At 53.0% G+C, this 57,274-nt stretch carries 55 protein-coding genes and 1 tRNA gene (2 of these 56 only partly in view); 20 read left to right on the forward strand and 36 right to left on the reverse strand.

Features of this window, described 5'->3' with window-relative positions; translation table 11 throughout:
* Positions 1-135, reverse strand: the beginning of a protein-coding gene (gene glpK, locus P9J64_09460; protein MDG5468542.1) for a glycerol kinase GlpK. The gene continues 1,353 nt to the left of window position 1, outside the view; 135 of the gene's 1,488 nt are visible here — the first part of the coding sequence; the start codon lies at positions 133-135; its stop codon lies off the left edge, out of view.
* 197 nt (positions 136-332) lie between these two features.
* Between glpK and P9J64_09465 the strand changes: the two genes are divergently transcribed.
* Both P9J64_09465 and P9J64_09470 read left to right on the forward strand, forming a co-directional pair.
* Positions 333-1,127, forward strand: coding sequence for a DeoR family transcriptional regulator (locus P9J64_09465; GenBank protein MDG5468543.1), 795 nt, complete (start codon positions 333-335; stop codon positions 1,125-1,127).
* A 17-nt stretch (positions 1,128-1,144) separates the two neighbouring features.
* A complete protein-coding gene (locus P9J64_09470) occupies positions 1,145-2,761 on the forward strand; it encodes an FAD-dependent oxidoreductase (protein MDG5468544.1) in 1,617 nt (538 codons plus the stop codon).
* 87 nt (positions 2,762-2,848) lie between these two features.
* Here P9J64_09470 and P9J64_09475 read toward each other — a convergent pair whose 3' ends face one another.
* Positions 2,849-6,109, reverse strand: a complete 3,261-nt coding sequence (locus P9J64_09475) for an AsmA-like C-terminal domain-containing protein (protein MDG5468545.1) — start codon at positions 6,107-6,109, stop codon at positions 2,849-2,851.
* A 324-nt stretch (positions 6,110-6,433) separates the two neighbouring features.
* Between P9J64_09475 and P9J64_09480 the strand changes: the two genes are divergently transcribed.
* The gene (locus tag P9J64_09480) at positions 6,434-6,997 is read left to right on the forward strand and encodes a response regulator (protein MDG5468546.1); all 564 of its coding nucleotides are present in this window, start codon (positions 6,434-6,436) and stop codon (positions 6,995-6,997) included.
* Positions 6,998-7,067: 70 nt separating this feature from the next.
* Positions 7,068-7,262 carry a hypothetical protein gene (locus tag P9J64_09485; GenBank protein ID MDG5468547.1) on the forward strand — a complete coding sequence of 65 codons (195 nt, stop codon included), beginning with the start codon at positions 7,068-7,070 and terminating at the stop codon, positions 7,260-7,262.
* A 64-nt stretch (positions 7,263-7,326) separates the two neighbouring features.
* Here the strand turns inward: P9J64_09485 and P9J64_09490 are convergent, their stop codons facing one another.
* Both P9J64_09490 and P9J64_09495 read right to left on the reverse strand, forming a co-directional pair.
* Positions 7,327-8,805, reverse strand: coding sequence for an FAD-dependent oxidoreductase (locus tag P9J64_09490; protein MDG5468548.1), 1,479 nt, complete (start codon positions 8,803-8,805; stop codon positions 7,327-7,329).
* A gap of 106 nt (positions 8,806-8,911) precedes the next feature.
* A complete protein-coding gene (locus P9J64_09495; protein MDG5468549.1) occupies positions 8,912-9,148 on the reverse strand; it encodes a hypothetical protein in 237 nt (78 codons plus the stop codon).
* 212 nt (positions 9,149-9,360) lie between these two features.
* On the opposite strand from P9J64_09495, the gene P9J64_09500 reads away from it, so the two are divergent.
* A complete protein-coding gene (locus tag P9J64_09500; protein MDG5468550.1) occupies positions 9,361-9,876 on the forward strand; it encodes an O-acetyl-ADP-ribose deacetylase in 516 nt (171 codons plus the stop codon).
* 256 nt (positions 9,877-10,132) lie between these two features.
* Positions 10,133-10,969, forward strand: a complete 837-nt coding sequence (locus tag P9J64_09505) for a CBS domain-containing protein (GenBank protein ID MDG5468551.1) — start codon at positions 10,133-10,135, stop codon at positions 10,967-10,969.
* A 97-nt stretch (positions 10,970-11,066) separates the two neighbouring features.
* Here P9J64_09505 and P9J64_09510 read toward each other — a convergent pair whose 3' ends face one another.
* The 3 genes from P9J64_09510 to P9J64_09520 form a co-directional block, all read right to left on the reverse strand.
* On the reverse strand, positions 11,067-11,999 hold the full coding sequence (locus P9J64_09510; protein MDG5468552.1) for a lipopolysaccharide kinase InaA family protein: 933 nt from the start codon (positions 11,997-11,999) through the stop codon (positions 11,067-11,069).
* Positions 12,000-12,066: 67 nt separating this feature from the next.
* A complete protein-coding gene (locus tag P9J64_09515; protein ID MDG5468553.1) occupies positions 12,067-13,344 on the reverse strand; it encodes a right-handed parallel beta-helix repeat-containing protein in 1,278 nt (425 codons plus the stop codon).
* 353 nt (positions 13,345-13,697) lie between these two features.
* A tRNA-Met gene (locus tag P9J64_09520) sits at positions 13,698-13,774 on the reverse strand.
* Positions 13,775-13,892: 118 nt separating this feature from the next.
* Between P9J64_09520 and mnmH the strand changes: the two genes are divergently transcribed.
* Together mnmH and P9J64_09530 are read left to right on the forward strand one after the other, a co-directional pair.
* Positions 13,893-14,945 (forward strand): tRNA 2-selenouridine(34) synthase MnmH, encoded by a 1,053-nt coding sequence (mnmH, locus tag P9J64_09525; GenBank protein MDG5468554.1) that lies wholly within the window; start codon positions 13,893-13,895, stop codon positions 14,943-14,945.
* A 66-nt stretch (positions 14,946-15,011) separates the two neighbouring features.
* The gene (locus P9J64_09530; protein ID MDG5468555.1) at positions 15,012-15,185 is read left to right on the forward strand and encodes a hypothetical protein; all 174 of its coding nucleotides are present in this window, start codon (positions 15,012-15,014) and stop codon (positions 15,183-15,185) included.
* Between the two features lie 49 nt (positions 15,186-15,234).
* On the opposite strand, the gene P9J64_09535 is transcribed toward P9J64_09530, so the two are convergent.
* The 6 genes from P9J64_09535 to P9J64_09560 all read right to left on the reverse strand — a co-directional run bounded on the left by P9J64_09535 (position 15,235) and on the right by P9J64_09560 (position 18,639).
* Complete coding sequence (locus P9J64_09535; GenBank protein MDG5468556.1) at positions 15,235-15,573, reverse strand: antibiotic biosynthesis monooxygenase; 339 nt, start codon at positions 15,571-15,573, stop codon at positions 15,235-15,237.
* A gap of 10 nt (positions 15,574-15,583) precedes the next feature.
* Positions 15,584-16,159, reverse strand: a complete 576-nt coding sequence (locus tag P9J64_09540) for a DNA-3-methyladenine glycosylase I (protein MDG5468557.1) — start codon at positions 16,157-16,159, stop codon at positions 15,584-15,586.
* 99 nt (positions 16,160-16,258) lie between these two features.
* Positions 16,259-16,753 carry a thermonuclease family protein gene (locus P9J64_09545; GenBank protein ID MDG5468558.1) on the reverse strand — a complete coding sequence of 165 codons (495 nt, stop codon included), beginning with the start codon at positions 16,751-16,753 and terminating at the stop codon, positions 16,259-16,261.
* A 2-nt stretch (positions 16,754-16,755) separates the two neighbouring features.
* On the reverse strand, positions 16,756-17,181 hold the full coding sequence (locus tag P9J64_09550) for a hypothetical protein (GenBank protein ID MDG5468559.1): 426 nt from the start codon (positions 17,179-17,181) through the stop codon (positions 16,756-16,758).
* Between the two features lie 22 nt (positions 17,182-17,203).
* Complete coding sequence (larE, locus tag P9J64_09555; GenBank protein MDG5468560.1) at positions 17,204-18,025, reverse strand: ATP-dependent sacrificial sulfur transferase LarE; 822 nt, start codon at positions 18,023-18,025, stop codon at positions 17,204-17,206.
* Positions 18,026-18,171: 146 nt separating this feature from the next.
* Entirely contained in the window at positions 18,172-18,639 is a 468-nt protein-coding gene (locus tag P9J64_09560) for an Rrf2 family transcriptional regulator (protein MDG5468561.1), read from the reverse strand.
* A 145-nt stretch (positions 18,640-18,784) separates the two neighbouring features.
* Between P9J64_09560 and P9J64_09565 the strand changes: the two genes are divergently transcribed.
* Positions 18,785-19,282 (forward strand): hypothetical protein, encoded by a 498-nt coding sequence (locus P9J64_09565; protein MDG5468562.1) that lies wholly within the window; start codon positions 18,785-18,787, stop codon positions 19,280-19,282.
* Between the two features lie 192 nt (positions 19,283-19,474).
* Here P9J64_09565 and sucD read toward each other — a convergent pair whose 3' ends face one another.
* The 8 genes from sucD to P9J64_09605 form a co-directional block, all read right to left on the reverse strand.
* Positions 19,475-20,347 (reverse strand): succinate--CoA ligase subunit alpha, encoded by an 873-nt coding sequence (sucD, locus tag P9J64_09570; protein ID MDG5468563.1) that lies wholly within the window; start codon positions 20,345-20,347, stop codon positions 19,475-19,477.
* Complete coding sequence (sucC, locus tag P9J64_09575) at positions 20,344-21,519, reverse strand: ADP-forming succinate--CoA ligase subunit beta (GenBank protein ID MDG5468564.1); 1,176 nt, start codon at positions 21,517-21,519, stop codon at positions 20,344-20,346. Before sucC ends, sucD begins: the two co-directional genes overlap by 4 nt.
* A 204-nt stretch (positions 21,520-21,723) precedes the next feature.
* Positions 21,724-22,551 carry an ABC transporter ATP-binding protein gene (locus P9J64_09580; protein ID MDG5468565.1) on the reverse strand — a complete coding sequence of 276 codons (828 nt, stop codon included), beginning with the start codon at positions 22,549-22,551 and terminating at the stop codon, positions 21,724-21,726.
* A complete protein-coding gene (gene cbiQ / locus P9J64_09585) occupies positions 22,548-23,363 on the reverse strand; it encodes a cobalt ECF transporter T component CbiQ (protein MDG5468566.1) in 816 nt (271 codons plus the stop codon). The genes P9J64_09580 and cbiQ overlap by 4 nt, the downstream gene beginning before the upstream one ends.
* Position 23,364: 1 nt before the next feature.
* Complete coding sequence (locus P9J64_09590) at positions 23,365-24,393, reverse strand: energy-coupling factor ABC transporter permease (protein ID MDG5468567.1); 1,029 nt, start codon at positions 24,391-24,393, stop codon at positions 23,365-23,367.
* A 188-nt stretch (positions 24,394-24,581) separates the two neighbouring features.
* On the reverse strand, positions 24,582-25,118 hold the full coding sequence (locus tag P9J64_09595) for a SprT-like domain-containing protein (GenBank protein ID MDG5468568.1): 537 nt from the start codon (positions 25,116-25,118) through the stop codon (positions 24,582-24,584).
* Between the two features lie 82 nt (positions 25,119-25,200).
* A complete protein-coding gene (locus tag P9J64_09600; protein ID MDG5468569.1) occupies positions 25,201-26,436 on the reverse strand; it encodes a tetratricopeptide repeat protein in 1,236 nt (411 codons plus the stop codon).
* Between the two features lie 380 nt (positions 26,437-26,816).
* Complete coding sequence (locus tag P9J64_09605; protein MDG5468570.1) at positions 26,817-27,479, reverse strand: hypothetical protein; 663 nt, start codon at positions 27,477-27,479, stop codon at positions 26,817-26,819.
* 263 nt (positions 27,480-27,742) lie between these two features.
* On the opposite strand from P9J64_09605, the gene P9J64_09610 reads away from it, so the two are divergent.
* The 8 genes from P9J64_09610 (at position 27,743) to P9J64_09645 (ending at position 35,659) form a co-directional block, all read left to right on the forward strand.
* Positions 27,743-28,279, forward strand: a complete 537-nt coding sequence (locus P9J64_09610) for a DUF924 domain-containing protein (protein ID MDG5468571.1) — start codon at positions 27,743-27,745, stop codon at positions 28,277-28,279.
* Positions 28,280-28,290: 11 nt separating this feature from the next.
* Positions 28,291-28,575, forward strand: a complete 285-nt coding sequence (locus P9J64_09615) for a DUF1330 domain-containing protein (GenBank protein ID MDG5468572.1) — start codon at positions 28,291-28,293, stop codon at positions 28,573-28,575.
* Positions 28,576-28,683: 108 nt separating this feature from the next.
* Positions 28,684-29,538, forward strand: a complete 855-nt coding sequence (locus P9J64_09620) for a 4Fe-4S ferredoxin (GenBank protein MDG5468573.1) — start codon at positions 28,684-28,686, stop codon at positions 29,536-29,538.
* A 34-nt stretch (positions 29,539-29,572) separates the two neighbouring features.
* Positions 29,573-30,409 (forward strand): DUF547 domain-containing protein, encoded by an 837-nt coding sequence (locus tag P9J64_09625; GenBank protein ID MDG5468574.1) that lies wholly within the window; start codon positions 29,573-29,575, stop codon positions 30,407-30,409.
* A gap of 264 nt (positions 30,410-30,673) precedes the next feature.
* Entirely contained in the window at positions 30,674-31,273 is a 600-nt protein-coding gene (locus P9J64_09630) for a response regulator transcription factor (GenBank protein ID MDG5468575.1), read from the forward strand.
* Positions 31,274-31,575: 302 nt separating this feature from the next.
* Positions 31,576-32,028 carry a hypothetical protein gene (locus tag P9J64_09635; GenBank protein ID MDG5468576.1) on the forward strand — a complete coding sequence of 151 codons (453 nt, stop codon included), beginning with the start codon at positions 31,576-31,578 and terminating at the stop codon, positions 32,026-32,028.
* Positions 32,029-32,129: 101 nt separating this feature from the next.
* Positions 32,130-33,671 (forward strand): hypothetical protein, encoded by a 1,542-nt coding sequence (locus P9J64_09640; protein MDG5468577.1) that lies wholly within the window; start codon positions 32,130-32,132, stop codon positions 33,669-33,671.
* 158 nt (positions 33,672-33,829) lie between these two features.
* On the forward strand, positions 33,830-35,659 hold the full coding sequence (locus P9J64_09645; protein MDG5468578.1) for a hypothetical protein: 1,830 nt from the start codon (positions 33,830-33,832) through the stop codon (positions 35,657-35,659).
* Positions 35,660-35,821: 162 nt separating this feature from the next.
* Here the strand turns inward: P9J64_09645 and lpdA are convergent, their stop codons facing one another.
* The 14 genes from lpdA to ybgF all read right to left on the reverse strand — a co-directional run bounded on the left by lpdA (position 35,822) and on the right by ybgF (position 53,710).
* Positions 35,822-37,963: a dihydrolipoyl dehydrogenase gene (lpdA, locus tag P9J64_09650; GenBank protein MDG5468579.1), complete on the reverse strand. Its 2,142-nt coding sequence runs from the start codon at positions 37,961-37,963 to the stop codon at positions 35,822-35,824.
* Positions 37,964-38,183: 220 nt separating this feature from the next.
* Entirely contained in the window at positions 38,184-39,401 is a 1,218-nt protein-coding gene (gene arsJ, locus P9J64_09655; GenBank protein MDG5468580.1) for an organoarsenical effux MFS transporter ArsJ, read from the reverse strand.
* 29 nt (positions 39,402-39,430) lie between these two features.
* The gene (locus tag P9J64_09660; GenBank protein ID MDG5468581.1) at positions 39,431-40,438 is read right to left on the reverse strand and encodes an ArsJ-associated glyceraldehyde-3-phosphate dehydrogenase; all 1,008 of its coding nucleotides are present in this window, start codon (positions 40,436-40,438) and stop codon (positions 39,431-39,433) included.
* A gap of 156 nt (positions 40,439-40,594) precedes the next feature.
* Positions 40,595-41,926, reverse strand: a complete 1,332-nt coding sequence (locus P9J64_09665; GenBank protein ID MDG5468582.1) for a hypothetical protein — start codon at positions 41,924-41,926, stop codon at positions 40,595-40,597.
* Complete coding sequence (locus P9J64_09670) at positions 41,923-42,564, reverse strand: HAD-IA family hydrolase (protein MDG5468583.1); 642 nt, start codon at positions 42,562-42,564, stop codon at positions 41,923-41,925. The genes P9J64_09665 and P9J64_09670 overlap by 4 nt, the downstream gene beginning before the upstream one ends.
* Positions 42,565-42,664: 100 nt before the next feature.
* Complete coding sequence (locus P9J64_09675; protein MDG5468584.1) at positions 42,665-43,348, reverse strand: YggS family pyridoxal phosphate-dependent enzyme; 684 nt, start codon at positions 43,346-43,348, stop codon at positions 42,665-42,667.
* A gap of 6 nt (positions 43,349-43,354) precedes the next feature.
* Positions 43,355-43,963, reverse strand: coding sequence for a Maf family nucleotide pyrophosphatase (locus P9J64_09680; protein ID MDG5468585.1), 609 nt, complete (start codon positions 43,961-43,963; stop codon positions 43,355-43,357).
* 28 nt (positions 43,964-43,991) lie between these two features.
* On the reverse strand, positions 43,992-46,037 hold the full coding sequence (locus tag P9J64_09685; protein ID MDG5468586.1) for a sensor domain-containing diguanylate cyclase: 2,046 nt from the start codon (positions 46,035-46,037) through the stop codon (positions 43,992-43,994).
* 113 nt (positions 46,038-46,150) lie between these two features.
* Positions 46,151-47,461, reverse strand: coding sequence for a methylenetetrahydrofolate--tRNA-(uracil(54)-C(5))-methyltransferase (FADH(2)-oxidizing) TrmFO (gene trmFO / locus P9J64_09690; GenBank protein MDG5468587.1), 1,311 nt, complete (start codon positions 47,459-47,461; stop codon positions 46,151-46,153).
* Between the two features lie 161 nt (positions 47,462-47,622).
* Positions 47,623-50,034, reverse strand: coding sequence for a type I DNA topoisomerase (gene topA / locus P9J64_09695; GenBank protein MDG5468588.1), 2,412 nt, complete (start codon positions 50,032-50,034; stop codon positions 47,623-47,625).
* Positions 50,035-50,100: 66 nt separating this feature from the next.
* Positions 50,101-50,574 carry a DUF494 family protein gene (locus tag P9J64_09700; protein MDG5468589.1) on the reverse strand — a complete coding sequence of 158 codons (474 nt, stop codon included), beginning with the start codon at positions 50,572-50,574 and terminating at the stop codon, positions 50,101-50,103.
* Between the two features lie 27 nt (positions 50,575-50,601).
* Positions 50,602-51,696, reverse strand: coding sequence for a DNA-processing protein DprA (gene dprA, locus P9J64_09705; protein ID MDG5468590.1), 1,095 nt, complete (start codon positions 51,694-51,696; stop codon positions 50,602-50,604).
* Between the two features lie 270 nt (positions 51,697-51,966).
* Entirely contained in the window at positions 51,967-52,998 is a 1,032-nt protein-coding gene (locus tag P9J64_09710) for a LysM domain-containing protein (protein ID MDG5468591.1), read from the reverse strand.
* A 28-nt stretch (positions 52,999-53,026) separates the two neighbouring features.
* Positions 53,027-53,710, reverse strand: a complete 684-nt coding sequence (gene ybgF, locus P9J64_09715) for a tol-pal system protein YbgF (GenBank protein MDG5468592.1) — start codon at positions 53,708-53,710, stop codon at positions 53,027-53,029.
* A gap of 161 nt (positions 53,711-53,871) precedes the next feature.
* Here ybgF and P9J64_09720 point away from each other — a divergent pair, with 161 nt between their 5' ends.
* Positions 53,872-55,080 (forward strand): U32 family peptidase C-terminal domain-containing protein, encoded by a 1,209-nt coding sequence (locus P9J64_09720; protein MDG5468593.1) that lies wholly within the window; start codon positions 53,872-53,874, stop codon positions 55,078-55,080.
* A gap of 6 nt (positions 55,081-55,086) precedes the next feature.
* Here P9J64_09720 and P9J64_09725 read toward each other — a convergent pair whose 3' ends face one another.
* Positions 55,087-55,728, reverse strand: coding sequence for a metallophosphoesterase family protein (locus P9J64_09725; protein ID MDG5468594.1), 642 nt, complete (start codon positions 55,726-55,728; stop codon positions 55,087-55,089).
* Positions 55,729-55,852: 124 nt separating this feature from the next.
* On the opposite strand from P9J64_09725, the gene P9J64_09730 reads away from it, so the two are divergent.
* Both P9J64_09730 and P9J64_09735 read left to right on the forward strand, forming a co-directional pair.
* Complete coding sequence (locus tag P9J64_09730; protein MDG5468595.1) at positions 55,853-56,728, forward strand: diacylglycerol kinase family lipid kinase; 876 nt, start codon at positions 55,853-55,855, stop codon at positions 56,726-56,728.
* Positions 56,729-56,746: 18 nt separating this feature from the next.
* A protein-coding gene (locus P9J64_09735; protein MDG5468596.1) for an NUDIX hydrolase crosses the window boundary here: on the forward strand, positions 56,747-57,274 show its 5' portion. 9 nt of this gene lie beyond the right edge of the window; the window shows 528 of its 537 coding nt (coding positions 1-528); the start codon lies at positions 56,747-56,749; the stop codon falls past the right edge of the window.

Here is a 57,274-nt window from a genome sequence, read left to right on the forward strand (position 1 = left end):
GACCCAGCCATCCTGAGGGTAGATCTGGGTGAATTCCTTCTGGGCAAGAGCGATACAGTGCCCTTTGTCGTCAAAGATCATCGCGCGGGAACTGGTTGTCCCCTGGTCGATCGCAAGGATGTGACGTCCTTTCATACGATGCCTCCTGTAACCCCTGATTTTGTTTGTGACACGTTCATGATCAATCAATATCGAAAATTGTCAAGGGCAGACCTGTTCATAAGCGAACAAAAAGACCTTCCTTTCCTTGTCAGATGAACAAAAGTTGATATAAGGATTTAAACCCAATTCGAGACAGAACGTGATTCTCTTCTGACTGGCCTGGATGCAATATGAACCAGCGACAACAGGAAATTTTACTTCTCGTTCAACAGCAGGCCTTCGTTGCCATCGAAACGCTGGCGCAGAATTTCCAAGTTACGCCGCAAACGATCCGCCGCGATATCAATACCCTCTGCGATCAGCAACTGCTCACCCGCTACCATGGCGGGGCCGGGCTCTCCACAAATGTTGAAAATGTTGAATACTCTGCCCGCCAGGTCATGAATCTGGATGAGAAGCGTTGTATCGCCGAGCTCACCGCAAAGCAAATTCCCGATCGGGCATCGATCTTTATCAACATCGGCACCACAACCGAAGAAGTTGCCAAGGCCTTACAGAATCATACCGGCTTGCGGATTATCACCAACAACCTCAAGGTTGCAGTGATTCTGCGCAGCAATCCCAGTTTTGAAATCATTATACCAGGTGGCGCTGTCAGACCTCGTGATGGCGGCATTACCGGCGAAGCAACCCTCGATTTTATCCGCCAGTTCAAGGTTGATTTCGGCATCATCGGCATTTCCAGCATCGACGCGGATGGAACGCTGCTCGACTTTGACTATCATGAGGTTCGGGTAACCCAGGCCATTATCGAAAACGCCCGACAGGTCTTTCTGGTTGCGGACCAGAGCAAATTCGAGCGCAGTGCAATGATCCGGATCGGCAACATCAGAGAGGTTGACGCTTTCTTTACCGACCGTCCGCCACCAACGCAGATCCTTGAGATGCTAAGCGAAGCTAACGTTGTCCTACATACTTCTGATGCTGCCATGGGCAAGACGAAACGGCCGACAGGGATAATCTGAACAAGGGAAATGTCTTTATGGCAAGACCTCAGCATTTACAGCATTTGAAAGATGGTCGCACTTTTGACCTGCTTGTCATTGGCGGTGGAGCAACAGGCTGCGGGGTCGCCCTTGACGCGGCAACGCGTGGTCTGGACGTTGCGCTGGTTGAAAAAAATGACTTTTCCGAAGGCACCAGTAGTCGTAGCACCAAGTTGGTTCACGGCGGTGTTCGCTACCTGGAGATGGCGGTAACAAAACTGGACCGGGTGGAGTATAACCTGGTCAAGGATGGTCTCCGCGAACGAGGCCTCTTGCTGAAAAACGCACGACACTTGTCAAACCGACTGCCCCTGATCACTCCGCTCTACAAATGGCTTGACGTGCCTTATGTTTTTGCTGGGCTCAAACTCTACGACATCCTCTCCGGAAAACAGAATATTGGTCACAGTCGTCTGTTGAGCCGCAAGGAAGCCTTGCGTCGTTTCCCGATGTTGAAAGCCGAAGGGTTAAAAGCCGGAGTCCTCTATTACGATGGTCAGTTTCATGATTCCCGTATGGCCCTCTCCCTGGCATTGACGGCCGCACAGCATGGCGCGACGATTGCCAACCATGTTGCAGTTTCCGGATTATGCAAAGAGGGTGGGAAAATTGTCGGGGCGGAATTGACAGATTCTTTAACCGGCGAGTCCTGGCCGTTGAAGGCCAAGGGCGTGATCAATGCCACCGGTCCTTTTGTCGATCAAATAAGGGTGATGGACAACCCCGAAGCGTCCAAAATCCTTTCTGCAAGTACGGGAATTCACCTCGTGCTGGATAAACGTTTCGCTCCACCCGACACCGGCCTGATGATTCCAGAAACCGAAGATGGCCGGGTTCTCTTTGTCCTGCCCTGGGAAGATCATGCCTTGGTCGGCACGACTGATGAGCCTGCAGAAGTTACCGATCACCCCCAGCCCCTTGAATCAGAGATTGACTACCTGCTGCGTCACGTCGCCCAATATTTTAATCTCAAAGTCAAAAAATCAGACATCAAGGCAGTCTGGTCAGGATTGAGACCACTTGTATCCGACCCGAATGCCATCGGCACAGCCAAATTGGCTCGCGACCATGTGATCGAGGACAGTGCCAGCGGCTTACTGACCATTGCCGGCGGTAAGTGGACCACGTATCGAAAAATGGCTCTTGATACCGTAGATCATGCATTAAACCGGTTCACCTTGTCTGCACCGAGACCGACATGTCAGACCGAGCAGTTACCGATTATCGGCAGCGCAAACTATCATGAGAAGGGCGATCTTGAGCTGAGCAAAAAATATGGTTTCGCCGCGGATGTTGCTTCCTACTTGAATCGAACCTACGGTGATCAGGCGGAGCAGGTTGCTGAATTAGCTGAAGCAAGACAAGGGATACGGCTTGTCAAAAATCACCCGATTCTGGAAGCGGAAGTTGTTTATGCTGCTCGCTATGAATTGGCTGAACGGGTTATCGATGTTCTCGCTCGGCGAACGCCATTGGCCTTGCTGGATACCAAGGCAGCAAGCCAGGCGGCACCGAGGGTACTGGAAATCATGGCAGAAGAACTGGGTTGGGATCAACGTCGCTGTGATGATGAAGTTTTATTGGTTGAAAAGAGGTTGTCTGAGGCCCTTTAATTGTGGAGTCGCGAGTCAAGGCGAGCCATTTCATTTGTTGTTCGACAAGGTGATGTCGTTAGCCGGGAACGCTGTAAGGTGGAGAGACTATTCTTCTTTTGCTCCCTTCTTATCAGGGGTCACTGTTTCAATCAACTTGAGTGGTGATTTTATGAGCCGTTCACCCAGGGAGAGAAGGCTTGAGCCAACCGATGACGCCGACATAATTCGAACCTTGGGGTCGGTCTGCTTGCCCTTGACACTGACAGGGATCGCCACCAGGCTCCCCCCCATCAGGTAATTGATCCCGGGAATGTTTCTCACCAGGGTATCAACCGTCTTGAACGGTGAGGCCAGCAACTCAGCACTGACCGTATCTTCTCTGAAATCAAGCCTGCCCTGGCCAATGACATCCAGTGCGTCACCATCCATCTGGATTTTGTTGATATTCAGCTTTTCCCCCTGGAAAGTGCCCTGGATGTCGATAGCTGAGTAAGCAAAGCCATCGACATCCAGGGTAGGCAGTTTCCCTTTGACAATCTCGGTGACATTGAGAACTTCCAGGGTTCGTGCCATCAGCTTGCTCTGCTCGATCAACCCTTTTGTAAATTTCATCTCAAGGGGCCCTTGCAGGTTGTTAAGCAGCTCTTTCGCTTGCCCCTGAGATGTGATCTTGCTGGAGAAGTCCAAGGTCCCCGTCATTTTGACGCGTCCTTCGGTGAGGCAGGAATAACTGGTTTCAACATCCAGAGCTTTGCCCTCCAGGGTAAAATCCAGAGAGAAATCTTCGCCGGCGATAACCAACAGGCCGGAGGTGTCAATGCCACAGAGTGCTGCTTCGGAGATCTTGACATTAATCCTGCCATCGTCGAAACCGATTGTGGCTTTGACCGGAGCCCAGACAAAGTCGTTCCACGAGAGAGCTGTCGCATCGGCTTTAACCTGAGAACCGTCTGCAGCCAGGGCAATCTTTTCGACTCCAAGCCTGCCGCCAGATGGCAGGTGGATGACCAACTCATTCCCTTCCAGATGACCCTTTAACACCGGCACTGCTTGCTTTGTAAGCGGGGCTTTGATGTCAAAGTCCCCCTTCAGCCGACCTTTGCCAAACTGCTGATCGATGAACAAAGATTCCAAGGTCTTGTGGTGGAGGCTGCCAGTGAAGTTCAGCTTGAACTCGGCCTGATCGTGAACGAAAGCAACTGTGGCATCAGAGTCCTGGTCCTTGATTGTCAGCTGCTTGACCTGCAACTGTTTTGAGAGATAATCGACATCAATTGTCAGATTCGGACCTTTCTCTATAGAGACATCCCCTTTGAATGAAGTTGTCGAGTCTGGCTGCCAGAGGATTCTTGCTCCGGAAAAGGTTAGTGGTGTGCGGACAGCATAGTCCCCTGTCTTCGCTGGGACTTCTGTCACAGGTGTTTCTGCTGTGTCTGCTAACTCGAGGGTATCTTTTAACCAGGCAACAGAATCCTTGCCCATCGTGCCGTCCAGAGAAAGCTCAACCTGATCCAGGGCCTGTGGGAGGCCCTTGAGCACTCCGCTCAGGGTAAGATCTGCATCCAGGCCGAGCATTTTGAGGCTCTGGAAGGTCAACTTCTCGGCATCAAGGGTAACGTCGCCCTTAGGCAGCTCAATCTTTGCCGGGAAGCGAGAGGTCTCGATGCCAATCTCATGGATTGCACCGACCCCAGCGATCTGCCAATTTTGGGTCGTATTGACTGCTCCCTTGAGGGTTAATGCCGTCAGGTCCAGTCGACCGGTTACCTGTTTGACATCTTTCAACGCCTCTTTCGTCGTTTCGAAAGAAGCCAGCCAGAAATAGAGCTGATCAAGGACAAGAGCAAATTTTCCGGAACTGAGGTCTATGTGAAGAGCATCTGTCCAGTCAATGTTGCATGCGAAATCTGAGAAAGCCGAGCGGCCGAATGTGCCACTTAAGTCTTTGAGCTCGATATGTTTCTCAGCGAAGGAGAGCTGGCCGCTGCTAACGCCGACCGGGAATGGCAGACCTTGATAATCAGCCGTCAGGTTCAAACCTGACATATCAACCCTGGCCTTGATATCAGTCAAGTTGTCACCGAGAATCAGTTTCCCGATGGCGGACCCTTTGAGGTTGGTCACTTTGTCCACGAGCTGCGCAAATTCAGATTTTTCAATGATACGTTTGAGTATGTGTTGCGCCTGGGGAAGGTCTGCGCTGAGCATAAGTTCCAGCTGAAACAGGTCGCTGTCTTCACCAAGGGCAACTCTCAGAGTCCCATCGTGTCCGGAGGAGCCTTCAAGGCGAGTTGATATTTTGCTGCCTTCCAGCACGCCCTCGCTGATCACCACATCGCCGTTAACTTCTGTCAGGTCCAGTTTGATTTGCGGGATCGAGACAGCTCCTTTCTGCAGTTGGCCCTTTATAACAATATTCTTCAGGTCACCCAATGCAGCGGCGGACTCTCCCTGCGAGTGAAAGCTGATTTGCGGAACCTTGCCGCCGCGCAGGTAAGCAAAGATCTCATTTACGGGCGTCGTCTCGCCAGCCAGGGCCAGCGCGGCCTCACGGGTCGCATCAACGTCGATGTCAGCCCCTTGCAGGTCAAGTGAAAATGCCGGAGATGTCGAACTGACAACCAGTGCGCCATTGATTTGAAGTGCCGGTTTGCTCAGAGTCAGTTCGTCCAGGGAGAACGAGAGTTTGTCCTGAACCCTGCGACCTTTGCCATTCAGGACTAAACCTTCAAAACTGATCTCCTGACCGTTTTGATTGAGTGTAAGGGCAGAGATGGAGCTTTCCAGGGTGATTAGTTCAGAGCCCGCCTTCGCTATGTCCAGGTTCAGCTTCAGTGCCAGGTCCTTGACTGAACTGAACGGTTTGATGCCTTTGTTGAAGGCCAGGGACCCATTTTTTATCAGCAGGGTCAGTTCCGGAGCGGCCGAGACCAATGGCTCCAGACCTTGCTTGAGATGACTTTGCAGCTCTCTGAGAGACATGGGCGACGCTTGCGATTTATTCTTTGCCTCGGGAGCCGGCAGGCTCAGGGTAAGATTCGGGGCGTCCAGAACGATTCGCCCAGGGCGCACTTGCCCCTTCAGTAAGGACCAGAACTCTGGACCGATCTGAACGGAGTCGACACTTCCTTGCACTTGGCCAGAAAAATCAACTGTGACCTGGTTCAGGGTGATTGAAAGGCGGGGCAGGAGAGAGAATTCCGCATGCTGGTAATCAACTTGTCCACCCGTCTTTTGTTGAATGGCTGCATTCAATTTGACTTTCAGTGAGTCGGAATTGAGGAAAGATGGCAAAGCCAGAAGCAATGCTATAATGACAACTGTTGCGGTCAATAAAGAGTATGCGATGTGTTTGCGTGAAAGCATCAGGGCCCTTGACTTGTCTGGTTGCGATCTATTGGTTCAAATGATTCTAAACACAGAATCTACAGGTTACAATACTTGCTAGCCGTTTACAGGTTTATAGTTTCTCTGTGAATGTAAACCCCTCCATTTGAGGTGGCAATTAAAAGCAGAGGGAGAAGATACGGGAAGGCTGCTCTGGATGGCAGCAATTTTATTTTCAGTAGCATCGAAGACAGGAAGCCGCCCTGTCTGCTTTTATGCTGGCAGAAAGCAGGGCTGGTTTTTGGTATTTCCGATGCGGTACTCACAATATCAATCTGTTCATTTTATCAGGAGTTAAATGCTATGAGGCGTGCTTTGGTTGTCGATGATGAACCCCTGTTGCGACGTCAGGTTGCTGAAATCGTTGCCGGGTACGGGTTTGATGAGATTCTCGAAGCTGAGAATGGTGCCCAGGCCCTAGAAATAGCGGCTCACCAGGAGATTCTTCTGGTGGTTATGGATGTCGGTATGCCTGTTATGGATGGTGTCACTGCTGCCGAAAAAATCGGCAAGATCAAGCCCTTGCCGATCGTTCTGGTCACGGCAAACACGGAGTCTGAGACGATTGAACGGGCACGTCTGGCCGGAGTCATGAATTATGTCGTCAAGCCGGTGCGTGCCGAACAGCTGTTCGCGGCTGTGGACCTGGCGATCCACCAGTTTGTCGAGTTGTCAAGCCTGCGTGAAGAGGTGTCCCAGTTGAAGGAAACTCTCGAAACCCGCAAGGTGATTGATCGCGCCAAGGGTGTTTTGATCAAGCGGGGCATGGATGAGCCGCAGGCGTTCCGACGTTTGCAGAAGCTGGCGATGGATAAAAGGAAATCCTTACGGGAGGTTGCCGAGGCGATATTGCTGACGGAAGAGTGATCTGTTACGACAGCCCTCCGCGGAGGTGGTATACTGACGTCACGCAAGGACGTTTATCAATGGAGGCTTTATGTCAGAACTTTCGAAACCTGAATGTACGCATCCCTCGGGACATCATCTGCATATCTGTGAGTTGAAAAAGGCCGGATCGCGTGAAGAAATCGCAACACGCACAGACGCTCCGGGCTATCTCTGTCACAACTGTAATGCTTCGGCCAATCAGGCTGAAGATCTTTGCAACCCAAGCCCGTTTATAAAACGGTAATTGCATTAGATACGAAACCATTCACATGGCCACCCGGAATCTCCGGGTGGCCTCTTTTCTTTGCTTAAACTGCCATCTGTTGCAAGCTCGGAAAATGTTCCCAGAGTTCCGGAACCTCCTGAATGCGACGGCCCTGTTCAACAGCACTCTGTAACAGCCCTGTCAACTGCATGTCGCCATAGAGGACGGCACCAACGACCTGGCCATCGTGGCACGCCAGGCCACGGTAACTGCCGTTTTCTTCGACTTCCAAAAGGCGTGTGCTGGCGTCGATTGCCTGGATCTGTCCAATGCTGAAGAGATCGACATCCAGAACCTTGATGCGATTGGTCATAGGCAATCCGGGAAACTCACCTGAAGCTCCAACCGCATTGGCTCCGGCGACCAGACCCTGGGCGTAACTGGCGGGCCAGATACCGTAAACCTTGCCCTGATGCTCGGAGACGTCACCAGCGGCGAGGATATGTTCATCCGAGGTAAAGAGCTGATCATTGACGACGACGCCCTGTTTGACCTTGAGGCCGCACTGGCGGGCCAGGTGGCTGTTGGGCCGAACTCCGGTGGCGAGAACCACCAGGTCCGCTGGAATTTCAGTGCCATCTTCGAGTAACACGCCGTGCACGGTTTCGTCACCCGTGAAGTCCTGGACCTGAACACCACATTTAATCGTCATCTGCTGCTTTTCAAGGTGGGTAAAGAGTAATGCTGCTGCGGCAGGAGGGAGTTGCCGCGGCAGCAGCCAATCAAAACCCTCCAGAACGGTAACTTCTGCACCGCGTCGCTGCAAGGCCCAGGCGGTTTCCAGGCCGAGTAGGCCACCACCGATGCAGACCGCACGACATCCTGGACTAAGACTGCTGATCATCTTGCGGGCGTGTTCAATAGTCCGCAGCACCATGACACCATCACGGTTAGCACCGGGAATGGGAGGAATGAAGGGGTGAGCACCATTGGCCATGATCAACCGGTCATAATCCAGTTGTTTGCCATCGCGCAGTGTAACTTTGCGGGCATCACGATCTATGGATTGTGCTTCGCCGGACAGGTAGTTAATCTTTTGCGCGTCAAACCATTCCTGGTGTTGTATGAGCAGATCCTCTTCTTTGACTTCTCCCGCCAGGAAGCGGGTCAGGTTGAGCCGGTAATAGGGCAGGCTCATCTCTCTGGAAACGAGGGTGATCTCGACGGTGCTCGCCTGGCGGCGCGCTTCTTCCGCCGCGGTCATCCCTGCAATGCCGGCACCCAGGATGACCAGTTTGTCTATATTGGAGGTCTTTGCAGACGTTTCTGGCGCAACGTAAGGATGAAAAAGAGCGGCAGAGGCGCCACAGATCGGACAGAAATTCGGTGGCGACGAGCCATCTTCAATATGATCGCAAATGCTGCATTGCCAAGCTTCGGTGACCGTTTCACGCGCCGCGGAAGTTTGAATCTCCAGTGCGGAAAAATGGCTTATGTCCGCCCCGCAAACAGGGCAGGATTGAGGCGCTTCTGGACCATTGTGGACGTAGCCACAGAGGTCGCACTTCCAAGTTCTAGACATGAGAAAACCCGTCATTGAAGGTGCCCGCACAACTCTCGCTGTAGGCAAAGAAATATGACCAGCGAAGGCTGGTTGGCAAGTTGTTTCCTCGCGGAAAACTTAACTGTTAATGTTTCCGGAAGGACGATTCCCAGATCGTTGGCTCAACCTCGGAACTGAACCGTGTCACGAATTCGGTGTGCTCTTCCGGAGTCAGGTGTATGCTGCCTGTGATCAGGTCTATCTTCGTGTGTTTTCTGGAAATCAGGACGTCATAAATCCATTTTGCATCCGCTTTACTGCGCAGACACTGTCCAATAAGGTGGTTGACGTTGTCATCATTAATGTTCATGCGGTATCTCATCGTCGCCTCCCCAGGTTAGGGTTGCATGTTCTATATAAACATTCTAGTCGTTTTTTCTCCCTGTGCAATTATCAATTCCTCTTCGGGGTCGATGGATTCTGTCTTAATCGGGTTTCGTTTTGTGATGACTTGAATACGCGCCGATTGCCGCTAATATTGATATCAGGTTAGCGGCGCCGTTAAATCACAGCCCTGTGCGAGGAGTTATGATCGTGGAACAGATAGAAATTATTCAGGGTGACATCACGCGACTTGAAGTTGAGGCAATTGTCAATGCCGCCAATGAGAAGCTTCTTGGCGGCGGCGGTGTGGATGGAGCCATTCATCGGGCCGCTGGTCCCGAACTGTTGGAGGCCTGCCGTGAACTGGATGGCTGCCCTACGGGAGAGGCCAGGATTACGAAAGGGTACAATCTTCCGGCTCGGTATGTGATTCATACTGTGGGGCCTGTCTGGCAAGGTGGCGGCTCTAACGAAAACAATCTCCTCGCCAGCTGTTATCGCAACAGCTTGCAACTGGCTGTTGATCACAACCTTCGCAGTATTGCATTTCCTTCGATCAGCACCGGTGTTTACCGGTTTCCGATAGAACAGGCCAGTCGCATCGCCCTGCGAGTCATCCTCGATTTTGTTGAGACTGAGGCGGCTGCTCCGCGCGTGGTTATGGCCTGCTTCTCAGAACAGGATCTGGAAATATACCGGCAAGTTTATCAGGAACTGCTGGCTTGATCCTTTAATGCAAGCAACGAAAAGCTCCATATTCTCTGCCTGTAACGATGTCCGTTACAGGCTTTTTGTCTGTGAATTGAAAAAACTCAAAATTATGGCTGCAATACGGGCCTTCTTTGTGCAAGTGGAACTGTTTTTGCACAATAAATAGAATGGTGTTATATAAGCGGCTTTTTATCGCTATTTACGGCAAATAACCTGCTCGTTGACGGTTAATGACGTAATCAGGATGGTCATGGGAGGTTTAAGGGGAACGATGAATAAAACAATTGGACAATTAGCAACACGGTCAGTGGTTGCTATAGAATCGGAGGCGACTGTCCAAGAAGCTTTGCAGATTATGTGCGATAGATGCATCAGTTGTATCATTGTTCTGTCTCACAATGAACCGATCGGCATCCTCACCGAGCGTGATATTGTTTTTGCCGCCAACTGGCTGCTGGGTCAACCTGACCTGCTGGTCAAGGAGGTCATGAACAAGCCGGTTATGACTGTTTCTGAAGATATGTCAGTTGTTCAGGCTCACCAGCTCTTTTGTCAGCATGGTATCCGCCATCTGGTCGTCCTTGATAGTCGCTTAGAGATGTTTGGTATCTTTACCCAGACTGATATGGTTCGCTCCCTGAAAGAAAAAGCCTTTTCCGGTGTCCGAGATGTCTCTCAACTGATGACTGAGCAGGTCCTGCATGTTGCTCCCGATGTCCCGGCTCGCTACGCCCTCTCCTTGATGGCGCGGCGTTCGGTCAGTTGCATTGTCGTCGTTGAGAACGGTCAACCTGTGGGCATGTTCACAGAACGCGATGTTGTTCGCTGTGTCGCTAAAGGTGTGGACTTGTCGGGGGTGCCTGTCAGCGAGGTGATGAGTTACTCCATTGTTTCAACCCCGTTAACGTCAGCGCCCTATGAAACCATTGGCTTGATGCTGAAGAAATCGATACGACGCTTACTGGTAACTGATGAACGTGGTGGCATGACAGGCATCTTGACACAGACGGATATCGGCAGAGTGCTGGAGCAGCAGGAGTCGGGTCTGGTCAGCGCGTTGCTTGGAGACTCGGGTCAGGCGGCAGGCTTGGAGCCAGGTTTTGTCTGATCTTTTTTAGAAACAGAAGTGTTGAACAATACAAGGGCCTTGCATCTTCATGCAAGGCCCTTGTTGTTGACCCTCTTCAGGAGGCAAATCCAGGCTGTTACGATGCCTCTGGTTTGCCGTTTTCGTCGACAGCGATGCTGCGTTCCAGTCGCTTGAGCTGACGTTCGCGCATCGGTTCGCTAATCGTTAACACTTTGCGGACGAGTTGTTTGTCTTCATCTGTCAGGCGGCTGCAGCCTAGATACAGATGCATAAAGCGCATGCGCTGGCTGCGGGAAAAAGATTGAGTCGCAGCAGAATCGAGAGTGGCCAAGTCAAATGCCCGGCGCTTGCGCATGATTACCTGTGGCCAGAAATAGCCGCGAGGTGCATCCATCACGTAGAGCTTCGACATGTTCTGTTCCGAGACCATCATGTTACGAAGAAACAGGTCGTGGTGTTCGAAACCATGATCATGCATCTGCTTGACGACTCGGGCGACTTCGTGAATGAGCTCGCCGGTCTTCTGCTTGCGATCCTCTTCGGTTTGCTGGCCGAACCATTCATGGACAAGGTAATCGACGCCCATAGCCTTGGGAATCTCTTCGGTAATAATAAATGCATGGATGATCCCTCCGGCGAATCGATGGTCACCGTAGGCGACCAGTTGCGGGATACGTAAACCACACTTGGCGAGCCGTTCCAGGTTCTCGTATTCTGCACGCACCATGGACCGGCCCACGAGGGAACCTCGAAAAGCCCGGGCCCAGATCTTTTCAAAGAGATGGTTCCAGTAAAGCTTCAGGTAGAAAACCCGGGTTTCACCTTCGTAGCTAATCTCGATGCGCTTAACAACGTTCTTCTCTTGTTTTCTGTCCATACTGATTGCTTCGCCCAATTTGCTGCGGAGCACACCCTGAATGCTGTCAAGGTCAATGGACTTGAGCAACTCAGGATAATCAGGGTGGATGACGACCCGGTGAGTGTTGAGACAACGCAGCCCTTTTGGGGCCGTTCCTTCTTTTAGCGCTGTCCAGATTTGATTACTCAATGTTTTCCCCTAAACAATTTCTGATTTGATTCATCCATGCACCAACGACTGTTATCTGTGTAAGACTCTACAGCTTCGCACCATAAGTATCCGGTGGTAATGTCTGGCCTCCGGTTTTCGTGAGAATGCTCGTGACGTTGAAATCATACTGCTCGAAGTTCGCGAATGTCGCGGTGCCCTGACTGTTGTTCTTGCCCGGGAGAAGTTGACTGTCACAAAGAGTGTTTGAAACCTCTATAGAGGAGAGGGCGTCGACTTCAATCGGAGCATTTTGGCTGAGAGCAATTAAAGAATTGTCCAATTTGGCGTAGCCGCCACCTTTGCCGGCAACTTTCTCATAGCTCTTGACCGCATAGTCATTTTTATAGAAGGTTGTCTTTGTTATGGTCACACGGGCGCTATCCTTCACTCCGACGCCGATTGCGCAGTTAGCAATCACGTTGTTGTTAACCAGGGCTTCGGCCTTTTCTCCGACCGAAACACCCTTGTCAATAAAACCGACGATCAGGTTGTCCTCGATGACAATATTGCGACTACCATGGCCGATATCGATGGCATCTGAATTCTGGCACTTTCCGCCGAAGAAGCGATTGCCACGAATGACGCCATGCTTGACGTAGTCAGCATCAATGCCATCGACCTTGTAATCAGAATTTGGAGTGAAAAACTCGGAGTTCACAACTTGCAGGTCTCCCTGGTAAAATTTCATCACATTGATATTGCCGCCACCTGAAAATGTGCGGTAGTCGAAGAGGCATTTGTCAAACGTGAGGCTTGATTTATAACCGGAGCAGATTTCGCGCACTTTCTTAAAGGTGCAATGCTCCCAGTTGGCTGATGCGAAAACCAGGCGCGCTCCATAACTGCTGTTTTCAAAGTTGACATGCTGAAATTTAGAAGGCACATCACTCCTGAAAAACAGGCCTGCCCATGAATCAGCTTCATTCTCTGAATAGGCGCCTAACAGAATGGGGCTTTCCGACGTCCCAGCAGCCAAGATGCTCCCGTAAACCTGGATGTCAGCATCAGGGGCGAGGAAAACCTCAACCCCGGGTTCGATGCTCAGGGTGGCGCCTTTGCCGATCATGAGATGTGAATCAATGACCCAGGGGGACTTCGCCAAGCTCAAAGCAAGGTCCTGCTCGATGCTCTCTGGAACTTTTGTTGCCTGGGCAAGAGAAGGGTGCTTTTCTGTTGAATGAGAAGTGGCCCGATCGGCCCACTTCTCATTCCATTTCCGCGTTTCACTTCGAATCTCGAGGGCTTTTTTAGCCGTAGGAAATGAAACGGCCACAATTGCTGTTATGGCCAGAACAAACAAAATTAGAAAGTGTGTTTTTTTCATATGGGAATAGAGTCCTTGTGTCCATTGAGCATAGGGCCGCTGAGCTGGCTGGGCGCTCCCTTGAAAGCGTCTGAAACTTCAGACTGGTGGAAGACTCTACCATAGTCTCTATAGCCAGCCAAGGTTGTTCAAATCAACTCTGTTTAGCAAAGACTTCGACCTGATTGTCCTGTCGTCCAACATCTCCTGATGAACTGCAGTAGTCGAGACCTGCGGTTGGAAGTTTTCCAATATTACTGGATTTCTCTAGTAGATGGTTTCCTTAATCCACCCGCTTTGTCAGGTCAGGAACACACAAGGAACGGGGAAACAGAAAAGGGACCTGCATATTAATGCAAGTCCCTGAGTTCTTTTGGTAGCGGGGGCAGGATTTGAACCTGCGACCTTCGGGTTATGAGCCCGACGAGCTACCTGACTGCTCCACCCCGCAACAGAGGCGCCAAACTACCGGAAGCCTTCCGGGTTGTCAACCTTTTCTTCTCTATTCGGCACAGCGCTTGCCGGTTGTCCACTTTTGGAGTATAACCACTCAACCGAGAGAGAGTCCTATGTCACTATCCATATCCCTTGAACAAGCCCTGACCCTGCGCAATAAAGGCGCCTTGCTGGTTGATGCCCGCAGTCCAGATGAATTTGTTGAGGCGACCATTCCCGGTGCGATCAATGTGCCGATTCTTGATAATGCGGAACGGCAAGAAGTCGGCACCCTTTACAAGCAGGTTGGCAAGCAGCAGGCACGACGGCGTGGTGTGCAAATCGTTGCGCCCAAAATCCCGGCAATGGTTGACCGGGTGGCTGCTCTGCAAGCAGGGACATCACAGCCGGTGGTTGTCTTCTGCTGGCGTGGTGGCATGCGCAGTCTGGCCCTGGTACAGTTCCTTGAACTTGCCGGTGTTCCTGCCCGCCAGTTGTCAGGGGGGCATAAGGGCTTCCGACGCATGGTCCTCGATTTCTTCGAGCATGGTGAGTGGGGGCGATTGCTGGTCTTTCGCGGCCTGACGGGGGTTGGTAAAACGGAATACCTGAAGCAGCTGGCGGAGAAGGGTTATCCTGTTGTTGATCTGGAAGGCCTGGCCAATCACCGTGGCAGCGCTTTCGGCAACCTTGGCTTGCCCCCGCAACCGGGCCAGAAGATGTTCGAAGCCCTGTTGTGGGATGAATTACGTAAAATCCCTCGTGATGCCTACGTTTTGGCAGAGGGCGAAAGCCGTCATATCGGGAGGGTCGCTCTACCACCCAGGTTTTACAAGGCTTTGCAGCTTGAGACCTCGATCTGGATTAATGCTTCTTTGGAAGCAAGAGTCAGAAACATCCTGGCTGACTATCCTGCCGTGGATAAACTCAAAAATGAGTTCGTCCAGCCGATCAAGGCCCTAAAGGACAAATTGGGCAAAGAGACGATGAATCATTACCTTCAGCTTCTGGAAGAAGGCAACTGGACGGAGTTGGTCGGTGAGTTGATGGTGAATTACTACGATCCTCTTTACCGTCATACGCTGCCTGAAAGGCGTGTTGAGATCGACCTGGAGCCAGAGAATACGGTTATGTCGCGTATCGAAACAGTTGTTGCTGAAGTGCTTGAAAAGTCATCAGGAAACTAAATGATCTCTTTACCAGCGAGTCTTTGTCCTGATATGGTGAAGGCGTGACCTTGATTGGACAGAACTATGAAGCCCTCTCCTGACGAAAAAGCACTGAATCCTCTCTGCCTGAAGTGTTTGCGTAACTGCAAACAGCCGGCGGCCAACCTTTTGCTCGAGTGTCCTCGTTACTTCCCCTTGCCGTTTAAGGTTGAAAAACACCGCTTTGACCAGATGGGCTTGTTTGGTGAGGATGAGTAGGGCAAGCAAAAACGAATAACCAAAAGCCCGTTATTCAGGGGAAAGTTTGTCAGCCTGGCCCATGTGGCTTTGATGCGTCTTTACCGCTCTTCATCCCGTAATCCCGCACAACCTCCGCAACACGAATCCTGAAATCAGCAAAAAATTCCGATTTGCCTTTCTCCTGTGCCAAGCGATGCATGCCAAACTCGCGCCACTGTTTGACGGAAGCTTCGTCCTCCCAGAAAGATAGAGAACAAAGCTTGCGCTCTTCAGACAAACTGGAAAAGCGTTCGATGGAAATAAATCCATCAAAACGAACCAGATGCTCTCTCAATTCAGCGGCGATCTGCAGATATTCCTCCTGTTTGCCTTCCTTGAGCTGAACTTCGAAAATGACCGCAATCATGATGGCTCTCTTATTTCGTTAACTGGTTGATTTGTTCGTAACGGAAACAGTCGGTGGTGTGGTCATTGACCATGCCGATGGACTGCATGAATGCGTAGCAGATGGTTGAACCAACAAAGTTAAAGCCACGCTTTTTGAGGTCTTTGCTCAGCTGATCGGAGATCTGCGTATTGGCTGGGATAGCGGAGTGGTCTTGCCAGGCATTGATGATCGGTTTGCCATCAACAAAGCGCCAGAGGTAGTTTGCGAAAGAATTGAACTCTTCACGGAGCTGTAGAAAGCCACGGGCATTTTTAATGGTTGCTTCGATTTTGAGCCGGTTGCGCACGATGCCGGCGTCCTGCATCAGACGGTCGATCTCTTTCTGGTCGTAGGCCGCTATTGTGGCCGCATCAAAGTTATGAAACGCCTTGCGGTAGTTCTCACGTTTTTTCAAAATGGTCAGCCAGCTGAGACCGGCTTGCGCTCCTTCGAGAATTAGCATCTCGAAGAGCTGTTGATTCTCATAGACAGGAACGCCCCAATCTTCATCGTGGTAGGCGACATATAACGGGTCGCTGCCGCACCAAGTACAACGCTTGACCACCTCTTCCTCCTTCTTGAAACTGAGCCAGTCCCCAGTCCCCAGTCCCCAGTCCCCAGCTTACAGCTTACAGCTTACAGCTTACAGCTTACAGCCTCCGCTTTATTTCCAAAGACCTTGTTTGTTCTTCATCGCTTCTGTTTCGGCAGTTAAGAAATCCTCTTTCATGCGGAAAGAAAATCTTCTGTAAACAACCGCCAGGCCTTGCTCGAGCAACACGCGATTAAGCATTCGACCATCAGGGAGGTGGAGATAGGCAAGTAGCCGGCCGTGCCGATCACGTTCAGGGTCGTCGAGGGTCAGGGTCACATGTTGACCTTTGACCTGTTTGATGTTGAAGGCTTTGGCTTGTTGATAGAACTCTCTTTGTCTGGCGGCTGAAATTCCTTTTTTGATGAGATAACTGTCGCGCTTGGAATTTTCTCTTTCCGGTGTGTCGATACCGATCAGGCGGACTTTGCCGTGCGGGTCTACCTCGAGGGTGTCCCCGTCGTAGATCCAGGTGACTGTGCCTTGCAGAGCAGGTCCTGATTCTTCCGCACAGGCGGACAGGGCCAGAATGCAGCTCAGGCAAAGAAGAAGAGCCAGGAGGCGCAACTTTAACCACGCCCCCAGAAGAGTCGACAGAAGATTCCGGTGCAGAGTCCCCAGACCAGGTTATAGGCAAAGATGAAGAGCGGGGTCAGTTGACCGAGTTCAAGACCGAACCAACCGTAGCTGGTCATATAGGGATAGACATAAAGGAGCTGAAATGCAGTCGGCAGAAAGCTGATCCACAAGCCCTTGCGGGCCCAGTGGCGGCGGGATTTGAGAGGGCCAATCACCAGAAAATAAACCAAACCCCAGAGGCCGCCCCAGATCATGCGTGAATAGATCCAGTCCGGACTCAGAGAGGGGTTTATGCGAACGCCAGCCATGGCAGGAAGCCCCATCTGCCCCGATTGCCAGGCAACCAGACTGCTGCAGAGTCCAGCAAGCAGGCCGGCACAGAAACAGATTGATAACAGGGCTCTGGTGTGTGGCATGGGTTCTCCTGAGCTATACGGTTCAGGCTTCTTTCAGGGCATCACCTTCATTCATGCTACCCGTGCGGTAGCCTTGAAGGTCAAGGGCCACGTAGGTAAATCCGGCACCTTTGAAAACGGTCAGGATTTTTTCACGCATTTGATCATCAACGATTCGCGGCAGCTCGTCAAGGGCAACTTCTATGCGGGCTGTTTCATTGTGATAGCGAACGCGAAAGGTATGAAAATTATTTTCCCGCATGAATGTCTCGCAGAGATCAATCTGTTGCAGGCGCTCTGCGGTAATGCGGGTGCCGTAGGGGAAGCGTGAGGCCAGGCATGCGAAGGCTTGTTTTTCCGCTGTCGGCAGTCCGCTACGGCGGCTCAAGACACGGATGTCTTCTTTAGTCAGCTCCGCTTCGAGCAAAGGAGAGCGAACTTTCATCTCTTTGGCCGCTTCCCGGCCTGGTCGGTAGTCATCGAGGTCATCCAGGTTCGAGCCGTCGAGGACTTCTGCATATCCTAGCTCTTTCGCTTTAAGCATGCAGATTTCAAAGAGCTCTTTCTTGCAGTGGTAGCAGCGGCGGGGCGGGTTGTCGGCAAAGCCTGGGATCAACAGCTCGTTGCTGTCGACAACCAACTGCTGGACCCCGAGATCCTTGGCCAGCTTTACGCTTTCGTTAAACTCGTAGCTTGGGTAGGTCGGCGAGGTTGCTGTAAGTGCAATAACACGTTCGGCGCCGAGGACGTCGCGAGCTGTCTGAAGCAGGAACGTTGAGTCGACGCCGCCTGAAAAAGCGACCACGGCCGAACCCAGTTCAGTGAGAATGTCTTTCAGCTTTTCAAATTTGCTATCAATAGTCATGAGATAATTAAGGACTCCGTCTGGTGAGCCGGAGTCCTGTTCCGTGAATGAAATGTTATCTCTGGTTCTTCCAGAGATCATAGTGGCGACTGGTTCGCTCTCTTCAGAGAGCCTTTCGCGCTTTGGCGATCGTCGTTGCCAGTCGCTTAAATGAAATACATGAAGCGATGGTCAAGCTCTTTTTCTACCCCCATCTTCTGTGCATCGTCGCATAGATCTTTCAGCGTGACGGACTCCAGGTAGTCATTGAGACGCTTGCTTGCTTCTCTCCAGACATTCTGGGTCACGCATTCGGCTTCCATGTCACATTCTTTCTTGCAGCCTTTTCCCGATTTGATGCAGTCGACCAGGGCCATCTCACCTTCTGCCGCCATGATGATCTGGTAAACAGTGATTTCGTGTGGTTTTCGAGACAGGAAATAGCCGCCCTGGGGCCCTCTTCGGCTTTTCAGCAGGCCGCCACGTTTGAGGTCTTGAAAAATTTGCTCCAGGTAGCGTGGAGAGATGTTCTGACGACGGCTTATGTCCTTGATTTGCGCAGGCAAGCTGCCGGCATGGTAGGCCATGTCAAAGAGAGCTCGCAGGCCATAGCGGCTTTTAGTCGATAAGCGCATATAGTAATCTCCTTAAAACTTAGTTGGTAGAATTCTTATTAAAGTTTATTTTACTTGTCAAGAACTTAGTTGTTGTTAGGCTTTTGTGGTGTGAGGAAATGACGTATAATAATAACACTTTTCATACGTAGTAAGGGTGTTGACTATGAATGAGCCGCCTTATGGAACAAAAGCTCCTGTTGCCTGGCGTCCTGCCGGGTTGATCAGCTGGTATGGTCCTGACGGTAAGCCTCTGGTGCTGGTCACTTCCTGGATTGCATTGGTTGGTGGTTCCTTACCTCGTCTTCGTACGGCTTGGTGTGGTTGCTTCGATTCTGATTCGTGTTATTGGCCGGGCGGTGACTTTATCCTGAATGTACCCCAGGAAGGCGACCTTGAGACGATCAGCAGAATTATGGACAAAGGCAAGTTCTGTCTGCAGGCTGAGGAAGAACTGAACTATTCATGTCTTTCGGGGATAGCCGCGATTGCACCTCGCTTGCAAGAGTGTGCTGTGCAGATTGAATGTGTCGGAGGGCGCCTGATAGAAACAGACTTTGATACAGAGCTTTGTGGCCACGTGGTGCGTGTGCACAGAGACGGAGTCACCCTGGATCCTTTTCAAATCCCGGATCTTTGCGCGATTTCCCCCTTGAGCCCATAGCTGAAAAGTTTTCTGCGCTTAAGGAAACGCATTGTTGCTACCCCCCCCCCAAAAAAAAAAAAGAGAGAGAAAGGGCCGGCTATTGAGCCGGTTCAGATCACTGACAACCCCCGCATTCGAAAATGCGGGGGTTGCTTTGTGGTTTATCTGTAAAGAAATGATGGTAGAGAAATCTCAGAGAACGGTTCTTTCTCAAGGCTGCCAGATCTTAAGCAGTGCATCGGCCATCTCGGCTGGACTGTCGGCAACACTGACACCGCATTCGGCGAGAAACGCTTTCTTACTGGCGGCATCGCCCTTGCCGCCGGAAATGATCGCGCCGGCATGTCCCATACGTTTACCGGTGGGTGCGGTCGCGCCGGCGATAAAGGCCGCGACCGGCTTGGTCATATGGTCGCGAACAAAGGCCGCGGCCTGCTCTTCGGCATCACCACCGATCTCGCCGATCATGATAATCGCCTCGGTCGCCGGGTCGTCCTCAAACATTTTCAAGACGTCGAGATGGCTTGTGCCGTTAACCGGATCACCACCGATGCCGACGCAGGTGGTTTGACCGATGCCACGGGTTGTCAGCTGCCAGACAGCTTCGTAGGTCAGGGTTCCGGAGCGGGAGACAACACCGACCGGGCCCGGTTTGTGAATGTAACCGGGCATGATGCCGATCTTGCACGCGCCCGGAGTAATCACACCCGGACAGTTGGGCCCTACCAGGCGGCAATTCTTGCCTTCCATGTATCTCTTCACCTTGACCATGTCCAGCACCGGAACCCCTTCGGTGATACAGATCACCAGCTCGACACCGGCATCAACCGCTTCCATGATCGCGTCAGCACTGCCGACTGGTGGCACATAGATAACCGAGGCGTTGGCGCCGGTTTCTTTGACTGCGTCTTCGACCGTATTGAAAACCGGGAAACCATCGATCTCGGTGCCGCCTTTACCGGGGGTGACTCCACCAACCATCTGTGTGCCATAGTCACGGGCGCCCTGAGCATGAAAGAGACCGGTGGTGCCGGTGATCCCCTGGGTGATGACCTTGGTATGTTTATTGATCAATATGCTCATTGTTGTCTCTCCTCCTTGACGGCTTTGACGATCTTTTCAGCCGCATCAGCCATGCCATCAGCACTGACAATATTCAAGCCCGATTCTGCCAGCAGCTTCTTGCCCAGATCGACGTTGGTCCCTTCGAGGCGAACAACCAAGGGGACCTTGACGCCGACTTGTTTGGCGCCTTCGATGACTCCTGTCGCAATAACATCACATTTCATGATGCCACCGAAGATGTTGACCAGAATTCCTTCAACCTTTTCGTCGGAGAGGATAATCTTGAAGGCTTCCGTAACACGCTCGATGGTCGCGCCGCCCCCTACATCAAGGAAGTTCGCCGGATCACCACCATAGTGCTTGATGATATCCATGGTCGCCATCGCCAAGCCGGCGCCATTGACCATGCAGCCGATGTTGCCATCAAGAGCAATGTAGGAGAGGTCGTATTGGGAGGCTTCGATCTCCATCGGATCTTCTTCGTCATAATCGCGCAGGTCGCGAATCCGGAGATGGCGGAAGAGTGCGTTCTCATCAAAATTGATTTTGGCATCGAGACAGAGCAGTTTGCCTTCGCCGGTCAGGACCAAAGGGTTGATCTCAAGCAGGGAACAATCAGTTTCGACAAAAGTCTGGTACAGGTTCCTCAGCAGGGGAACCGCCTGCTTGACCTGGGCGATTTCGAAGCCGAGCTTGAAGGCCACCTTGCGGGCCTGGAAAGACGTCAGGCCGACGACTGGATCGATTGCTTCGAAGAAAAGTTTCTCCGGAGTCTTGGCGGCGACTTCCTCGATGTCCATGCCGCCTTCGGCAGAAGCCATCAGGGTGACCATGTCAGTGGCACGGTCGACCAGGAAAGAGACGTAGAATTCGTCGGCAATGTTGCAACCTTTTTCGATCAGCACACGTTTAACAAATTTGCCCTCGGGTCCGGTCTGGGGAGTCACCAGGGTCATACCGAACATCTCACGGGTAAATTGCTTGGCCTCATCGGCCGTTTTGGCGATCTTGACGCCGCCGCCCTTGCCACGCCCGCCGGCATGAATCTGGGCTTTGACCGCATAAGGACCTTCGCCGAGGCGCTTGGCCCAATCCCGGGCCGAATTACTGTTGTAGACCACATGTCCTTCCGGAACCGGAACCCCGAAATTCCGCAGAATTGCCTTGGCCTGATATTCGTGAACATTCATGGGTGTTTACCCTCCGAAAAATGGGTTGTCGGGGGCGCTGTATACAGCGCCCTGTTTATTCCCGGCGACAGTATCGCCTGGGTTGAGTCAGCTAACGATAGAAACTCTACCACATAGCTTTCTAAACGCAGTTTAACACACTCTTTTTGCGGGTCATTGGCGAAAAAAGTGTATACACATTAAAGTTGTGACTATTCGACCAGGCTAGTGATCGTGATGATGGTCGTGAGGTTTACTGCTGTGAGGTGCTACCAGGGGGGGCTGCTTTGGAGAGGTCTGTTTGCCTGGAGAGCAGACCGGACAGCTCTGCATGGCAAAAGGTTTTTCAAGCCGACAGGTTTTGAGCAGCTCATCGTTGTTGAAAATTTCCATGGTCGGCCCGTCTGCCATCACCAGACCTTCGTGCAGGACGATGGTTCGATCGCACAGTTCCAGGATCATGTCGAGATCATGGCTGGTGACAATGCGCGTATGATGGAAAGCCTGGAGCAGGGCGATCAATTGACGCCGGGCGTGGGGATCAAGTCCATTGGTTGGTTCATCAAGCACCAGAATTTCCGGCAGCATTGACAGAACGGTGGCGATCGCCACACGCTTCTTCTCCCCACCCGAGAGATGGTATGGGGGCTTGTTGCGTAACTCCACAGCATCCACTCTTTCCAGCGCTTCCGTAACTCTGGCTTCGATTTCCTCGTGAGAGAGGCCCATATTCAAGGGGCCAAAGGCGACGTCATCGAAAACCGTGGGCATGAAAAGCTGGTCTTCCGGATCCTGAAACACCATGCCGACGGTGCGTCTGATCTCGGGCAAAGTCTCCTTCGACAGGGTGTCGTCGCCAATGATGATCTCTCCCGAGGTTGCGGCAAGATAACCATTCAGGTGAAGCAGCAAGGTTGACTTGCCTGCACCATTGGCGCCGATGATTCCTACCGATTCACCATGGTGAATCAGAAAAGAAACCTCTTGCAAAGCAACTGTTTGATCAGGGTAAACGTGCTGCAGGTTCTTGACGTGGACAATATGGTGACTCATGGCATGGTTCCTGTGAAAAGGCCGCCGAGAAATTGCGGGGCATTGAAAAGGCGCAGCAGAATGAAAAGTGTGATCCAGCCTGCCATGAACAACACTTCGGTGCGGCCGAAGTGACTTGGCCGTCGGGAAGAGTGGACTTCGCCGGCAAAACCACGGGCCAGCATCGCCATATGAATACGTTCAGCACGTTCCCAGGTGCGCAACAGCAGGTGACCGACAAGAGAACCGAAGTGCCGGATGCCGAGGCCCCGGTTACCGAAGGTGCGTAATTGACGGGCCCTTGCAGTACGGACGCCTTCGTCTGTAAGGACGAAGATGTAGCGGTATAGAAAGAGCAATTGTACGGCAAAGGTCTGCGGCATCTTCAACTTTTCAAGAGCTTCGCAGATTGCCGGAAAACCGGTAATCGCCACCAGGATAATCGCCGCGCTTGCCGTAAGAATAGCGCGAATCAGGATCGAGAAACAGGAGATCCAGCCACCCCAGATATCGAGTGAGCCGATTTGCATAAGCACCTGGCGATCAAAAACCGGGTTGAAGAGACCAATCAAAAGGGCAAAGGGAATTACGATGATGATCTTGCGCAGGATATAGCCGAAAGGCAAATCACCGACCGCCATCAATACGGCTGGGTAAATCATAAAGGGCAGCATGGCCGAGATCTGGTAACGATCGAAGGAAACTACGCAGACGATAAAGCAAAGGGTTGTCAATACCTTAGCCCGGGGGTCAAGGCGGTGCACAGGAGTCTGGCGCAGGGCAAGCAGATCAAGCTGCTTGAAATCGAGAAAGGAGCCGTCAATTGACAGCATCTTAAGCCTCTTTCCGCTGCGCTGCACTTCGTCTCTTCAAAAACACGCCGACCAGGCTACAAACGATCAGGGTCATCGCGCCGCCGAGGAGACCGGAAAGGCTGGTACCCATTCTCTCGGTAGCAGCAGAGCGAGCCTCTCCTTCTTCAGTAGGGATCGCATAATCAGGGAGGAGGGCTGTCTCTTCCTGAATTTTGGCGAGCCGCTGGTGTTCTCTGTGTTCTGCCTCTGGTAACTCGGGAGTTCCGGTGACTTTGGCAATCGACCATTCCAGTCCATCCGGGTTCTCGGAAACAAACCACGATAGCACCCCGCCGATCAGCAGGGTCGCAACCAGAAAGGTCGCCAGCAGCGATTTTATCGGTAAGTCACCAAGGGGTTTCTGCTGCAAGGTACTCTCCAGGATCTCCGGGCGAGCCTGGTAAATGAAGGAGACAACCAGCGCAGTGACCACCCCTTCGACCACGCCGATACCCAGGTGGATCGGTTGCATAAGCAGGAGGAAGGTATCAAAGGGCAACGCGGCGACGCCGGAAAGCACGGTTTGCAAGACCACCCCCAGGGAGCCGAACTGAAGGGCCACAACCGCGGCGAGAATTGATGCGGCGACCATCCGGGATTGACGTGGATCACGACCGACCAGCTTCTTGTAGATTAAGGGGTAAGCAATGAAAGCGGGGAAGACCCCGAGATTGAAGATGTTGCAGCCGAGCGCAAGCAATCCGCCATCGGCGAAAAAGAGCGCCTGAATCATCAGCACCGAAGCGATGGTCAGGTATGCGGCAGAGGGACCGAGCAAGATGGCCAGCAGGAGACCGCCGCCGAGATGGCCACTTGATCCGGTTGCCGGGATGGTGAAATTGATCATCTGCGCAGCGAAAACGAAGGCCCCAAGCACACCCATAAGCGGCACCTTGCGATCATCAAGGTCCTTGCGTACGCGGGCCGAGCAGTAAGCGATGGTTCCGGCGGCGGCCGCCCAGAACGCACCTCCTACGGCAGGGGATACGAGTGCATCTGCCATGTGCATCGTTGATCTTCCTTTGTCACGCTGTGCTCAATTAAAGCTCACTCGTCAACAGGGTAACGTGAAATCCTGCAGAAAGGCGGGACAGTTGTGCAGTTAATAGGATCAGAGTCATCATTTTATTGTCCGAAAGGGGTTCGGTCAAGAGGAAAGTGTTACGAATTGTCAAATCGTAACACCGAAAACGCCAGTCAGGGTTTTTGTCTGTCGATAAATTGCAGTGGCGTTTTACAGGCTTTGCAGAGGGCTTGATAGCTGAGACCGATCTTGTTGTGCATGATGCTGGTCAGGCGGTGCTTTCGACAGCTGCAAGCGTAGAGAAAGGGTCTTTGTACGATTCGGGCTGGCGTGGTCCGGTAGCTGTGGCAGCGTTTTGCCTCAAGACCGAAACAGTTGCGCATAATCGCCTGCCACTCTGTGCCGTGCGGCCTTGGCTTTAGTCGTTTTTTTTGCGCCTGCCAGTTGGCGACCAGGTGGGCGACTTCATGGGGTATGGTCTGAGCCAGATAATCATCCAGATTTTCACCGAGGAGTTTCAGGTTGATGCGCAGACGGGTCGACCCCGTCCTTTCAACGATAGCCTGGCCAGCACAACGGCCGCGCAGGGAAAAATCTATCGAGGCTTCCGGTAGTTTGATCGCATAAAAATCCCGCGCTCGCCTTTCGGCGCGGCGGACTGCTGCAAAAGCTTTTTCCTGAAGCTCTGCTCTGCAATGGTTATCGTGCATGCTAACAACTTAATCGTAAGGGAAAGAGTGTGCGGGCATGATACAGAGGGTCTTTCTTTAAGACAAGCACTTGAGTTGTGAGTCAGGTTTGTTCGCTGCGCAGGGCCTTGATCAGCGCCCTGGCCGGTTGATAGCCGGAATGGATGAGCAGTGCCTTCTCGCAGTCGGCCAGGGCCAGCTCAAATTGCTGCATATCGTAATGGGTCTGGGCCCGACCGAAGTAGCTGTCGGGACGATTCGGATTGATAATCAGTGCCTGGTCGAAGTCTTTCAGTGCTTTTTCGTATTTTTTCATAACACGGTAGCAGAGACCACGATTCGCATAGCCCCGGTCACTTTCGGGGTCGTAGCTGATTGCACTAAAAAAGTCCTTGAGCGCGCGCTGATGACTACCCATAGCAAAGTAGGCCATGCCCCTGTGGTTGTAAACCAAGCCGCGCATTTTGCGTTCCAGTTGCATGCCGAGGAGTTGACCGTACAGCGCGATTGCGTTTTCGAGGTCATGATTGCTGTGGGCTTTCAAGGCGCGCAGCATGGTTTTTTCCAGGTGGCTGGCCATGCTTGACGGGATCGGCCCAATGCGAGCCGGTGGTTCTGTTGTCGTGGGATGAGATATGGCTATCAACTCCTGTTCCAGAGCTTCCTTCTCGACGCTGGCACGGCGTTTTCGACCATGCTGGCGGATCTCTTTCTGGTAGTCCCGAATCTCCTGAAAGATCAGGTCGGAAAGGGTCAGGGTGGCATTCAACGAGGCCAACTTGCGGCGAATTGATTGGTTGGGCAAGGAAATATCCGATTTGTAGACCAGCTCATGCTCAACCTCGGCCCAGGCATCCTGAAGAATAGTGCGCAACTGGACTTCACAGACTTTACGCACCCCAGGCATGGAACGGCCGGTCTGGGTCGCTTCCATACGCAGGGTCAGATGGACAGAATCATAGCCGAACTCGCGGAAAGAGTGCTTATTGGCTTTACATTCTGTATCGAGAACTTCAAAGTGGGTGGCAAGCAGGTTGGAAACCGTTTCTATGTCTTCGAGAAAAGGACAGATGATACGCAAGCCGAAGAAATCATTGATCGTCACCATGCGTCGGCTGTCGTTGGTTTTGTTCTGCTTGCGAAGCTTGTCGAAGTAGGCCTGAAAGCTTTTGATGCGGTACTTGATGGCCGGAGTGAGACCCTGCGGTTCAAGGATCAGACGAACATCCTGGGCAAGTTGCTGCAATGACGCCTTATAGACCGGTAGCTGCTGGTCGTAAAGAACCTTCGTACTGCTCCGATCCGGAAGACGGTCATGGCCGGTTGCTGGAGTCTTCATACTGAGCTCCAAAGATCATGGCAAAGTGGGATTTTGTTCTTGTTATAGTGTAAAGGAAGATATGGCCGAAGCAAGGGAAGCAGAGAAAAGTGTCCTGCATGCCGCACTTTTGTTCTTGTTCATAAGACTCTGCCCATTCGGCGGTGCCTCTGGCATTCGAATCATGGTTGTCAGCTCTCATGAAAAGGCCAACGGTGTCAGGTTGCAAGGCGTTAAAAAAAGGTACATGATCACACAACTCAGCGATAAACCTCTCCACCTGAAATGAACCTTTAATCTCTGAGGTTCTATTTTATGAAGTGTCGAAAATAGAAAAACGGCCTGTATGCACAGGCCGTTTGAAAGAATACTTGGCGTTCTCTTGTCAGAACGGACGGATGTTAGATGATGCCTTTTTCTGTGAGGTCTTTACTGACAGTGTTTACAAAGTCCAGGACCATTTTCTCGAAGCTCCCCTCAATGACCGTTTCGAGCTGGCCTGACCAGATCATCTCCTCGCTTTCCAGGTCGTACATAACCGATTCAACCGTTGCGATAACAAATTCTGTAGATGTTGGTGGCTCGTAGACAATGTCGGTTCTTCTGCTGTAGTAGTTACCCCAGTTGTTGTAGTAGCCTCTGTCTCCATAGTAGCCTCCGCCGCCACGCCTGCCCCCGTAGTAGGGTCCAGAAGAGTAGCCAGATACACGGCCAGGTGACGTCACCGTTTCTTTTCTTGTATCGATCAGTTTGGTCAGGATGACCGAGTCACAGCCTTCCGCTTTCATCCTCTGAATAATGGCTTCACGGTCTGCCTCCTGATTATTCGGCAGGTCCTTGTAGCTGGAGAAAGTTTTTATGCCCTGGCTGGCCAGCTGGCGACCGAAGGTGTCCTCAAAAATCCTCCTGCGGGTCTCATCCTTGGAGATGCCTATTATGTAGACGTTTTTGACTTTCTTGGTGAAAGCCGGGTCTGACCATGAGCCACTCATTGTGGTGCTGGAACAGGCGGCAAGCAATAATACGACGAGCATCAATCCCATAGTTCGCGTTAAATTACTCATTATCTCATTCATCCTTTCAGTTAGAATTCCATATTTATGAAGCATAACAGACTATTGTACGATCTCAAACTTTGTCTATACTGAGGATAACAGGAGGTTTAATGCTACTCAAATTTGGCTGTTCCGGATTTCGACTGTTGTCGGTGCCTTCCTTAAGGTAATATTATTTATCGTTATTTCGGCAGCTCAAATGATTCGCTGCTCGGGGGGCTGCCCCGCACAGAGGCTGCCTGATTATTATTGAAGCCCCTTTGAGGTCGTCAATGCACCAGGAAATCCTAAAGTTCTGGTTTGAAGAGCTTGAACCGAAGCAGTGGTGGGTCAAAGCCCCCGAACTGGATCAATTGATCATCGTCCGGTTCTCAGAAATTCATGATCGTGCAGCGCGTTGTGAACTCTCCGGTTGGCGAAAAAGTGCTTCCGGGCGGCTGGCTGAAATAATAGTCCTGGACCAGTTCTCACGAAACATGTTCCGCGGCTCGCCGTTGTCCTTCGCCTATGACCCTCTGGCGCTGGCTCTATCACAGGAAGCGATTTCGCTCGGCGCCGATCAATTGTTGAGTCCAGTCGAGAGAAATTTTATCTACATGCCCTTTATGCACAGCGAGTCGTTGCAAATCCATGAGGAAGCGGTAGAGCTGTTCCGCCGTAATGGTCAGCAGGGGAGTTTCGAATACGAGCTGAAGCACAAGGTGATAATCGAGAGGTTTGGACGCTACCCCCACCGGAACGAGGTGCTGGGCAGGGTGTCTACGGAAGCAGAGCTTGAATTTTTGCGTCAGCCCGGATCGAGGTTTTAGAGGAGGGCTCAATGGCTGCTTATCTTGTCGGACAGATCAAGGTTAGGAATCAAGGCCTCTGGCAGGAGTATGTGACGGGAGTCCGGGAATCTCTGGCTCCTTTTGAAGCGAAAATCCTTTTTCGGGGGAAACTTCTAGAAGTCCTTGCCGGTCAGCAGGATAAAGACCTGGTTGTTGTTATCGAATTTTCCAATCAAACTGTTTTGAATGACTGGTTCACCTCAGAAAAATACCAATCCTTGATTCCCCTGCGCGATGAAGCGGCCAGTGTTGTTATCTCGACTTATCAGACATAAATCACTTGGGACCGTTGTGAAGAGGCGCTATCCATCCCATTGCCATCGTAGAGGCCTCCGTATTTTATACATGGTTCTGTCATTTCCCCTTATGAGAAGGATCGCTTCATGACCACTGACCAGGAGCAGGCCAAAAGCTGGATCGAAAAAATTGTCCGTGATTTCTGTTCTTCATCGGCCAACAGCCTGGAGGATGGCACGGGTGAACCCGCATGGGATGTGCCTCAGTTTGCCTATGCTCGTGGCGATGATCCTCTTTTTAGCCAGTTGAAACATGACATCGGCGAGTTTTACTGGACTCCTGAAGAAGCTTACAAACTGGTTTATCCCGATGAAGAGATAGTTTCGTCTGTCTTGGCGGTTATCTGCTATATCCTTCCCCAGACCAAAGCGACCCGAGTTGATCAAGCGTTAGAGACCGAATTCCCCGCCGAGCGATGGGCTCGTTCCCGTTTCCATGGTGAGGACTTTAATTGTACTTTGCGCCTGCACTTGGCCGAACAGTTAACGCAGGCTGGCTATCCGGCGGTGGCCCCGGAGCGCTTGCCTGGCTTCGATTATCGCCAGAGCGAACGCTTCGGCATTGCCTCCAATTGGTCGGAAAGGCATACGGCCTGGGTTGCCGGGCTTGGTACTTTTGGTTTGTCCGATGGTTTGATTACCCGGGTCGGTAAGGCGGTTCGCTTCGGTTCTGTTGTCGTCAAAATGAGCCTTGAGGCGACACCTCGCCCTTACGCAGGCCACCAGGACTGGTGTCTTTGGTATGCGAAGGGAAGCTGCGGTGTTTGCATGAAACGCTGCCCGGCTAAGGCAATTACTGTCGATGGCCATGACAAACCGAAATGCTTTGATTATATCCGCAATGTCACCACGCCCTATGTGCGCGACCATTATGGTACCGGTGCCACCCCTTGTGGTCTTTGCCAGGTTAAGATTCCCTGCGAGGCGCGATCACCTCTTTGACGGTTTCTTAGCCTGACCAGGACAGGAGTTCGGTATGACTCTTTTTCGCAAACAACTGTTGGGTGGAATCCTTCTGCTTGCCGCTGTACTTCTGCTGCTTGTACCCGTTCCCGGTCAAGCTGAGCCCTTTGACCATGAACATGCCGCCTGGAGCCTGTTGGTGAAAAACAATGTTCATTGGAATCTCAACCGCACTGCCTCCCAGGTCAATTATGACGGATTTCAGGAAACTCACGATTTTCTGAAGCGCTATCTCTTCAACATCTCTGCGGTGACGCGTGCCGAGTTCGATACTTTCAGTCGTGAGCAGCAGCTGGCATTCCTCATCAATGCCTACAATGCTTTTACCGTCGAACTGATTCTGACCGAATACCCCGAGCTCACATCGATCAAGGAGCTCGGTTCGCTTTTTTCTTCTCCCTGGAAGAGAAAGTTCTTTCACCTGCTTGGCGAATCACAAAACCTCGATGGTATCGAGCACGACCTGATCCGTGGTTCGGGGCGTTACGATGAGCCCTTGATTCATTTTGCCGTCAACTGTGCCTCCATCGGTTGTCCGGCGTTGCTTGATGAGGCTTTCGTGGCCGAGAAGCTTGATCAGCAATTGCTTGAAAGCACAGGGCGGTTCCTTAACGATCGAAACCGCAATCGCTTCGATGCCAAAACCGGTACACTTGAAATTTCAAGTATCTTTGACTGGTATGCCGAGGATTTCTCCAAAGGTTGGCGCGGCTACGATTCTCTACATGATTTTTTTCGTACGCATGGGGATTGGATTACTGATGATGCGGAGAGTGCTGAAAAGTTGAGAGAGGTTGCGCTACGGATTGAGTTTTTGGATTACGATTGGAGTTTGAACACTCTACGCTAAAAATTTTTATACCTGGCAATCTGAGGCGTTCAAAAGAAACCAGGTGCAGTTATGAAAACCCTCACCTTTTGACCATCCCTCCTCACGACAATACATTGACAGCGTTTTTGTCAACAGCAGTTTGTTCCACTTGCCAGTGTCACCTGGCCTCGTTTCCGATCGGGGTCTCTACTCAATTATTTTACAACCTCACTCGGCGGAGAGCGTATTTCCTGTTATTATGTTAAAGAATTGTAATCTCCCCCGGGAGGGTATTAGGAAAACGTGAAGGTCCTTGTTTCCATCAATAATAAGATTCTCGCCGAGGGAGTAAAGAGTCTCATCGGCGAGAACGTCCCCGAAACACTCATGGGAGACCATTTCTTCGGGCCGACTGTTGAAGACCCGGACGTTGTTTTGTTCATCTCGCGGGAAGATATTCTCGAATTAAAACAAAACTACATTGAAGCCAAATTTATTTATTTCGATCAGGGGACATGTGACAGCGAACTCTCGTGCCTGCTCTACTGTCACGGTGTTCTCGGCATTATCTCATGCGATCTTGATGTCAACAACTTCTGCAAAGCTCTGAGGAGAGTTCATCAGGGCGAAGTCTGGCTCTGTCAAAAGCATTTACACCTCTTGCTTGAAAAGGGCCCGTTAATGTCTGGCAGCAAGAGCTTTCACAAATTGAGCGACCAGGACAGAAGAATCATTCAGCTGGTTGCCGCAGGTGACTCTAACAAGGAGATTGCCGACAAGCTCTGTTTGAGCCTGCCGACGATCAAGGCCCATCTCGGCCGCATTTTCAGGACTCTCGGTGTCGAAAATCGCGCTCAACTTGCTGCCCTGGCGACAAAAGGCACTGTCCTTCTTAAGAATTGATCCGTTAGACCTTTGGTTATTTTTCCGCATCATCAGTAGCAATACCTCTGCCTCATTTTTATAACCATCCACATCATTGTTACCCCCCACAGAATCGATACAATCTTAACGTGAATTAATCCGTTGTGGCCTTAGGAATAACAGGCGACTTCTGTTAGAGCGTCTGATAACTGAATGACCTTCGCTGCCGAGTACGAGGGAAAATGAAGGTTTGGATCTTTTTTGAGGAGATTGATGGTTTATGCCGAACCAAGAAAATGAACAAACTAACCAGTCGATAAATTGAATAGAGGAGAACCGTGATGAAAAGCACACTCAAAGCAATAAAAGTCCTGATGGCTTTCTCTGTGTGTATGTTGCTGATTGTTTGGGCAACACCAACTCAAGCTTTGAATACTGATGATGACCAAGCACGAATTTATCTGGCAAGGGGGGGTGGCTCCGGTGGTGGCTCCGGTGGTGGTTCCGGTGGTGGCTCCGGTGGTGGCTCCGGTGGTGACTCCGGTGGTGACTCCGGTGGTGGCTCCGGTGGTACTGGAGGCCAGGGAAGTCCTGGTGAGACAGGCGGCTTTGGTAAAGGAGCCATGGAAATGGAGCGCTCACGTACAATGGAGCAGACACGTGACCAGGGTCAAGTTCAGGACTTAGATCAAGATAGAGATCGAGATCGTGATCGCGACCAGGACAAAGACCAGGATCAGGATAAAGACCAAGATCAGGACCAGGACCAGGATCGTGACAGGACTCATCAGTAAGCTTTAGGTAAGTCTTTCTGGAGATAAGCTAGTTGTGGCTCAGGCTCTGCCTTACTTGTCCAGAGATCTTTAACCTGGCGCTAACTAGTAGGAGGTGTATCATGAAATTACATTCACTTATTGTCACAGTAATGGCGGTACTTCTTATCTTCAGTGGAGACGTTTTAGCGGAAAGACCGCCTGGTGCTGGGAATGGCGGCGGTGGTGGCGGTGGTGGTGGGACAACCGATTTCGGTGATCTCATCATGCTCTATCGTGATGATTATGGTGTCCCTATCCCCTCCCCTGAGGTACAGGTCGAGGATCCCGAGACGGGTGAGTTGGTCGACGGCGGGCTATGTTGGCAGCCCCTCGCCTTCAATCTGGAGGATCCCAACATATGCTCACTTGATTGCCAGGTTGACGGCAAGGATCTCAACGGGAATGATGATCCTAACGTTGACGTCGTTCTTGTCAACCAGTACACCTGTGGTGTCGCGGCTGGCTGTTCGGGCTGCACACAGGAAGTGGACTTCGGCCGGGTCAACGAAGCGCGTTCTCCTGATACAGTTTTCGAATCACAGCTGGACGACGTCATTGTGAACCTGTCTATAGCCGATTGCCTCACTCTGGACCCCGCCGGACGAGTTGTCGCCAGCCAGGTCGAAGATGACTTGGTCACTTCCCGCGCAATCGATTCACCGCTGCAAAATCTGGCGATCTACAGGGAGCTCATATTGACAGGGACCCTTGGCGCGCCCCTTCCTCTACTAACCGCTGATTACCTGACGACTGCGGCCAGGGCGCTCGGTGCCGCCTCGGACAAGACCGGCGAGTTCAACGTGGACATGTTGGCCTACCTCAACCAGATCATGGGCCTGGACGGCTTGCCGACCACCCTTGATCCCAAGATATGCGAAACCTATCGGGAAGAAGTGCAGGGTGTCATCCAGCTGGTGGAGAAGTGCTTCCTGGACTACGGCGCCTTTGCCTACAACCGTGACACGAACTTCGGGGCGCTGCCTGATCCGGCCTACATTCCCGGAAGTGGGCCTGTGGCCGGCTGGTTCGAGTACCTCGCCGAAGTGGTCCCTCCAACGCCTACGCCTACGTTCGAGATCGTGCAGGGCCCCATCACGACGGCCGTCTTCGCAGATGAATCCTTCGACGATGTCAACATCGACGGTTTTGCCCAAGCAGCGGACGACGCCCGTGCGGTCATCGACTTCATGCACTCCAATCCGTTGCCGGCCGGTTACGAGACACCGTTGTACTGCGCAGACTCGGGCGATATCTTCTATGACCTTTCGATCAGCGAGCAGTCCGGCTTGCAGGTGCCGAAGAACTATGTGAACGGCGGGGAGAGGGAATTCTTCGTGAACGTCACTAACTTGGGTCCGGATCCAGCCAACGGCACCGTTACGGTGGTCGCCACCAATGGCGTAGAACTCGGGAGTTGGCAATTCACTATCACCGATCTTCTTGCGGGCCAGACGGCTTCCTTTACCCAGCACTTCACGATCACCACGACCAGCAACCGCATCAACTGGAGCGCGACGGTTGTGGCCGACCCGCCAACAGCAGACCCGAACCTGGGTAACAACTACGTCACCGCTTCCAGCACCGTCAGGGCGGCCGGCGGTGGCGGAGGTGGTGAGCACTAAGTGTGTCATCAGATCAGCCTGTAGCATGAAAAAGGAGTTACCCCTTCCCCGGTCCCTGGTGGCCGGGAAGGGGATCGCCAAATGTTTTCGGAAGGGTGGTGCTTCGCCCTTTCTTCCACGGATGATGCCATGAGCATGCCGCCTGACAGGAGGAGACTATGAAAACATTGCGACTTGCAGGGATTGTCAGTATCGGGCTGGTGGGGATGCTCCTGTTCGCCGGCAACGTTCAGGCGAAACGCACGGCGACCTTTGACTGGGTCACGGTGGTCAACAACAACGACTCCATGCCGACCAGGGGCTGTGAGTTGGATCCCGAAAAGTGCCGCCCGTTTAACAGCTACAACCCGCCGTCGGTCAACGAAGACGGGCTGGTCGTTTTCCGCGCCCGCAGTCGCGGCGGACAAGGAGAAACCAACGGCCATAACGGCGCGGCTGATGACGACCGAAAAGGCAACGGGAGCAACGGGGGTAGCGGCACGGAGCATGGCAACCAGCCGGTGCATGGCATCTACACCCGCGACATGTCGGTGTACGGCAGCTCGATAATCCGCATCCTCGCCCGTAAGACCAAGGTGCCCGATCCCAACAACCTGGGTACCACTTTCGTCGAGACCCCATCCTTCCCGCGTATCGACAAAAACTCGGCCACAATCGCCACCCGGGGCAACCATCAACCGGTCTGGCGCTATGGTGAGGAAGGGGATGAGACCCGGGCCGGCACAACAGGCATATACACCAACCCCTTCAGAGAGTTGATCACGGGAGCAAGCAAGCTGGGCAACGTTTCGGATTTCTCTTTCTTCGAGGTCCCGGAGCCCGAATTTCCCGGAACCCTTTTCGAAGTCTTCCCCGGGTCGCCTTCTGTGACGAAGGGCAATATCATCGTCTTCAAGGGCAACTACACGGGAGACCGGGGCGGCGAGACCGGGGTGTACTACCGGCAGTTGGAGAATGAAGCAGCCGGAGGCACCTCGCCCGTGGTGATGATCGCCAACAACACAGATACCTTGATCCCGGGGACCGATACAATATTTGGCTCCACCGCTCCACCCAGCGCTGCGAACGAGAGGGTCGTGTTCGCCGGCTTTGACAACGAGGACGCTCCGACACTGGGCGGTATCTACCTGGCGCCACTGCAACCTGAACCACCGCTTACAACGTTGGTAAATATCGGAGGAAAGGTCCCTGGCGAGGCTGCAAATAACACCTTCAATAATCTCGGCGAAGGAGGCGCCTTCGATGGGCGTTTTGTCGGTTTCTGGGGCGCCTGGGGAGCAGAAACCAGGACCCTGCGCCTCTACTGCGCAGAGGAGGGCAATAAGGACCGTATTGCCTATTGCAATCAAAATCTGATCTGCGCAGGCACGAACGAAAAACTGGGAGACCCGAACAGCATCTGCACCGATAAGACCGACCCGAACTATGGGACAAGTTGCTATCAGGAGAAAGAGGTGCCGGTCAATCAAGGCTTCTTCGTTCACGACATAAATACGCGAAGGACATGGGTCGCGACAAAGACCGGTACGCAATTCGATGACTTCCTGTTCTGGAACTATTCGGGCATGACTCCGTGCAGGGGTGGTGGCCACTCGGAAGAAGGGTCCGAAGAAGACGGCGAGCCGGCGCGTTGGCGTTCCTCGGCGTTCGTTGCCGTTTCCGGGCGGGGTGCGACCTTTAAGGCCGCTTTCAAGGCCAAAAAGGCTGATTTTGTTGATGGCGTCTATACGAATGCAGTGGACGGCATCTACTTAGGCCGATGGCCGGGGCCGAGGGGGACCGTCAACATCGAGACCCTTCTCGATACAACCATGGACGGGCAGACACTCGACCCCGAGGCGCCTGAGAACTCAACTATTCTCGAGCTGGGTATCGAGCGTGAGAGCTTGCGCGGCAACTGGCTGACAGTCAATGCCAGCCTGGGCATCGAAAATGGCAGCGAGGAAGATGGCATGGCCGGGATTTACCTGACGGAATTGCCGAAGTAGGCAAGCTCGTAGCCGTTCTGTAACGTCAAATTTGGTTCGGCGCAAGGTCGGCTGGATGAAGAATCGTCGTCTCGACTTGATGTGCCCTCGCCGGTTCAAGGGCGGTGCTGTCAGGTCGAGTTGCGACGACTGGGATATAGACTGGTTTACGACTCTAAATTTTTAGCCTCTTCTCCAGGTATGAAACTTCTCCACCCACTCCAATAACTTCTCCGGGGCATGAGCCTTCTTCCACACGCCTGCCGCCGCTTTGTTTGCTTCTGACATGGTCGGATAGGTATGGATGGTGCCAAGAATTTTATTGAGGCCCAGTCCATGCTTCATGGCCAGAACATATTCAGCCAGCAGGTCACCGGCATGGCTGCCGACGATGGTAACTCCAAGTAGTTTGTCGCTGCCAGGTTTGGTCAGCACCTTCACCCAACCATGATCTTCTGAATCTGCAATGGCACGGTCGAGATCATCGAGGCCGTAGCGAGTGACTTCATAAGCAATCTTCTGCGCCTTTGCTTCGTCCTCAGAGAGGCCAACGCGGGCGACCTCGGGGTCGGTGAAGGTTGCCCATGGGATGACGCTGTAATCGACTTTAAATGACTTGAAGGTGCCGAAGAGGGCATTGACGGCCGCATACCAGGCCATGTGTGAGGCGGTGTGGGTGAACTGGTAGGGGCCGGCTACATCTCCAACGGCAAAGATGTTGGGGAAGTTGGTGCGCAATAACGGGTCGACGGCCACGGTTCCGCGTGCAGAAATTTCAACGCCGAGCTCTTCGAGGCCGAAGCCGGTTACATTGGGATGACGACCAATGGCGACAAGGATGTGGTCAAAGGGAATCTTGACCGTCTCTCCCTTGGCCTCGCAGAGCAGAGTTTTCTCTTGCCCCTCCACGACCACTTCCTTGGCAGTGTGACCAGTCAGGACTTGAACCCCGTCTGCTTTAAACTGTTTTTGAACATACTCGGAGACTTCAGGATCTTCGCGGCTCATGATGCGTGACAACATTTCAATCTGAGTGACTTCCGCACCGAGGCGGGCCATGGCCTGAGTCATCTCCGAGCCGATTGGCCCCCCGCCAAGAACAACCAGACGGCCCGGGTTCTGACGCAGCTGCCAGAGGTTGTCGGAAGTCAGAAAGTCGACCTTTTCGATGCCGGTGATCGGCGGGACCAAAGGACTGGCGCCGGTGGCGACGATAATGTTGCGCGTGGTCAAGGTCTCACCGTCGACTTCCACCGTCCAGGGCGAGGTGATCTTGGCCTCACCTGTAAAACAGTCGACGCCGAGTGCCGTGTAACGCTCAATGGAATCGTGCGGCTCGACCTTCTTGATGACGCGCTGCACCCGTTCCATGACCTCTCCAAAATCATATTCAACATGGCCTGATTGTAGGCCGAACTCCTTGGCGCGCTTGGCATAGGAAATCATTTTGGCGGAGCGGATCAGGGCTTTACTAGGCACACAGCCGGTATTCAGGCAGTCACCGCCCATCTTGTCCTTTTCAATCAGAGCGACCTTGGCCTTAACCGCTGCAGCGATATAGGCGGAGACCAGGCCGCCGGAGCCGGCACCGATCGCGACCAGGTTGTAGTCGAATTTCTCCGGTTTTTCCCAGCCGTCAAAGGCCTTACGGCTTTTGATGATGTCGATGATGCGTTTGGCGATCAACGGGAAGATCCCGAGCAACACGAAGGAGATCAGAATGCCTGGCGAAAGGATTCCCGCGGCACTCTCGATCTGACCAAGCTGGGTGCCGGCGTTGACGTAGACCGCTGTGCCGGGAAGCATGCCGATCTGGCTGACCAGGTAGTAGGCTCCAGCACGCATCGGCGTCAGGCCCATAACCAGGTTGATAACGAAGAAGGGAAAGAGTGGCACCAGACGCAGTGTGAAGAGGTAGAAGGAGCCCTCGCGCTCGACACCTTCATTGATCGCCTTGAGCTTGTCTCCGAACTTGCCCTGCACCCAGTCTCGCAGCAGAAAACGTGAGGCCAGAAAGGCCAAAGTGGCACCAAGAGTGCTGGCAAAGGAGACGGTGACCATGGCGGTCCAGAAACCGAGTAGTCCGCCGCCTGCAAGGGTCATCACTGCAGCGCCCGGAAGGGAGAGAGCTGTGACGACGATATAGAGAATGAAGTAAATGGCGATGGTCAGGAGACGGTTGGCCGCATAGAAGTCGCTAAAGGCTTGCTGCCGATCTTTGAGATATTCAAGGGTCAGGAAGCGCTGTAGATCAAAGACGAAAAAAGCGACAATCAGGATGATGATCGTCGCAATCAGAATGATTTTAGCATTACGTGACGACATGGTAACGCCCTTTCAAGTGGTTGGGAGAACGTTGGTCTCCGTAGGGTGGCGCAATGAATCAGGTCATTAAACGATGGCTTGCTGTTAGTTTACCATATTCACCTAATACGATTTATGCAGAAACCTTATTTATCTGCAGGAGGTCCGTCATGCTCTGAAAGATCTTCTGAAGACCATCCATGTGAATGTTGCGCACCCCTTGATATTCTTTGTGGCCAGGTCAGGTGGAGGAAGGGGTTTTTTTTGGGAACTGCATGGAGATTGTCGCTGCCGCCAGAAGGAAAAGCATGGAAACCCAGAGACAGCCGGTCAGTCCGGCAAACTGAAAAATGATCCCCGACAGGATTGTGCCGATCAGGCGACCGCACGCGTTCGCCATATAATAGAAGCCGACATCCATCGCGACCTGGTCTTTATGTGCATAAGCCAGAATCAGGTAGCTGTGTATAGAGGAGTTGATGGCGAAAAGCAGGCCGAACAGCGCGAGACCGCCGATGATCGCCAGTCGGGGGTCGAGGTTTAAATGTACGCTGATGGCGATGATGGCTGTCAGCCCGGCAAGAAGAAAAGCTGCGTTTCTGGCACTGCCACCGCGTGGCGGGTTGTTGCCCAGAAAGGTTTTGAGCAGTGTGGGAGCCAATGCCTGAATGGCTCCGTAGCCAATCACCCAGAGTGCCAGAAAGCCACCGATTTGATTGTGCGACCAATGCAGCGACGTGGCAAGAAAGATAGGTAGTGCGACCACGAACCAGATATCCCGGGAACCAAAGAGGAAGAGCCGGGCAGCAGAGAGAAGGTTGATGTTACGATCCTTGGCGAGGATGTGCGCAAACTTGACCTTCTGTTTGGCTCTGCCCATCTCCTGTGGCAGATTGATCACTGCAGAGATCAGGATAACCACCAGGCCTCCTGCCATTAAGAAAAGCGCTCCGCGAAAGCCAACCCAGGTGAGCAGCATTCCTCCAAGGAAGAACCCGGCCCCTTTAAGGGCGTTCTTAGAACCGGTCAGGAGTGCGACCCATCTGAACAGTGTGGATTCGGCATCGGCAGGGACCAGCTGCTTGATTGCACTTTTAGAACTCATCTTGGTCAGATCTTTGGCGATGCCGGAAAGAGCCTGGGAAGCCATGACATAGGTCACGGAAAAAGCTGTAGACCAGCTCTGGTCGAGCAGGGCAAGCATCACTAAGGCTGCAGCCTGCAGGCTGAGTCCGGCAAACAGGGTGCTCTTTAAACCGAAGTGACTGCCGAGCCAACCGCCGATCAGGTTGGTGATAACACCGAAAAATTCGTAAAGGAGAAAGAGCAGGGCGATCTGGATCGGTGTGTAACCGATTTGATGGAAATGCAAAAGGACCAGCATGCGCAGAGCGCCGTCGGTCAGGGTGAAGCCCCAGTAGGCTCCGGTTACCAGAGAGTAGTTGCGCAGATCATTCATGTTTGCGTGTTATTTCTTGAACTCCATCGTTAGAGGGATCGGGCTACTTTGCTGCAGAGTTCCATCATGCGGTGGACATAGCCCATCTCGTTGTCGTACCAGACCAACAGCTTGAGTTGTGTGTCATCAACGACCATGGTTGATAAGGCATCGACAATCGCCGAACGCGGGTCGCTCTTGAAATCGACGGAGACCAGCGGCCGTTCTTCAACGCCGAGTATGCCCTGCAGCTCGGCTTTCTCTGCTTCGCGGAAGAGTTGATTGATCTGTTCATTGGTGACTTTTTCCTGCATCTCAAAAACAGCATCGGTGATCGAGGCGTTCAAGAGGGGAACACGCACGGCGTGGCCGTTGAGCTTGCCCTTAAGCTCGGGGTAGATCAGGGTGATCGCTGTCGCCGAGCCGGTGGTGGTCGGGATCAGAGAGAGGCTGGCAGCTCGGGCGCGGCGCAGGTCTTTGTGGGGAGCATCGACAATCGTCTGGGTGTTGGTCTGGTCATGGATGGTGGTGATCACACCGTGGGCGATGCCGATCTGTTCGTGCAGTACCTTGACCACCGGAGCCAGGCAGTTGGTTGTGCAGGAGGCCGCGGTGAGCAGATGGTGCTGGTCAGCCTGGTAAAGGTCGTCGTTGACGCCCATGACCACATTAAGAGCGCCCGATTTCACCGGAGCCGCCACGATCACCTTACGCGCGCCGTTCTCGAAATGCGGGGCCAACTCTTGTGTGGTGCGAAAAGCTCCCGAGGCTTCGATGACGATATCAACATCGTAAGCCTCCCAGTTGATCTCAGAAGGACTGGCACACTCACTGAAACTGATTGCCTGGCCGTCAACCTGAATAGCGCCTTCCGTATACTGAATGTCACGCTGCCAACGGCCGTGGACAGAGTCGAACTCGAGGAGGTGAGCTGCCGTTCGCGGCCCACCTGCAACCTCATTGATATGAACAATATCGTAGTCAGGACAATCGAGTGCCACTCTTAACGCCAGGCGCCCCATACGGCCAAAGCCGTTGATACCAACTCGTATAATCATGGTTTTCTTTCGTTATCGTTGATTTGTTCGTAAAGAGCAATCTGCTCGGCTATGGAGAGCTTCTGGCCACAGCTTCGGGAGGGCTTTAGGCAGAGGCGGCAGCGATCATCGGAACACCATTGGCAGCAATTGCAGTCCGGGCAGGGATGTTTTTTCTCACGTGGTTCCATCCCTGTATTCTACGGCTTTTGCATCAAGCGGCACAAGCCCACGCCTTTCTAACAGTTTGCCGCGCTGACGGTAAAGATATCCCGCTTCACAAAGTTCCGCAAGCAGTAGTAAGAAAATGGCCACGGCGATGCCGGGGAGAGGAAGGATCTGAAGCGTGACAACTGGCCAGAAAGCAACCATCAACAGGGCTTTGTAGAAGGTTGAATAGCCCAGTCTCGCCGTGAGATGAGCACCGGCAAACCAACCACGTAAAAGGTTGGCGGCACCGTAAAGAAACGGGAAGAGGGCGCAGGCAGTCAAGGGCCAGGCGATGTATTCTTGCATGGCCGCGTCCAGGCCCATGACAGTGCCGAGGATGGGGCCGTTCAATGGCCAGGCAAGCAGCAGCATGATCAAAGCCATTCCGCCGCTGACTTTTAGAAAAAAACGCGTCAGGGTTTGGCTGTCTTCTTCTTTGTGCACAAGCGTCAGATAAGCCTGCTGCAGGTTGCGCATCGGCCCGGCCAGAAGAAAGAGGAAGCCCCGGATGACACCAAAGGCTGCCAGGGCGAGAGTGCCGTCGGGGAGCCGGCTGATGATGGCGTTGATAATTAACGGCACTGTTTGTTGCAGGCCCGATGAGAAGGCAAGGGGGAGCCCGTAGCGTAGAATTTCAACAAAGCGATTTTCGTCATCAGTTTCAGCGGGGAGCTTTACCCGCCAGGCGAAGAATCCGATAACCAGTGTTTCTGTGCCAACGCAACCGAGCAAGGCGAAGGCGGCAACCTGGGTGCCTGTGAACCACAGCTGGCCGATCCAGAGATAGGCAAAGAGCATGATGATGCGTACTGCCGTGGCAAAAGAAACCAGGCTGGTTCTGCGAGCACGAATCACCAGCCCCTGGAAGAGGCCGCGCAGACCGGTGATAAAGGGCAGGAAAACCAGTAAAGCCAGGGTGTCACGGGCACCTTTTGCGACCTCGGGGGCAACACCGAGAAGGTGATCAAGGATGAAGGTGCCGACCGGGCTGAAGGCAAGCAGGGCGAGCAGGATAGAGACCCAGGTGGCGATCAGGAAGACAAACAGGGTCATGCCGATGAGAGATTTGCGGCCGCGCACCATGGCAATGGTAATCGTATGGTTTTGGTAAGATGGCGAGGCGACAAAGAGGTGCAGAACCATGGCGACCGAGAATCCGGCCAGAACCACGACAGCATCCTCCAGGCGTGCCAGTCCGGCGTTGATGATCGAGTGGGAAACGCTCATCAACTGGACGTTGAGCAGCAGGGGAAAGAAGAAGAGGGCAACGTCCTTTTGGGTCAGGTGGGCATCTCTCAAGAGGGCTCGCCTGCGGGAAACAAGAGAGGCAGGTCGGTGGCCTGTCCGGCCTGGAAATCTGCTCGCAGACCATCGTCGTGGCCGAGCCCCCAGTGACAGAAGCACGATTTGACCTTGGCTGCATGTGCGGCGCGCAGATCGACATGATGATCGCCGAGCAGAACGGTTCGTTCAGGATCACAGTCAAGTAGTTTCAGGGCATGATGAACCATGTCGGGATGCGGTTTCCTCTGCAGGGCAAGCTCAGCTCCTATGATATGCAGAAAGAATGGCGACAGACCAAGGCGCTCAACGAGGATGTCGGCAAGGTGTTGTGGCTTGTTGGTGACCACCGCCATAGCTTTGTCGCTATGCATGGCGAGGAACTCCATGATGCCGGGGTAGATGACCGTTTCGTCAGTCAAATGCTCGGTGTAAATCTCCATGAAACGTTTGCGGCGGTTCTGGTTGAACAGCTCTTCAGGTAAAGCCCTCTGTAGCAAGAGGCCAACGCCGTCGCCAACATAACCACGGACCTGGGCGCTGGTGACGGCAGGCAGGTCAAGTTCTTCTCGCAGCAGATTAATGGCCTTGGTCAGATCGGGGATGGAATCGACCAGGGTACCGTCGAGATCGAAGAGGAATGTATCAATAGACATATTAAACCTGAGGTCTGAGGGGGATTAGCTATAAGCCGTAAGCTTTAAGCTGTAAGGTCTAAACTTAAAGCTTATGGCTCTATCGCTTACAGCTTTGTTTCTATCTTGCGCCAAAGATCGCAGTGCCGACGCGTACCATGGTCGAGCCTTCTTCAATGGCCACTTCAAAGTCGTGGCTCATGCCCATGGAGAGCTCCTGCATGGCGACCTTTGGCAGGCCCAGGGCATCAATAGTTTCTGCCAGTTCACGCAGTTGCTGGAAGTAAGGGCGCACCTCTTCAGGGTCAGCCCCCCAGGGAGGCAGGGCCATCAGGCCCTTGATGCGGAGGTGCGGCAGTGGCGCAACCTTGCGAGCCAAGTCGACCAGGGCCTCAGCGGTGGTGCCCCCTTTGCTCTCCTCTTCGCCCAGGTTGACCTGGAGGAGAATGTCGACACAGGCGTCGTCCTTGCCCCACTGACGATCTATCTCTTTTGCCAGGGAGAGGCGATCAACCGAGTGAATCATGGCCACTTTGCCGCGCAGGTATTTAACCTTGTTGGTCTGCAGCGCGCCGATAAAGTGCCATTCGACCTCAGTGCCTACCTCATCAATCTTGGCAACACACTCCTGCACATAGCTTTCTCCGAACAACCTCTGCCCGGCGCTTGCCGCAGCCTCTATGTCTACAGCAGGCTTTTTCTTGGAGACGGCTATCAGCCGCACAGCTGCAGGGTCACGCAGGCACCCCTGGCAGATGGTTGCAATGCGTTCCGAGATTCGCTTGATGTTGTCTGCGATATTCATAAAAGGTCAGTCTGGGACAGCAAAAAGTTCTATTGCGCCGAGTTCTTCAAGGGCAGCAATGACTTCACAGAGGGGAATGCCGACGACATTGGTATAGCTGCCTTCAATCCTGGGGACCATGAAGGAACCAATCCCCTGGATTGCGTAGGAGCCAGCCTTGTCAAAGGGTTCCCTGGTGGCAATGTACCCTTCAATTTCCTGACTTGTCAAATCCTTGAAAAAGACTTTGGTGGTGACCGCAGAGCTGATTGTGCGACCCGTCTGGCGATCATGAACAGCGTAGCCGGAGATGACGCGATGACTGCGACCGGAAAGGCTCGAAAGCATCAGTGCGGCCTCTGTCGCATCAACCGGTTTGCCGAGGAGGTCTTGGTCGCGGACCACGACGGTGTCGCTGCCGATGAACCAGCGCCCCTGTTGTTGGGGGCGGTTGGCAACTTCCATCGCCTTGTCACAACTCAGGCGTACGACATGAGCTTCCGGTGTTTCATCTGTCAACAGACTTTCGTCTGCATTGCTTGGCACGACCTGAAAGGTGATGCCGACCTGGCTGAGAAGCTCGCGACGACGGGGTGACGCTGAAGCGAGGACAATATCCTGAAGCTCTTGAGGCATATGTGACTTCCGATGCTTGCTTGGGTGGTTAATCTTGATGCGAGAGGAGGGTTTGACCTTCCATGTTGGCTTCGTAAAGAACCAGGCGATTGCGCCCTGATTGTTTGGCACTGTAGAGGGCCAGATCTGCGGCATGGATCAGTTCATTGGTCGTGACGCCATCAGCAGGGAAAGTCGCGATGCCGATGCTGGTTGTCAGGCGACCGAGAGGAAGGTGGCTTTCACCCGGGAAACTCTCGGCCTCTATGGCCCGGCGAATCCGTTCGCCGACAAAAACAGATTCTTTTTTTCCGGTTGCCGGCAGGATCAGGCAAAACTCTTCTCCTCCGTAACGGGTGATGACATCCATTTCGCGGGCCGAACGACGAATGATCTCAGCTGTTTTGCGGAGGGCGTTGTCTCCGGCCAGGTGACCACACAAGTCGTTGTAAATTTTGAAGTTGTCCAGATCCGCCAGGATGATGCAGAAGTTCTGCTGTTGGCGTTCTCCGCGGCTGAATTCCTCTTGCAGGCGGTCTTCGAGAAAGCGTCTGTTATAGAGACCGGTCAGTGGGTCGGTGATGGCGAGTTGCTCAAACTTGCCGGCTTTCTCCAGGGTCGCGGCCCGATCGATCATGCGTACGGCATGGCCGGTAAAAGTCTGTATCAGGTTGAGGTCGGCTTCGGTAAAGTTGATACCATTTTCTTTGTCTGCCAGGTTGAGGACGCCGATCAGCCGATCATTGGCTTCGAGAGGCAGGCTAATAAAGGACTTGGTTTTGAAGCGTGGTCTGTTTTTCGTGGCCACTCGGGTGTCTCTCTCTATATCGTTGACCAGCATCGGGAAGCCACTCTTGGCGACCTGACCGGCAATCCCTTCGCCGTAGGCCACAGACATGGTCTTTGCCAGGGATGAGGTCATCCCCTTGGCGGCTTCAATCTTCAGGGTCCCTTCTGTCTCATGTAAGAGCATCAGGGATCCACTGGTTGCGGTCAACAGTTCGGAGGACATCTCAAGGAGCTTCTGGTAGAGGTCACGACGGTTTCCTGCCAGAGATAGCTCGCTGATCATGGCAACCATGCGCGTTGAGAATTGCCGTTCAAGCTGTCGCCCTTCGGCGGTTTTCAGACTTTCCAGACGGCTAGCCAGACGATTGATCAGGAGTTCTATGAGGGCCTGGTCACGGCTGTGAAGGTTGATGTCCAGGACCACTATGGCTCCCAGGTATCTGTTGTTCTCCTTGAGCGGGAACAGATGTGCTGTCTGGGTCTCTAATCCCGGGAAGAATATCTTCAGCTCTTCAGCAGAGAGGACCTCCGGGTGTCCGCTTGTATTGTCAAAGTGGGCGGCGAGATGTTTCTGATCCAGTTGAAAGCTCTCCGGATCTAGACCGAGTGTTGAGTGAACGGTCATGGAGAGGCCAGGCTGCTGCAGGACGATCAGAACTTTGGGCAAGTTAAAGAGGACGACCAGGGCTTCACTGACGATTGCGACCGCCTGCTCACTCTCTGTGCAGTCGGCGAGGTCCCGAGACAGATTCTGCACGGCTTCCAGCCTTTTCGTGGTGCGGGCCAGGCTGAGGGAGTGCAGTTGCTGGTTGAGTAGTCGCGGCAACGAGCGGGAGATCTCATCGGCCATGGATTCGGCTTCTGAGAGGCTGAGCAGCTGAGATGTGTTTCCTGATTCGAGGAGCAGAGGTTTGCTTTCGTGGTGATTCGCGCTCTCCCGTTTGCGGCGTGCCGTTTCGCTCTGTTCAAAGACCCCGCCGCCGAGCAGGCAATCGGGAAGATCACTGCTTTCAGGAAGAGGCACGATGAAACAGATGAAGCCTTGTGCACAGCTTTGGATGACAGGTTGGTTGGTCAGCATGGCTTGTGAGATGCCAGCGTCCCAGGCTCGACAGCACTCAGCGGTACAGCGGAGCTCTCCACTGAGGGGAGCACAGATGGTTTGAATTGCTGCGAGAAGGCCTCCACGTCCCTGTTCTTCAGAATAAAGAGCGAGGTTAAACTGCGCGCTGAGCGGATGCTGGCGCAGCATTTCAAGCAGGTCTCGTGAATCGACCAGTTTGAAAGGTGATGTGGTATGTGCCACCGCTTGCCCCCGATGCGATTTGAAAATTCAAACAGATTGCGCGATCGAAAATATTTGCTGATATTAACTTCTAAGGCTAACAGGTATTTAGTCCTCTGGCAATCCTGTAGATGTTACTGTTTCTCAGCTTTAAACCACAGATCAAGGTCTGCCAGGGCACGATCTGCCAAGGCTTGACGCCGGTCACGGCGCTTGCGGATACGTTGCTCAAGTGCCGGGAAGAGACCGTAGGTAATATTCATCGGCTGAAAGTTCTCCGCTGATGCAGTGACCGGGTAGTTGAGCAAGGCACCCAGGGCCGTCGTCAAGGGGGGTGACGGGAAATTGTGTTCCTGATAACAGGCCGCGGCCGAGAGGCCGGCTAAAAAACCGCTGGCGGCAGATTCGACATAGCCTTCGACGCCAGTGATCTGCCCGGCAAAGAAGATATTGGCAGCGCCCTTCAATTGCATGGTCTCGGTCAGGCAGGCAGGCGCGTTGATGAAGGTGTTACGGTGCATGCTGCCAAGTCGGGCGAACTGGACCTTCTCCAGACCGGGTATGGTGCGGAAGACGCGCTCCTGTTCCGGGTAGGTCAATTTGGTCTGAAATCCGACCAGGTTGTAAAGATTGGCGTGTTTGTCATCCTGGCGCAACTGAATGACAGCGAAGGGGTCGCGCCCGGTTCGCGGGTCACGCAGACCGACCGGCTTCATGGGACCAAAGGCCAGGGTCATCTCACCGCGTTCGGCAAGAACTTCCACCGGCATGCAGCCTTCGAAGTGGACTACCTTTTCAAAATCATGCGGAACCACTTTATCTCCTTTACAAAGAGCCTCAACGAAGGCGAGGTACTGCTCTTTGTCAAAGGGGCAATTGAGGTAATCTGCGCCGCCACGATCGTAGCGTGAGGCGGCATAAACCTTCTCCATATCGATCGAATCGGCTTCTATGATCGGTGCTATGGCATCGTAGAAATATAGGTGCTCCTGGCCTGTCAGGGCCCCGATCTTTTCAGCCAGGGCCTCAGAGGTAAGTGGACCGCTGGCGATGATCACAATACGGTCATCAGGAATCTCTGTGATCTCCTGCCGATGCAGGGTAATCAGAGGATGCTCATCGATGCTGCGGGTGATCTGCTTAGCAAAGCCTTCCCGGTCGACAGCCAACGCGCCTCCGGCCGGAACCGCATGTGCGTCGGCGGTTGTGATGAAAAGGCTGCCGCAACGGCGCAGCTCTTCCTTCAGAAGCCCGACCGCGTTGTGCATGCCGGTGCCGCGCAGGGAGTTGGAGCAGACCAGCTCGCTGAGGCGGTCACTCTGATGCGCGGGTGTCATCCGCTGCGGGCGCATCTCAAAGAGATCGACCGGGATGCCTTTGCCGGCAATTTGCCATGCGGCTTCACAGCCGGCGAGGCCTGCACCGATAATTGTGATGGGTGTCATGATGGATATTCCAAAGGGGTTAAGAGTTGTTTGTAGTCGTGAATCAATATTTTAGCGGGTATGTGGTGTGATAAGCAAAGCTAAAAGCTTAATTCCGCGCAGAGGACAGAAAAGGCCGAGCAATCAGCCCGGCCTTTTCTGTTTTGTATATCAACCTTAACTCAGGCGTCTTTTTTAGTCGTTTTCTTGGCGGCCGGTTTTTTTGCCGTCGACTTTTTCGCCGGAGCCTTCTTGGCCGTGGTTTTCTTGACAGTCTTCTTAGCCGGAGCTTTTTTTGCGGCCGGCTTTACCTCGGGCTCAATCAGGGTGATCAGATAATCACATTCCTCTTGAGGACATTTGCGTACGGTGCCAGCACGCTTTGTGGTCTTCTCGACGGTCAGCGGGAAAGCACATTTCGGGCAAGGCTCTTCAAAAGGCTGATCCCAGAGTGCGTATTTGCACTTCGGGTAACGGTTGCAGGAATAGAAGATTTTGCCGTAACGACTCTTCTTTTCCATGATCTCGCCTTCTTTACAGGAAGGGCACTCGATGTCGAGGGATTTCGGTTTGATCAGCGGCTGGTTGTTCTTGCAATCCGGATAGCCTGAACAGGCCAGGTACTTGCCATACCGTCCTTCCTTGAACTGCATCGGTTTGCCGCATTTTTCACATTTCTCGTCAGAGAGGACCACCTCTGCATTGCGCTCACCGTTGACCGGGCGGGTGTATTTGCACTCAGGGTAGCCATCGCAGGCGATGAAGTAACCGTTGCGGCCGTACTTCTTGGTCAGTGGTTGTTCGCATTCAGGGCATTTCTCATCAAGAGGCTCACCGACAAAGCGGACTTCTTTGACAACCTCAACCTCTTTCTTGAAAGGAATCCAGAAGTCTTTCAGGAAAGACTTCCATTCGCCTTTGCCAAGTGCAATGGCGTCGAGATCATCTTCCATGTTGGCTGTAAACTGGTAGTCGACGTACTTGTCGAAACACTGTAGGAGGAAACGAATGACTTCACGCCCGAGGTCCTGCGGGTGGAATACACGCTTGATCAACTGCACGTAGTTACGCTCTACCAGGGTGTTCATCGTGGCTGCGTAAGTCGATGGTCGGCCGATCCCGTTCTCTTCCAGAATCTTGACCAGAGAGGCTTCCGTATAACGTGGTGGCGGTTGGGTGGTATGCTCTTCGCCCTGCAGCTCTTCGAAGCTCAGAGCCTCTTTCTCCTCGAGGCTGGGCAGGAGACCTTCAACTTCTTCGCTCTCCGTGTCCTTGCCCTCAATATAGACTTTCATGAATCCCGGGAAGCGAACCACCTGTCCCGAAGAACGGAACAGGAATTTTTCACCGGCGAGAATATCGATTGTGGTCGCGTCGAGCAGGGCATCTGCCATCTGGGCCGCGATCGTGCGCTCCCAGATCAGCTTGTAGAGCCGCAGCTCATCGCCATCGAGAAAGGTCTTGAGCGTTTCCGGATGGCGTGCCAGGCCGGTGGGGCGAATCGCCTCGTGAGCCTCCTGTGCGTTTTTCGCTTTGCTTTTGTAGGTGCGCGGCTTGGCAGGAACATACTCTTTGCCGAAGCGTTCCTCAATCACCTGGCGAGCCTCTTCGATGGCGACGTTGGACAGTGTCACCGAGTCGGTACGCATATAGGTGATCAGACCTACGGGGCCATCGCCGGTGTCAACACCTTCGTAGAGTTTTTGGGCCGTTGACATTGTCTTGCGCGCCGAGAAGCCGAGCTTGCGGTTAGCTTCCTGCTGCAGAGTGCTGGTGGTAAAGGGTGCCGCCGGACGGCGCTTCTTTTCCGTACGACTGACAGTTGAGACCTGTACCGGAAGAGGCTTGATCTCTTCAACCAGGGCCTCTGCCGCTTTCTGATCGGCAATCACCTGGTAGGCATTTGACTCAAGGTTTTTGGCGCTGGAGGCAACCTTCTTGTCATCGATGGTGTGCAGCCTCGCCGAAAAAGTGGTCTTCTCAGCGTTGGCCATAGTGGCCTCGATGGTCCAGTAATCCTTGGACTGAAAGGCTTCGATCTCTTCTTCTCGTTCACAGATCAGTCGCAGGGCAACTGACTGGACACGACCTGCGGAGCGGCTTCCGGGGATCTTGCGCCACAGCACCGGTGACAGGTTAAAGCCAACCAGGTAGTCGAGGATACGGCGAGCCTGTTGAGCATCGACCATTTCCGTCGAAATCTGGCGCGGGTTGGCGATGGCTTCGTTGACAGCGTCCTTGGTGATCTCGTGAAAGACGACCCGGCTGACATGAGGCGAATCACCTTTTTCATCAACGCCGAGAGCTTCCAGCAGATGCCAGGCGATGGCTTCCCCTTCGCGGTCGGGGTCAGTTGCGAGGACCAGGTTGTCAGCCTTTTTGAGAGCTTGCTTCAGAATCGTCAGCTGTTTTTTGGCTTTGGCTGAAACGACATACTTGGGGAGGAAGTCGTTATCGACGTCAACGGAACCGTCTTTGCTGGGGAGATCTCTAACGTGTCCATAGGACGCCAGGACCTGATAACCTTTGCCGAGAAACTTCTCGATGGTTTTGGCCTTGGCCGGTGACTCTACGATAACCAGTGAATTCGCCATAATTTTCAGTCAAATCTTCTCTTGGAAATGAAAAAGGCCGCAGAATGTCCTGCAGCCTTTAGCGTGTTAGTTAAGTAGGCGTTGCCAGTCATCTTCGAGCAGGCAGTCGAATTCTCTGCGCCATTCGTTCTGTGAGTTGGCGAACATGGCCAGTACCGTAATGGTTTTAATCTCTTTCAGGGTGACCTCGTCTTCTGCCATCAGCAGAGCCTTGTCGATGACTTCTTCCTGAACGTCGTCATCCAGAATCCCCATGGTCCTCAAGCGGGTTAAGAAGCCGCGGGCATCTGAAGACAGCGCCCGGTTCTCTTCTGTGGTAAAGACCCGGTGACTGAGCGATGGGATGTTCAACGAGGTTTCGCTGCCGGTTGGTGCGCAAAGTGCCTGACTTTCCATCCAGCAGAAAGCAGCATCGATCTCTTCGGCCTCAAAACCAACAGAAAGCAACTCTTCGACAAGATCGTTCTCTGTCGCCATGTCACGATCATCGAGAAAGTATTGGGCGATGAAGCTTACAATTGCCAGGACCCGTTCTCTCAAGCAGACTCCGTTGTACTTTTCAAAGTTTCAGCGTGCCTGGCGACCTCGTATATAACGACCGCCCGGCAGCTTTTCAGCATAATCCTGTAGCTCTAGCTGCAGTAAAATAGCCGAAAGCTCCATAGGTGTCAACCCACTTTCCCCAGCAAGTTCATCGCTGTGACGCGGGTTTAGGTCGAGTTTGGAGAGCACCTTGCTGGCCGGTTCCGAAAGGTTGTAACCTGTTTTTTGACGGTTGAAAGCACTTTTTCTGCTCGCTCCGGTCATGCCAAGAATCTCAAGGACTTCCGAGGCTTCCGTAACCGGATGCGCGCCTTGTTTGATAAGAAGATTTGGTCCATAGCTGGTTTTGCGGTCTATGCCACCGGGGACGGCCATGACGTCTCGCCCCTGCTCGAGGGCGAATTCGGCCGTAATCAGTGAGCCGCTGTTGCAGGCAGCTTCCACGACCAGGGTTGCTTTGCTTAAGCCGCTTATGATGCGATTGCGGCCGGGGAAATGCCCGGGCAAAGGTTCTGTTCCGGGAGCGTATTCGGAGAGCAGTGCGCCTTGCTCTATGATCTTTTGATACAAACTTTTGTTTTCCGGGGGATAAACATGATCGAGACCGCAACCGAGAACGGCCACAGTCTTGCCCACACCATTTATAACACCGCGGTGGGCAGCAGTATCGATGCCGCGGGCAAGGCCACTGCTGATAACAACACCGGCGTCTGCCACCTGCTCAGAAAGTTTTTCGGTGAAACTTCTCCCGACCTCTGTCGGATACCGTGCCCCGACGATGGCAAGATATGGTTCTTCAGGCAGGACACCGCAGCCGTACAGCAGCGCAGGTGGGTCAGAAATCTGGCGGAGGCGCTGAGGATAGCCTGTGTCCCAGAGAGTGATGACCCAGCCGTTCATTTTATTCAGGCTCTGGCAGGACTGTTGTACTGTATCCGCATTCGAGTCAGGGACCAGGTCTGCCAGCCCCTGCCGCAGGCCAGGTAAATTGGGCCATCCTCTCCTGGCGGCTTGAAGTGCGTTTTGAGGTGTTTCGAAATGTTTGATCAGGGAGATCAGGCCGACTCGGCCAAGATTGGGGGTGAGTTGCAAGCGCAACCATGGCAGCAGGTGATCCATAAAATCCCTCCATGCAGACTATGACAAGTGTTCCATTGAATAAAATGACAAATAAGTTCAAACAGAGATCTAAAGATAAAGCATCCCGTTGACAATGCAACAAACGAAAATGAAAATATTCGGCCACTCTGACTAAAATATAACGAGACTTGCTCTTTTTCGGCTTCCCAGGGCTTCTGTGGTGAAGTCTTTAACAGAAAAAAAGGATGGGCCAATAAAATGGCCCATCCTTTTCAACGATTAGGTCTTCCAGAGAGACGTTCCCCAGAGTTATTGGGTCTTGGTCCTGACCTTGTCACCACGATAGAGAGGCAGGTTAGTGGTGCGGGTAATCAACGCCTCGGCAAAGCCCTTGCGAACTTCAAGAACGATGGCATCTCCCAGGTCGATGTCAGGAAGTTCCAAAGCCTTTGTCTTGTCTGCCTGCTCAGTCGCTTCACGCTTACGGTAAAGATCCAGCTCATGACCGACCTGAAGGCCCTCCTCTTCTCCTATGTCGAGGAGAATGACTTCCCACTGGCCCATGGCCAGCTTACCGATATCGTCAGAGACGATGTAGCCTTCAACGACCGTGTCGGAGAAAATACGGGGGATCCGGTCGGGAACCTGCTTGTAGGGGCGCAGTTTGGAGCCACGTTTGATCTCACGGGTGGCCGTGATAATTTCGGCGACCGCAACCGATGGTGTCACCTTTTTAATTTCCAGGGTTCCCAGCTGAATTGTCTGAAAACCGATGGCGTTTTTCTCGAGTTGGTGGCCGAACTTCTTCTCCCCTGCCGGGTGGAAGACTCTTGGCCCCATGGTGATTAACTCGAAGACGTCACCGGGTTTGGTGGCTGCCAGGTCCGCCATCTCGAGAAAAACCTTGTCGCCAACTGTAACCATGACGCGATTGTCGACGGTGTCAACCAGGGTTCCCAATGATTCTTCTTCTTCGGAGCTTATATAGCTGTGAGCTCCGCCATAGGTGGAAATCAGCAAGATTTCATCAGGAGTAACAACGGCTGCGCCAACATCGCTGGTTCCCCCTTCGGTCCCATCTCCGATCGGGATGATTTCGATGCGTCCTTTGTAAATCCGCAACTTCTGGCCCGGATAGATCAGGTGAGGGTTGCCGATATCAGGATTGTTGGACCAGAGGTTCGGCCAGTAATGAGGGTCCTTGATGAAACGCTGGGAAATCCCCCACAAGGTGTCTCCCTGCTCGACCGTGTAGATGATCGGTTCCTCCTTGGCAAGGGCTATCCCCGGCAAGATCATAAGCAGTAAGCAGGCTGTCAGAATAATACGTCTGAAATTCATGTTTCCCCCTAGTCGTGGCAAACGTTTTTTAAGGTATCGTCAGTTTCTGGGCTTTTTGGGTGGCTGTGCTATTCGGATAACGCTGGCCAAGAGTATCAATGGCCTGGCGGGCCTCATCTGTGGCCCCCAGTTGTAATTGTGCAATCGCTATTTTCAAGAGTGCATCCGGATTTTTCGGCGCACTTTGATATTCGCTGAGGACGCGCTCAAATTCCTGAATTGCCAGGGGGTACTGCTGCTGGTTGAAGTAACAGTCACCGAGCCAGAACTGGGCATTGCTAGCATAGCTATTGTTGGGGTAACGTTGCAGGAAGGTTTCGAAACCATGAATTGCTGTCTGGTAGTGACCGGAAGCGTAGTCACCGAAGGCCTGCAGGTAAACCTCTGTCGGTGACCCTTCACCCTGAAGTTGGGGTGAGGTCACCCCTACGGGTTGGGGCCCTCTGCTGGGCTGGTAGGCTCCCGACACCGTTTGCGGCGCGTGGTCCAGGCGCTCGCGCTCGTTGCTCTGACGCTGTAGCTGGTTTTCCAGCTCAGCGACCTTGCGCGACAGTTCGTTTATCGCCTGCTCCTGACTGTTTAGCGAGGAGTGCACCCTGCGCATCTCGAGGGTCAGGTTGCTGGAGGCTGGCACTGTGGCCGGCGGCGCACACGCAGATAGCAGGATGCTGACTGCCGTCACAGCAAATATTCTGTAAATAAGGGTTATCATGTCATTTATTTCGTTGCCGTTAGAATTGAAATTCCCTAAAAATTATAGGCTTTTTCAGCCCTTGTCAAGCATCATGGCGACTGGCCTTGCATCTATGCTTTGCATGAAATATGCCCCGATATGTTAGAGTGGTCATTGATTGACATCTTCTGGAGGTCCCTTTGATAGTTCCTGAACTCCTGGCTCCGGCAGGAAACCTTGAAAAACTGAAGACTGCTCTGCGTTTCGGCGCCGATGCGGTTTACTGTGGAATCGAACAATTCAGCTTGCGCGCGCTGGCCGGGAACCTGACTCTGCAAGAGCTCTCCCAAGGGTGTGAAATTGCGCATTCTCGGGGGAAAAAGCTCTACCTGACGCTGAATGTTTTCCTCCGCCCCGGTGAAGAGATTGCCGCCCGTGAGCTTTTGGAAACTTTGCGGCCAATCCCGGTTGATGCTTATATTCTATCCGACCCCGGGATGCTCCATCTTGTGCACCAGGTTGACCCGGAAAGAGAGGTGCATCTTTCTACGCAGGCCAACACCACCAACGCTCTGGCGGCTCATTTTTGGCAGTCACAGGGCGTTAAACGACTGAACCTGGCCAGAGAGCTGAGTTTAAAGGAAATCTCTGCCGTCGGAGCTTCGGCAGAGATTGAACTCGAAGTCTTCGTGCACGGGGCCATGTGCATGGCTTACTCCGGACGCTGCCTTTTGTCAGCAGGGATGTCGGGGAGAAGCGCCAATAGTGGCAGCTGCAGTCATCCCTGTCGCTGGCAGTACTCTTTGCAGGAGGAGATGCGTCCGGGGGAATATTACCCTGTTGAGGAAGATGAACGCGGTAGCTATATCTTCAACAGTAAAGACCTTTGCCTGATCGATCATCTGCCGGAATTGATTGAGGCGGGTGTCGACAGTCTTAAGATCGAAGGTCGCATGAAGAGTCTTTATTATGTGGCTGCCGTCACCCGGGTCTATCGGGCCGCATTGGATGCCTGGCGTGATGAACCGAAAAATCACCAGAGCGATCCCCAATGGCAAAGAGAACTTGAGGCGGTCAGTCACCGTCCTTACGGGACCGGCTTTCTCTTTGATCAGGATGATGCCTTCGTCAACACTGCAGACAGCCATTACCTGCGAGATTGTGACTTCGTTGGCCTGGTCAAGGAACGGACGGAGTCCGGAGACTGGTTGGTGGAAGGACGCAACCGCTTTCAAGCGGGAGACCGGATTGAGCTGATCGGTCCGGAGATGCGCCAGTCCGAACTGACCTTTGCGGAAGCGACCGATAAAGCCGGTGAAGTTATTACGACGGTGCAGCCGAATGCCCTTGTGAATATGGCGCTCCCCGAAGGCACCCAGCCTGGCGATTTCCTGCGCCGCTGGCGTTAACTTCATTCATGTCTGCCATATCTGCCGGGTGCGGACATCGCAACAGGTGAGTTGCCGACCATAAACACAGCCGGTATCAAGGCCCAGTCGCGTCTCCGCTATAAAGGGCACCTTCAGTGGGGTGTGACCATAGACCACAGTTTTTCCCCAGTCGTAGTCAGAATTGATGAACTCGCGACGTATCCAGAGCAGGTCGCTGCGGTCCTGTTTTGCCAGGGCTAAACCGGGGCGCAGTCCAGCATGGACGAAAATGTAATCATTCGTTTCATAAACATCTCTGAGTGTGTTAATGAAGTTGCGGTGTGACTCCGGGATTGGCCACATCTCTGCCTGCTGGTAGCTGTCTAAAGTCTTCGTTCCACCGTTGATGAGAAAAGCCGTTGGATCACGCCCCTCAAGGTAATCGCTAAACATCTGTTCATGGTTGCCGCGTAGAAATACCGTTGAAGGGAAGGTTTTGCCAAACTCGAGCAGATAATCGATCACGCCAAAACTGGCAGGCCCTCGATCAACGTAATCCCCCAGGAAGACAACCTGGTCTGCAAGGTTTGGTATGACCTGCTCCATCAACGTTTTGAGTTGATGCAGGCACCCATGGATGTCGCCAACGGCAAGCAGGCGTTTGGGTAAGTATGTTGGATTTGACATCACCTTTCCATTGTACCTGCTCTCGTGCATATGTGAAGAGCCGGAAAAGCTTGTTTACCCCCTGCAACCCTTGCATAATGTGACTGTGCTCATGTTTAATACACTCCTTTTTGTGAGTTGAACGATGCGTATAAAACTTATTGCCAATCCGGTTAGTGGAGGCGATGCCCGCCCGCGCATTGAACTTGCGCGCGGGGCTCTGGAAAGGTGTGGCGCCGAAGTGGACCTCTACCTTACAGGCGCTCGTGGCGACGCCCGAAAGGCCGCTGCGCAAGCTTTGACTGAGGGGTACGATCGAGTCGTTGCCGCCGGTGGCGATGGCACTCTCAACGAGGTGGTCAATGGCATTTCCTCACCTGGACTGCCGATTGCTTTTCTGCCTTTCGGTACAGTCAATGTGTTTGCTCTTGAAGCCGGGATTCCCAAACAACTGGAAGCCGCATGTGCTTTGGCAGTGAGGGGCTCGGCACGTTTGATCACTCTCGGTTCACTCAATGAAGAATTCTTTCTGCTCATGGTGAGTGCCGGTTGGGATGCCGAAGCCGTTGCGCAGGTAAGGACTGGGCTCAAAAAACGTATTGGCCGCATGGCCTATGCCGTCAGTGCCCTGGAGGTTTTCTTGCGAAAAACTCCAGCTCCTGTGCAAATCATTACAGCGGAGGGTCAACAGCATAGTGGTTTTGGTGTGGTCATCAGCAACTGTCGGCATTACGGTGGCCGTTACCTAGTGACTCCCAAAGCGTCAATGTTTAGTGATGAGCTCGAAGTCTGCTTGCTGCGACAGGGCGGTCGTCTGGCCATGGTCAGATTCGCTATCAATATCGCGTTGCAACGACCTCTCCATGAGCCTCTGGTGGAGTTTTTAACTCTTTCTTCTGTTGAGTTGAAAGGAGACTTTGTCGCCGTTCAGGTTGATGGTGATGTTGCCGAGCCCTTACCCGCGAAAATCAAGGCTGTACCGCGAGCGGTCAGCATGGTTTTACCCGCAGCCTGTAAATGAATTGTGAAGGATTGATTTATGTCGACTATTCTCTTAAGTGAAAAAGTTTACCGGGGGCGCATCCTGGATGTTGCGCTGGAGAAACACGCGATGCCGAATGGGCGGCAGTCGAATTTTGAGATCATTCGCCATCCTGGCGGGGCAGCTGTCCTGCCGGTTCTTCCCGACGGGCAGGTTCTGTTGATCCGGCAGTTCCGCCCGGCGATCGGTGCGATGGTTTATGAAATTCCTGCCGGACGACTGGAACCGAATGAATCGCCGGAAGAATGTGCCGGTCGTGAGCTGATCGAGGAAGTAGGCTACTGCGCCGCGCAGATCACACCCCTGGGAGGCTTCTGGAGTACGGTCGGCTTTTGTGATGAATACATTCATCTGTTTCTTGGCAAGGAGTTGACTGTTGCAGAGCAGGCCCTGGAGCCTGACGAGGTGATTGAGCTTTGTCCCATGCATCTTGACGAGGCTCTGCAGAGAGTCAATAACGGTGAAATTCTTGATAGCAAAACGCAGCTGGCTTTGTTGCGCTACCAGTTGTCTTGTACGGAGAAT

It is taken from the genome of Deltaproteobacteria bacterium IMCC39524, assembly GCA_029667085.1.
Classification (GTDB): domain Bacteria; phylum Desulfobacterota; class Desulfuromonadia; order Desulfuromonadales; family BM103; genus M0040.

Excerpts from the sequence above, each read along its gene's own strand:
- P9J64_09465 (MDG5468543.1), top strand. The coding sequence starts at position 333 with ATGAACCAGCGACAACAGGAAATTTTACTTCTCGTTCAACAGCAGGCC.
- P9J64_09470 (MDG5468544.1), top strand. The coding sequence starts at position 1,145 with ATGGCAAGACCTCAGCATTTACAGCATTTGAAAGATGGTCGCACTTTT.
- P9J64_09475 (MDG5468545.1), bottom strand. The coding sequence starts at position 6,109 with ATGCTTTCACGCAAACACATCGCATACTCTTTATTGACCGCAACAGTT.
- P9J64_09480 (MDG5468546.1), top strand. The coding sequence starts at position 6,434 with ATGAGGCGTGCTTTGGTTGTCGATGATGAACCCCTGTTGCGACGTCAG.
- P9J64_09485 (MDG5468547.1), top strand. The coding sequence starts at position 7,068 with ATGTCAGAACTTTCGAAACCTGAATGTACGCATCCCTCGGGACATCAT.
- P9J64_09490 (MDG5468548.1), bottom strand. The coding sequence starts at position 8,805 with ATGTCTAGAACTTGGAAGTGCGACCTCTGTGGCTACGTCCACAATGGT.
- P9J64_09495 (MDG5468549.1), bottom strand. The coding sequence starts at position 9,148 with ATGAGATACCGCATGAACATTAATGATGACAACGTCAACCACCTTATT.
- P9J64_09505 (MDG5468551.1), top strand. The coding sequence starts at position 10,133 with ATGAATAAAACAATTGGACAATTAGCAACACGGTCAGTGGTTGCTATA.
- P9J64_09515 (MDG5468553.1), bottom strand. The coding sequence starts at position 13,344 with ATGAAAAAAACACACTTTCTAATTTTGTTTGTTCTGGCCATAACAGCA.
- mnmH (MDG5468554.1), top strand. The coding sequence starts at position 13,893 with ATGTCACTATCCATATCCCTTGAACAAGCCCTGACCCTGCGCAATAAA.
- P9J64_09530 (MDG5468555.1), top strand. The coding sequence starts at position 15,012 with ATGAAGCCCTCTCCTGACGAAAAAGCACTGAATCCTCTCTGCCTGAAG.
- P9J64_09535 (MDG5468556.1), bottom strand. The coding sequence starts at position 15,573 with ATGATTGCGGTCATTTTCGAAGTTCAGCTCAAGGAAGGCAAACAGGAG.
- P9J64_09550 (MDG5468559.1), bottom strand. The coding sequence starts at position 17,181 with ATGCCACACACCAGAGCCCTGTTATCAATCTGTTTCTGTGCCGGCCTG.
- larE (MDG5468560.1), bottom strand. The coding sequence starts at position 18,025 with ATGACTATTGATAGCAAATTTGAAAAGCTGAAAGACATTCTCACTGAA.
- P9J64_09560 (MDG5468561.1), bottom strand. The coding sequence starts at position 18,639 with ATGCGCTTATCGACTAAAAGCCGCTATGGCCTGCGAGCTCTCTTTGAC.
- P9J64_09565 (MDG5468562.1), top strand. The coding sequence starts at position 18,785 with ATGAATGAGCCGCCTTATGGAACAAAAGCTCCTGTTGCCTGGCGTCCT.
- sucD (MDG5468563.1), bottom strand. The coding sequence starts at position 20,347 with ATGAGCATATTGATCAATAAACATACCAAGGTCATCACCCAGGGGATC.
- sucC (MDG5468564.1), bottom strand. The coding sequence starts at position 21,519 with ATGAATGTTCACGAATATCAGGCCAAGGCAATTCTGCGGAATTTCGGG.
- P9J64_09580 (MDG5468565.1), bottom strand. The coding sequence starts at position 22,551 with ATGAGTCACCATATTGTCCACGTCAAGAACCTGCAGCACGTTTACCCT.
- cbiQ (MDG5468566.1), bottom strand. The coding sequence starts at position 23,363 with ATGCTGTCAATTGACGGCTCCTTTCTCGATTTCAAGCAGCTTGATCTG.
- P9J64_09590 (MDG5468567.1), bottom strand. The coding sequence starts at position 24,393 with ATGCACATGGCAGATGCACTCGTATCCCCTGCCGTAGGAGGTGCGTTC.
- P9J64_09595 (MDG5468568.1), bottom strand. The coding sequence starts at position 25,118 with ATGCACGATAACCATTGCAGAGCAGAGCTTCAGGAAAAAGCTTTTGCA.
- P9J64_09600 (MDG5468569.1), bottom strand. The coding sequence starts at position 26,436 with ATGAAGACTCCAGCAACCGGCCATGACCGTCTTCCGGATCGGAGCAGT.
- P9J64_09605 (MDG5468570.1), bottom strand. The coding sequence starts at position 27,479 with ATGAGTAATTTAACGCGAACTATGGGATTGATGCTCGTCGTATTATTG.
- P9J64_09610 (MDG5468571.1), top strand. The coding sequence starts at position 27,743 with ATGCACCAGGAAATCCTAAAGTTCTGGTTTGAAGAGCTTGAACCGAAG.
- P9J64_09615 (MDG5468572.1), top strand. The coding sequence starts at position 28,291 with ATGGCTGCTTATCTTGTCGGACAGATCAAGGTTAGGAATCAAGGCCTC.
- P9J64_09620 (MDG5468573.1), top strand. The coding sequence starts at position 28,684 with ATGACCACTGACCAGGAGCAGGCCAAAAGCTGGATCGAAAAAATTGTC.
- P9J64_09625 (MDG5468574.1), top strand. The coding sequence starts at position 29,573 with ATGACTCTTTTTCGCAAACAACTGTTGGGTGGAATCCTTCTGCTTGCC.
- P9J64_09635 (MDG5468576.1), top strand. The coding sequence starts at position 31,576 with ATGAAAAGCACACTCAAAGCAATAAAAGTCCTGATGGCTTTCTCTGTG.
- P9J64_09640 (MDG5468577.1), top strand. The coding sequence starts at position 32,130 with ATGAAATTACATTCACTTATTGTCACAGTAATGGCGGTACTTCTTATC.
- P9J64_09645 (MDG5468578.1), top strand. The coding sequence starts at position 33,830 with ATGAAAACATTGCGACTTGCAGGGATTGTCAGTATCGGGCTGGTGGGG.
- lpdA (MDG5468579.1), bottom strand. The coding sequence starts at position 37,963 with ATGTCGTCACGTAATGCTAAAATCATTCTGATTGCGACGATCATCATC.
- arsJ (MDG5468580.1), bottom strand. The coding sequence starts at position 39,401 with ATGAATGATCTGCGCAACTACTCTCTGGTAACCGGAGCCTACTGGGGC.
- P9J64_09660 (MDG5468581.1), bottom strand. The coding sequence starts at position 40,438 with ATGATTATACGAGTTGGTATCAACGGCTTTGGCCGTATGGGGCGCCTG.
- P9J64_09670 (MDG5468583.1), bottom strand. The coding sequence starts at position 42,564 with ATGTCTATTGATACATTCCTCTTCGATCTCGACGGTACCCTGGTCGAT.
- P9J64_09675 (MDG5468584.1), bottom strand. The coding sequence starts at position 43,348 with ATGAATATCGCAGACAACATCAAGCGAATCTCGGAACGCATTGCAACC.
- P9J64_09680 (MDG5468585.1), bottom strand. The coding sequence starts at position 43,963 with ATGCCTCAAGAGCTTCAGGATATTGTCCTCGCTTCAGCGTCACCCCGT.
- trmFO (MDG5468587.1), bottom strand. The coding sequence starts at position 47,461 with ATGACACCCATCACAATTATCGGTGCAGGCCTCGCCGGCTGTGAAGCC.
- topA (MDG5468588.1), bottom strand. The coding sequence starts at position 50,034 with ATGGCGAATTCACTGGTTATCGTAGAGTCACCGGCCAAGGCCAAAACC.
- dprA (MDG5468590.1), bottom strand. The coding sequence starts at position 51,696 with ATGGATCACCTGCTGCCATGGTTGCGCTTGCAACTCACCCCCAATCTT.
- P9J64_09710 (MDG5468591.1), bottom strand. The coding sequence starts at position 52,998 with ATGAATTTCAGACGTATTATTCTGACAGCCTGCTTACTGCTTATGATC.
- ybgF (MDG5468592.1), bottom strand. The coding sequence starts at position 53,710 with ATGATAACCCTTATTTACAGAATATTTGCTGTGACGGCAGTCAGCATC.
- P9J64_09725 (MDG5468594.1), bottom strand. The coding sequence starts at position 55,728 with ATGTCAAATCCAACATACTTACCCAAACGCCTGCTTGCCGTTGGCGAC.
- P9J64_09730 (MDG5468595.1), top strand. The coding sequence starts at position 55,853 with ATGCGTATAAAACTTATTGCCAATCCGGTTAGTGGAGGCGATGCCCGC.